Source organism: Streptococcus sp. 32226D021BW, assembly GCF_053545015.1.
This window is the reverse complement of the sequence record NZ_JBPPVC010000003.1, coordinates 115,343-173,013: the sequence shown is the minus strand read 5'-3', so window position 1 is coordinate 173,013 and position 57,671 is coordinate 115,343. Positions and strand designations below refer to the sequence as shown.

Annotated in this window: 58 protein-coding genes and 1 pseudogene (2 of these 59 running past the window's edge); 13 read left to right on the top strand and 46 right to left on the bottom strand. The window is 41.2% G+C overall.

The genetic code is table 11. The features are described from left to right. Nucleotides 1-1,432: part of a DUF445 family protein coding region (locus tag ACEE44_RS03565; protein ID WP_449171300.1), annotated on the bottom strand (this coding region is incomplete at its 3' end). 2,005 nt of the annotated region lie to the left of the window's left edge; the window shows 1,432 of its 3,437 annotated nt. Nucleotides 1,433-2,819: 1,387 nt separating this feature from the next. Here ACEE44_RS03565 and ACEE44_RS03560 point away from each other — a divergent pair. Beyond that, entirely contained in the window at nt 2,820-2,972 is a 153-nt protein-coding gene (locus ACEE44_RS03560) for a hypothetical protein (protein WP_449171299.1), read from the top strand. Nucleotides 2,973-3,569: 597 nt separating this feature from the next. On the opposite strand, the gene ACEE44_RS03555 is transcribed toward ACEE44_RS03560, so the two are convergent. From ACEE44_RS03555 to ACEE44_RS03520, 8 genes are all read right to left on the bottom strand, one after another. After that, complete coding sequence (locus ACEE44_RS03555; RefSeq protein WP_449171298.1) at nt 3,570-3,938, bottom strand: LPXTG cell wall anchor domain-containing protein; 369 nt, start codon at nt 3,936-3,938, stop codon at nt 3,570-3,572. Between the two features lie 34 nt (nt 3,939-3,972). Beyond that, nucleotides 3,973-4,851 (bottom strand): glycosyltransferase family 2 protein, encoded by an 879-nt coding sequence (locus tag ACEE44_RS03550; RefSeq protein ID WP_449171297.1) that lies wholly within the window; start codon nt 4,849-4,851, stop codon nt 3,973-3,975. A 7-nt stretch (nt 4,852-4,858) separates the two neighbouring features. Next, on the bottom strand, nt 4,859-6,610 hold the full coding sequence (locus ACEE44_RS03545) for an SP_1767 family glycosyltransferase (protein ID WP_449171296.1): 1,752 nt from the start codon (nt 6,608-6,610) through the stop codon (nt 4,859-4,861). Then, nucleotides 6,607-7,611, bottom strand: a complete 1,005-nt coding sequence (locus tag ACEE44_RS03540) for a sugar transferase (RefSeq protein ID WP_449171295.1) — start codon at nt 7,609-7,611, stop codon at nt 6,607-6,609. The genes ACEE44_RS03545 and ACEE44_RS03540 overlap by 4 nt, the downstream gene beginning before the upstream one ends. Further along, nucleotides 7,612-8,490, bottom strand: a complete 879-nt coding sequence (locus ACEE44_RS03535; RefSeq protein ID WP_449171294.1) for a glycosyltransferase family 2 protein — start codon at nt 8,488-8,490, stop codon at nt 7,612-7,614. It abuts the gene before it with no gap. A gap of 110 nt (nt 8,491-8,600) precedes the next feature. Further along, nucleotides 8,601-9,560, bottom strand: coding sequence for a polysaccharide pyruvyl transferase family protein (locus ACEE44_RS03530; RefSeq protein ID WP_332413389.1), 960 nt, complete (start codon nt 9,558-9,560; stop codon nt 8,601-8,603). A 68-nt stretch (nt 9,561-9,628) separates the two neighbouring features. Beyond that, complete coding sequence (locus ACEE44_RS03525) at nt 9,629-10,078, bottom strand: pyridoxamine 5'-phosphate oxidase family protein (RefSeq protein WP_449171293.1); 450 nt, start codon at nt 10,076-10,078, stop codon at nt 9,629-9,631. A gap of 147 nt (nt 10,079-10,225) precedes the next feature. After that, complete coding sequence (locus ACEE44_RS03520; RefSeq protein WP_449171292.1) at nt 10,226-10,903, bottom strand: LexA family transcriptional regulator; 678 nt, start codon at nt 10,901-10,903, stop codon at nt 10,226-10,228. 651 nt (nt 10,904-11,554) lie between these two features. Between ACEE44_RS03520 and ACEE44_RS03515 the strand changes: the two are divergent. The 3 genes and pseudogenes from ACEE44_RS03515 to ACEE44_RS03505 all read left to right on the top strand — a co-directional run. Then, a pseudogene (locus ACEE44_RS03515) lies at nt 11,555-11,755 on the top strand (tyrosine-type recombinase/integrase); the annotation flags it as partial. A 406-nt stretch (nt 11,756-12,161) separates the two neighbouring features. Then, nucleotides 12,162-12,383, top strand: coding sequence for an AbrB/MazE/SpoVT family DNA-binding domain-containing protein (locus ACEE44_RS03510; protein WP_141587509.1), 222 nt, complete (start codon nt 12,162-12,164; stop codon nt 12,381-12,383). After that, nucleotides 12,380-12,787, top strand: a complete 408-nt coding sequence (locus ACEE44_RS03505; protein WP_141587510.1) for a type II toxin-antitoxin system death-on-curing family toxin — start codon at nt 12,380-12,382, stop codon at nt 12,785-12,787. Before ACEE44_RS03510 ends, ACEE44_RS03505 begins: the two co-directional genes overlap by 4 nt. A gap of 200 nt (nt 12,788-12,987) precedes the next feature. Here ACEE44_RS03505 and ACEE44_RS03500 read toward each other — a convergent pair whose 3' ends face one another. The 8 genes from ACEE44_RS03500 to ACEE44_RS03465 form a co-directional block, all read right to left on the bottom strand. Beyond that, nucleotides 12,988-13,284: a hypothetical protein gene (locus ACEE44_RS03500; RefSeq protein ID WP_172099937.1), complete on the bottom strand. Its 297-nt coding sequence runs from the start codon at nt 13,282-13,284 to the stop codon at nt 12,988-12,990. A gap of 49 nt (nt 13,285-13,333) precedes the next feature. Further along, entirely contained in the window at nt 13,334-14,569 is a 1,236-nt protein-coding gene (gene dcm, locus ACEE44_RS03495) for a DNA (cytosine-5-)-methyltransferase (protein WP_449165201.1), read from the bottom strand. Between the two features lie 48 nt (nt 14,570-14,617). Further along, nucleotides 14,618-15,496, bottom strand: coding sequence for a phospholipase D family protein (locus ACEE44_RS03490; protein ID WP_449165175.1), 879 nt, complete (start codon nt 15,494-15,496; stop codon nt 14,618-14,620). A gap of 2 nt (nt 15,497-15,498) precedes the next feature. Beyond that, the gene (locus ACEE44_RS03485) at nt 15,499-16,173 is read right to left on the bottom strand and encodes a hypothetical protein (RefSeq protein WP_449165174.1); all 675 of its coding nucleotides are present in this window, start codon (nt 16,171-16,173) and stop codon (nt 15,499-15,501) included. Between the two features lies 1 nt (nt 16,174). Further along, nucleotides 16,175-17,107 (bottom strand): hypothetical protein, encoded by a 933-nt coding sequence (locus tag ACEE44_RS03480; RefSeq protein WP_449165173.1) that lies wholly within the window; start codon nt 17,105-17,107, stop codon nt 16,175-16,177. 18 nt (nt 17,108-17,125) lie between these two features. Continuing rightward, nucleotides 17,126-19,087: a hypothetical protein gene (locus ACEE44_RS03475; RefSeq protein WP_449165172.1), complete on the bottom strand. Its 1,962-nt coding sequence runs from the start codon at nt 19,085-19,087 to the stop codon at nt 17,126-17,128. A 2-nt stretch (nt 19,088-19,089) separates the two neighbouring features. Beyond that, on the bottom strand, nt 19,090-21,825 hold the full coding sequence (locus tag ACEE44_RS03470) for a Z1 domain-containing protein (protein WP_449165171.1): 2,736 nt from the start codon (nt 21,823-21,825) through the stop codon (nt 19,090-19,092). A gap of 237 nt (nt 21,826-22,062) precedes the next feature. Beyond that, entirely contained in the window at nt 22,063-22,476 is a 414-nt protein-coding gene (locus ACEE44_RS03465) for a hypothetical protein (protein WP_449165170.1), read from the bottom strand. Between the two features lie 630 nt (nt 22,477-23,106). Here ACEE44_RS03465 and ACEE44_RS03460 point away from each other — a divergent pair. From ACEE44_RS03460 to ACEE44_RS03440, 5 genes are all read left to right on the top strand, one after another. Further along, nucleotides 23,107-24,072, top strand: coding sequence for a hypothetical protein (locus ACEE44_RS03460; RefSeq protein WP_449165169.1), 966 nt, complete (start codon nt 23,107-23,109; stop codon nt 24,070-24,072). Between the two features lie 67 nt (nt 24,073-24,139). Next, a complete protein-coding gene (locus tag ACEE44_RS03455; protein WP_449165168.1) occupies nt 24,140-24,739 on the top strand; it encodes a hypothetical protein in 600 nt (199 codons plus the stop codon). A 121-nt stretch (nt 24,740-24,860) separates the two neighbouring features. Then, complete coding sequence (locus tag ACEE44_RS03450; RefSeq protein ID WP_449165167.1) at nt 24,861-26,228, top strand: hypothetical protein; 1,368 nt, start codon at nt 24,861-24,863, stop codon at nt 26,226-26,228. A gap of 195 nt (nt 26,229-26,423) precedes the next feature. Further along, complete coding sequence (locus ACEE44_RS03445) at nt 26,424-26,687, top strand: helix-turn-helix domain-containing protein (protein ID WP_105106609.1); 264 nt, start codon at nt 26,424-26,426, stop codon at nt 26,685-26,687. 64 nt (nt 26,688-26,751) lie between these two features. Next, complete coding sequence (locus ACEE44_RS03440) at nt 26,752-27,969, top strand: site-specific integrase (protein ID WP_105111303.1); 1,218 nt, start codon at nt 26,752-26,754, stop codon at nt 27,967-27,969. Between the two features lie 106 nt (nt 27,970-28,075). Here ACEE44_RS03440 and rpsI read toward each other — a convergent pair whose 3' ends face one another. The 7 genes from rpsI to ACEE44_RS03405 all read right to left on the bottom strand — a co-directional run bounded on the left by rpsI (nt 28,076) and on the right by ACEE44_RS03405 (nt 33,489). Then, the gene (rpsI, locus tag ACEE44_RS03435) at nt 28,076-28,468 is read right to left on the bottom strand and encodes a 30S ribosomal protein S9 (protein ID WP_002942223.1); all 393 of its coding nucleotides are present in this window, start codon (nt 28,466-28,468) and stop codon (nt 28,076-28,078) included. 19 nt (nt 28,469-28,487) lie between these two features. Further along, entirely contained in the window at nt 28,488-28,934 is a 447-nt protein-coding gene (gene rplM, locus ACEE44_RS03430) for a 50S ribosomal protein L13 (RefSeq protein ID WP_002876943.1), read from the bottom strand. 225 nt (nt 28,935-29,159) lie between these two features. After that, complete coding sequence (locus ACEE44_RS03425; RefSeq protein ID WP_449171291.1) at nt 29,160-30,053, bottom strand: DUF7916 family protein; 894 nt, start codon at nt 30,051-30,053, stop codon at nt 29,160-29,162. 61 nt (nt 30,054-30,114) lie between these two features. Next, entirely contained in the window at nt 30,115-30,975 is an 861-nt protein-coding gene (locus ACEE44_RS03420; RefSeq protein ID WP_449171290.1) for a DegV family protein, read from the bottom strand. After that, nucleotides 30,972-31,493: an NYN domain-containing protein gene (locus tag ACEE44_RS03415; protein ID WP_332412541.1), complete on the bottom strand. Its 522-nt coding sequence runs from the start codon at nt 31,491-31,493 to the stop codon at nt 30,972-30,974. The genes ACEE44_RS03420 and ACEE44_RS03415 overlap by 4 nt, the downstream gene beginning before the upstream one ends. Further along, nucleotides 31,494-32,222 (bottom strand): 23S rRNA (guanosine(2251)-2'-O)-methyltransferase RlmB, encoded by a 729-nt coding sequence (gene rlmB, locus ACEE44_RS03410; protein ID WP_449171289.1) that lies wholly within the window; start codon nt 32,220-32,222, stop codon nt 31,494-31,496. A gap of 55 nt (nt 32,223-32,277) precedes the next feature. Further along, nucleotides 32,278-33,489 carry a PASTA domain-containing protein gene (locus ACEE44_RS03405; protein ID WP_449171288.1) on the bottom strand — a complete coding sequence of 404 codons (1,212 nt, stop codon included), beginning with the start codon at nt 33,487-33,489 and terminating at the stop codon, nt 32,278-32,280. Between the two features lie 192 nt (nt 33,490-33,681). Here ACEE44_RS03405 and ACEE44_RS03400 point away from each other — a divergent pair, with 192 nt between their 5' ends. Then, nucleotides 33,682-34,071 carry a DUF1761 domain-containing protein gene (locus ACEE44_RS03400; RefSeq protein WP_449171287.1) on the top strand — a complete coding sequence of 130 codons (390 nt, stop codon included), beginning with the start codon at nt 33,682-33,684 and terminating at the stop codon, nt 34,069-34,071. Between the two features lie 75 nt (nt 34,072-34,146). Beyond that, on the top strand, nt 34,147-35,115 hold the full coding sequence (locus ACEE44_RS03395; protein ID WP_449171286.1) for an aromatic acid exporter family protein: 969 nt from the start codon (nt 34,147-34,149) through the stop codon (nt 35,113-35,115). On the opposite strand, the gene ACEE44_RS03390 is transcribed toward ACEE44_RS03395, so the two are convergent. The 16 genes from ACEE44_RS03390 to ACEE44_RS03315 all read right to left on the bottom strand — a co-directional run bounded on the left by ACEE44_RS03390 (nt 35,112) and on the right by ACEE44_RS03315 (nt 49,389). After that, nucleotides 35,112-35,330, bottom strand: a complete 219-nt coding sequence (locus ACEE44_RS03390; RefSeq protein WP_172083229.1) for a hypothetical protein — start codon at nt 35,328-35,330, stop codon at nt 35,112-35,114. The genes ACEE44_RS03395 and ACEE44_RS03390 overlap by 4 nt on opposite strands. Nucleotides 35,331-35,460: 130 nt before the next feature. Then, complete coding sequence (locus tag ACEE44_RS03385; RefSeq protein WP_449171285.1) at nt 35,461-36,591, bottom strand: ABC transporter ATP-binding protein; 1,131 nt, start codon at nt 36,589-36,591, stop codon at nt 35,461-35,463. A 109-nt stretch (nt 36,592-36,700) separates the two neighbouring features. Next, complete coding sequence (locus ACEE44_RS03380; protein ID WP_449171284.1) at nt 36,701-37,555, bottom strand: helix-turn-helix domain-containing protein; 855 nt, start codon at nt 37,553-37,555, stop codon at nt 36,701-36,703. Nucleotide 37,556: 1 nt separating this feature from the next. Next, nucleotides 37,557-37,955 carry a Mini-ribonuclease 3 gene (locus ACEE44_RS03375; RefSeq protein ID WP_136670967.1) on the bottom strand — a complete coding sequence of 133 codons (399 nt, stop codon included), beginning with the start codon at nt 37,953-37,955 and terminating at the stop codon, nt 37,557-37,559. Further along, nucleotides 37,948-39,291 (bottom strand): cysteine--tRNA ligase, encoded by a 1,344-nt coding sequence (cysS, locus tag ACEE44_RS03370; protein WP_449171283.1) that lies wholly within the window; start codon nt 39,289-39,291, stop codon nt 37,948-37,950. The genes ACEE44_RS03375 and cysS overlap by 8 nt, the downstream gene beginning before the upstream one ends. Before the next feature lie 189 nt (nt 39,292-39,480). Beyond that, nucleotides 39,481-40,254, bottom strand: coding sequence for a nucleoside phosphorylase (locus ACEE44_RS03365; RefSeq protein ID WP_449171282.1), 774 nt, complete (start codon nt 40,252-40,254; stop codon nt 39,481-39,483). A gap of 15 nt (nt 40,255-40,269) precedes the next feature. Beyond that, nucleotides 40,270-40,887, bottom strand: a complete 618-nt coding sequence (cysE, locus tag ACEE44_RS03360; RefSeq protein ID WP_449171281.1) for a serine O-acetyltransferase — start codon at nt 40,885-40,887, stop codon at nt 40,270-40,272. A gap of 52 nt (nt 40,888-40,939) precedes the next feature. Beyond that, nucleotides 40,940-43,159, bottom strand: a complete 2,220-nt coding sequence (gene pnp / locus ACEE44_RS03355; protein ID WP_449171280.1) for a polyribonucleotide nucleotidyltransferase — start codon at nt 43,157-43,159, stop codon at nt 40,940-40,942. A gap of 403 nt (nt 43,160-43,562) precedes the next feature. Then, complete coding sequence (rpsO, locus tag ACEE44_RS03350) at nt 43,563-43,832, bottom strand: 30S ribosomal protein S15 (RefSeq protein ID WP_002938849.1); 270 nt, start codon at nt 43,830-43,832, stop codon at nt 43,563-43,565. A 195-nt stretch (nt 43,833-44,027) separates the two neighbouring features. Then, complete coding sequence (locus ACEE44_RS03345) at nt 44,028-45,296, bottom strand: solute carrier family 23 protein (protein ID WP_449171279.1); 1,269 nt, start codon at nt 45,294-45,296, stop codon at nt 44,028-44,030. 217 nt (nt 45,297-45,513) lie between these two features. Beyond that, nucleotides 45,514-45,987, bottom strand: coding sequence for a DUF6773 family protein (locus ACEE44_RS03340; RefSeq protein WP_449171278.1), 474 nt, complete (start codon nt 45,985-45,987; stop codon nt 45,514-45,516). Then, nucleotides 45,968-46,186, bottom strand: coding sequence for a helix-turn-helix transcriptional regulator (locus tag ACEE44_RS03335; protein WP_024378860.1), 219 nt, complete (start codon nt 46,184-46,186; stop codon nt 45,968-45,970). The genes ACEE44_RS03340 and ACEE44_RS03335 overlap by 20 nt, the downstream gene beginning before the upstream one ends. Nucleotides 46,187-46,327: 141 nt before the next feature. Then, on the bottom strand, nt 46,328-46,837 hold the full coding sequence (locus ACEE44_RS03330; protein ID WP_449171277.1) for a hypothetical protein: 510 nt from the start codon (nt 46,835-46,837) through the stop codon (nt 46,328-46,330). A gap of 5 nt (nt 46,838-46,842) precedes the next feature. Continuing rightward, nucleotides 46,843-47,571, bottom strand: a complete 729-nt coding sequence (locus ACEE44_RS03325) for a pseudouridine synthase (RefSeq protein WP_449171276.1) — start codon at nt 47,569-47,571, stop codon at nt 46,843-46,845. Beyond that, the gene (locus ACEE44_RS03320) at nt 47,562-48,188 is read right to left on the bottom strand and encodes a GNAT family N-acetyltransferase (RefSeq protein ID WP_449171275.1); all 627 of its coding nucleotides are present in this window, start codon (nt 48,186-48,188) and stop codon (nt 47,562-47,564) included. Before ACEE44_RS03320 ends, ACEE44_RS03325 begins: the two co-directional genes overlap by 10 nt. Before the next feature lie 37 nt (nt 48,189-48,225). Continuing rightward, entirely contained in the window at nt 48,226-49,389 is a 1,164-nt protein-coding gene (locus ACEE44_RS03315; protein ID WP_449171274.1) for an MFS transporter, read from the bottom strand. A 129-nt stretch (nt 49,390-49,518) separates the two neighbouring features. Between ACEE44_RS03315 and def the strand changes: the two genes are divergently transcribed. Further along, nucleotides 49,519-50,133, top strand: a complete 615-nt coding sequence (gene def, locus ACEE44_RS03310) for a peptide deformylase (protein ID WP_013730579.1) — start codon at nt 49,519-49,521, stop codon at nt 50,131-50,133. Nucleotides 50,134-50,178: 45 nt separating this feature from the next. Here def and ACEE44_RS03305 read toward each other — a convergent pair whose 3' ends face one another. Beyond that, on the bottom strand, nt 50,179-52,521 hold the full coding sequence (locus tag ACEE44_RS03305; protein ID WP_449171273.1) for a hypothetical protein: 2,343 nt from the start codon (nt 52,519-52,521) through the stop codon (nt 50,179-50,181). Beyond that, nucleotides 52,518-53,402 carry an ABC transporter ATP-binding protein gene (locus ACEE44_RS03300; protein ID WP_449171272.1) on the bottom strand — a complete coding sequence of 295 codons (885 nt, stop codon included), beginning with the start codon at nt 53,400-53,402 and terminating at the stop codon, nt 52,518-52,520. Before ACEE44_RS03300 ends, ACEE44_RS03305 begins: the two co-directional genes overlap by 4 nt. 161 nt (nt 53,403-53,563) lie before the next feature. Here ACEE44_RS03300 and ACEE44_RS03295 point away from each other — a divergent pair, with 161 nt between their 5' ends. Next, the gene (locus ACEE44_RS03295) at nt 53,564-54,424 is read left to right on the top strand and encodes a helix-turn-helix domain-containing protein (RefSeq protein ID WP_449171271.1); all 861 of its coding nucleotides are present in this window, start codon (nt 53,564-53,566) and stop codon (nt 54,422-54,424) included. Nucleotides 54,425-54,703: 279 nt separating this feature from the next. On the opposite strand, the gene ACEE44_RS03290 is transcribed toward ACEE44_RS03295, so the two are convergent. The 4 genes from ACEE44_RS03290 to leuB form a co-directional block, all read right to left on the bottom strand. Further along, a complete protein-coding gene (locus ACEE44_RS03290) occupies nt 54,704-55,489 on the bottom strand; it encodes an L-threonylcarbamoyladenylate synthase (RefSeq protein WP_014638675.1) in 786 nt (261 codons plus the stop codon). Nucleotides 55,490-55,551: 62 nt separating this feature from the next. After that, nucleotides 55,552-56,145, bottom strand: a complete 594-nt coding sequence (gene leuD / locus ACEE44_RS03285; protein ID WP_449171270.1) for a 3-isopropylmalate dehydratase small subunit — start codon at nt 56,143-56,145, stop codon at nt 55,552-55,554. Then, nucleotides 56,145-57,524: a 3-isopropylmalate dehydratase large subunit gene (gene leuC / locus ACEE44_RS03280; RefSeq protein WP_449171269.1), complete on the bottom strand. Its 1,380-nt coding sequence runs from the start codon at nt 57,522-57,524 to the stop codon at nt 56,145-56,147. The genes leuD and leuC overlap by 1 nt, the downstream gene beginning before the upstream one ends. Continuing rightward, nucleotides 57,521-57,671: the final stretch of a 3-isopropylmalate dehydrogenase gene (gene leuB, locus ACEE44_RS03275; RefSeq protein ID WP_449171268.1), read on the bottom strand. 902 nt of this gene lie beyond the right edge of the window; 151 of the gene's 1,053 nt are visible here — the last part of the coding sequence; its start codon lies beyond the right edge, outside the window; its stop codon occupies nt 57,521-57,523. The genes leuC and leuB overlap by 4 nt, the downstream gene beginning before the upstream one ends.

Below are 57,671 nucleotides of genomic sequence, written 5' to 3'. Positions count from 1 at the left end.
ATTCTGAGATGGACTCAGAGATGGACTCACTTACAGACTCTGAAATGGATTCTGACACTGACTCAGAGACGGATTCTGAAATTGATTCAGAAACTGATTCTGAGATGGACTCAGAGATGGACTCAGAGACGGATTCTGAGATGGATTCTGATACTGACTCAGAAACTGATTCAGAAATGGATTCTGAGACTGACTCGGATACTGATTCAGAGATGGATTCTGAGACTGATTCTGAAATCGATTCTGAGATGGACTCAGAGACGGATTCAGAAACTGACTCTGATACTGACTCAGAAACTGATTCTGAGACTGACTCTGAAACTGATTCTGATACTGATTCTGAGATGGACTCAGAGACTGATTCTGAAATTGACTCAGATACAGATTCAGAAATGGATTCTGAGACTGATTCTGAGATGGACTCACTTACAGACTCAGAAATGGATTCTGAGACTGACTCAGAAATGGATTCTGAGACTGATTCAGACACTGACTCTGAGACTGACTCGCTTACTGACTCTGAGATAGACTCAGAGACTGATTCTGAAATGGATTCAGACACTGACTCGCTGACTGATTCTGAAATGGATTCTGATACTGATTCTGAAACTGACTCAGAAATTGATTCGCTGACTGATTCTGAAATGGATTCTGATACTGACTCAGATACTGACTCGCTTACTGACTCGGAAATGGATTCTGATACAGACTCAGATACTGATTCTGAAACTGATTCTGAGACTGACTCTGAAATTGATTCTGAGACTGACTCTGAAACTGACTCTGAAATGGATTCTGATACTGATTCAGACACTGATTCTGAGATTGATTCTGATACTGATTCTGAGATAGATTCAGATACGGATTCGCTGACTGACTCTGATACAGATTCTGAAACTGATTCAGATACAGACTCAGAGATTGATTCTGAAATTGATTCTGAGATTGACTCTGAAACTGACTCGCTTACTGATTCTGAGATTGATTCAGAGACGGACTCTGAAACTGACTCAGATACTGACTCAGAAATTGATTCTGAAACTGATTCTGAAATGGATTCTGAAACTGATTCAGATACGGATTCTCTAACAGATTCAGAAATCGAATTTGAAAGTGATTCTGAATTTGAAGTTGATTCAGAATTAGACAGTGACTCAGAGTTTGAGATAGATTCTGAATTTGATGTTGATTCAGAATTTGATGTTGATTCAGATTCAGACAAGGAATTTGAGTTTGAGTTCGAAAGCGACTCTGACTCAGATGTATCAACTGTGTACCAGTGCGTTGTTTCGTTAACTGTATTTGAACTCAAAGTGTTGGCTAAGTTTACCGATGACCCGTAAGTATTTGGGTTTACAACCTGACCTGCTGAGTCGGTATAGGTTGGTTTATAATTCGGGTGTGCTTCTTTCAGAATAACTTGCACTAACATACTTACAGGATAGCTTTTCGCCGCTTTGGCATAACCATCAAAACCTATACGGATTTGTTGATAGTTATCTTCATAGATGACAGAGAAGATATCATTGCCGATTTTACCAGCTTGAGCATTTGCAGTAGCCAATGCAGACTCTTCAGCCGAGATAACATCTGTCACAGGAACAACAAGACTTGTATTCGCTGTTCCGGGAGCCATAACAGACGTTTCCATGACTTTGATAAAGCCGGTTGTGTCTGTTGAGTTGTAATCAACTGTTCCAGTGTAAGTCGGATCTTTTACCCATATAGTCTTAACAAGGCTACCATTCTCATCTACTACTTCTGCCAGACGTTTAATATACGATGTTGCAATTGCACCATCATTATAAATCGTGCCTGGAGAATAAAGGCGTACCGTAGTACCACCTGTTGTACGTGCATAGTCATAGCCTACAAAATCACGTTTGGCAGATGGCGTAGCCATTTGACCACCAATACCTTTAACAGTGTAGGTTGCTATTGTTTTACCATCAGTTGTCTTATAGTATGTTGTGTATTCTTGATAGGTTGGTACTAGGGTGTTAGTAAGTGTTCCACCGTTATACTGTAATTGGAGTTCGCCAGTTGTCGTAGTCGACGAAGTACTGTCGCCATAAGTAACAGTTAATGGTAGATTATTGGCACCTGAGTAGTTTTGGAAATAAGTAAAAGTTGCTGTTTGGCCTTTTTCTAAAGTATGGCTTTCAACGACTGTATTATTAGTCTTATTAACTAACTCGACATAAGTTGTCGTTGTTGTCGTATCATAATCTAAAGAATAACGGAAATAGTAGTTATCTTTGATAGTTTGATCCGTCAGCTGATCACCAAACCAGTTGAATTTTGAATAGTTAAAGGTAAAGCGTTCCGCTTCTGAAGATGGGGTAAAGCTTGTGTTGTTTGTCGGATCTGAAATTTTTGCACCATTTGGATTATCCATTGATGGTGACGCAGTTGACAAGGTATCAACCAAAACACCATATCCTTCGCCAACTTTGATCACGGTTGCTGTCGTTGAAGTATTAAGAGCAAAAGTAATCACTCCGTCTTCATCATTTTCCAACAACAAAAGACCAATTGCTTGGTTGCTTGCTTGCAAACTGCTGATAATGGTAGCAAGGTCAGCCGCAGTTGCATCCGCATCTCCTAAGATGGTTTGAGCCAACAGCAGCTGATCACGACTGGTTCCAATTGCAGTTAGCAAGGCTTGACTTGGTGCAGTTTGGTTACTTGCGATTTGCACTAAAACCTCTGCTTCCGAAACAACTTGCTCTAAGGTTTGCTTTTCTTCTGCTACAGTTGTAGCGCCTGTTTCGCTCGCACTGGTTTCCGAACCTGTTTCACTTGCTGATGATTCACTTGTGCTGGTTTCTGAACCTGGTTCACTTGCTGATGATTCACTTGTACTGGTTTCAGAGCCTGTAGAACTTGATGGCGTAGTCGATGCTGATTCAGATTCCGAATGTGATACAGAAGTTGATTCTGAAACAGAGAGCGACTCTGAAGCCGATTGACTTTCTGAGTTCGATACGGACTCTGATGAACTGAGCGATTCAGACTCCGAAATCGATGTCGATTCCGATGCTGAAGTTGACTCAGATTGACTCGCTGATTCGGAAATCGATGCTGATTCCGAGGAGCTTACTGAAATTGAGTCTGAATCGACAACTGTCGTCAACACGACAGTATCTGCTTCTGCCAAGGTTGATGTACTTGTCTCTGATGTCGCGATAACTTCAGAAGCCATAACGGTTTCAACCGCGACATTCCCACCCACAACTGCTCCCGCTGCTACTAACCCGCGTAATAATTGGCTTGCTGTCATTGAACGTTTTACAGTGGCAAGGTTGACCTCGGCTGAACTTGCCGAAGACTTGCTTCCAATACGCATCAAACCGATTTGCGACATGACTGTCCTCACCCAGTGCTTACCGGATTTATGCATTTTTACACGACTTTTTCGAGATACTTCGGTAAAGTCATCTTTTCTTTGCATTTTCATTCAAAGAAATCCCCCTGATGTTTCTTTATCATTTAGTGTCCTAAAAATATCCTATTCCAAAATAGTCCCCTAAACAATCCATTTATTATACCAACAAATTATACTAAAGTCAAAGACTTTGCTGCAATGAAAACGTATTTTTCGTCTTATGTTGCTCATGAAACACCAGTTGATTACAACTGGTGTCATGATTATTCTTACTCTTCTTTTTGAGTAGTACAAATAACAGCATTCCTCCGAGCAAGGAGAGGGAGGTTTGCGATTCCTGACCTGTGCTTGGCAAGGCTTGGAGAACAGATTCGGATAGGGTTTGAGATGGAACTTGCTGAGCAGGCGTAATCGCTTCAGATTCGGAGACTGATTCTGAGATGGATTCGGAGACGGATTGCTGGATAGAATTGGATAGCGACTCAGACACGAATTCGGAGACGGACTCAAAGACAGATTCCGATACGGAGAGACTCAAACTCTCTGTCATAGACTGGGAATGAAAAGAAAAGATAAGATTGCTCTCACCATTTCCATTTTTCTAAAATTGAAATCTTTTGCATACATTTTTGATAGTCTTGCATCCTACCAGCTTTCAAATAAAAATCCTTATGTAGATTCAATCGCCATCTATAGGCTCGTAATTCTGGCTCGATATCAAAACCAATCAATGATAAGACAGCAATACGTTCTTCAATGCTCTTCAGAGGAAAAACCGAAGAGATCTCAACTGTCTTGGTCACACTTGTTTGACGCTTACGATGATAATACAAACTAGTATTTGAATACACGATTCGCTCAGCCTTTAGGTATATTTTCCAAGTTGTATAGTCATCCTCGACCTTTTCATCCTCCGGGTAGACAATTCCATCTAACAATGCAACCTTATACAATTTGCACCATGGGACGGTAAAACATTGACTGATCGAAAATCGACTCTCGTACTCTTTTTTAAACCATTCTCGTGGGCTAAAAATCTGCCTAAAGTAATCCTGTGCTTGCAGGTGGAAAGCAAATGAATTGGTCTCTTCCATAAATTGAGTAAAGTTAACCACAGCAATATCAGCATCCGTCTCTTTCAACGACTGATAGAGATATTCAATGTGATTCGGTTCCAACCAATCATCATTATCAACAAATAAAACATACTCTCCACTAACCAGAGGCAGGGCTGTATTTCGTGCTGCTCCGACCCCTCCTCCTCCGAGTGCCTTATTCACCAATTTAACTCGACTATCTTTTTGACGATAAGCTTCACAAACACCGGCACTACCATCTGTAGATCCGTCGTTCACCAATATTAATTCAATGTTTTGATAGGTTTGATCTAAAATACTATCCAAACACTGCTTCAAGTAGATACCCGCATTGAATACAGGAACAATGACTGATACTTTTTCCATCCTATCTCTACTTTCTAAATCGATTCATCAAATCTAACTTAGCACTAATAGCTCGATAAAGCTCAATCTGACCTGCATAGAGGGCATCTACTTGACATTTTTTCAAACGAGCTACATAGGAATCTATCTGGGCGGCCGGATTATAGCCTAAGGCTACCAATAGCGCAATCCTTTCTTCCGCGTTACTGATCATGGTCGTGATGTCTTGCAACATGACAGACCGAGACAACCCTTCCGGTCGTTGTGAGTAGTAATAGGGACCTTCATTGGTGAAATGGATCTGATTGGCTTTCAAATACAATTTATAGATCGTTGCATCATCTTCTCTGAGACGACCTGTCGGGTAGCGGATATCTCCAAATAAGGACCTTTTAAATAATTTTAACGGAGAGAAGGTGAAAGCAAGGTGCATATTGTTTTTCATATTTCCCTCTAAGTCCAACCAGTCTTGGATGGAATAGACCGTCTGAAAATAGTTTCCTTCATGATGGTAAAAAAGGAAAGACTGCCGTTCCTCATTGAAAGAGGTGAAATTAGTGGCGGCAATATCCGAGCCTGACTCTCTCGCTCCGTCATATAGATGCTGGAGATAGTAATCTTCTACAAAATCATCTGAATCGACAAAGGTAATATATTCCCCCTTCGCACTGTCAATCCCCTTATTGCGTGCCGCAGACACCCCTGCATTTTCCTGGTGAATGACACGGATACGTTCATCTTTTTTGGCATATTCTTCCAAAACAAAGGCGCTCCCATCTGTCGAGCCATCGTTAATTAGTATCAATTCAAAATGAGGATAAGTCTGTTTCAATAAAGAATCAATGCAGCGGTTTAAGTAAGGCTTTACATTATAAACAGGGACAATAATACTAATTAAAGCAGGTACTGCTTGCACTTCGTGTTCTTCTTTCACCGAAACCTCCTGTAGAGTTTGCGGCGCAACACCCACCCAAGCCTTTACGGAGTAAAGGTAGTCCGCATCTTCTGTAAACTGAATATCTGTATCAAAATTATGCTCAGCGGTGTGCTTGTGGTCAAGTTTCACCTTGGATGTCGCCTTCATCTGGAACCATTCATACTCGGAATCGATGTGTCCCAAGTCAATAGCCTGATAACCCCTCTGCATCAAATCAACTGCCAAGACCTTGGCTGTCGGCCCCAACATCAGAAGGACCAACTTATCGTCTCCATGCTCTAGAATCGCTTCTAAAATGTCATCGTATTTAGCAAAAGCATTCTTTGATGGACAAACGATACGAGAAACAGAATCTGCTCCAGCAAACAGGTCGTTTCCAACCCCTGATCGACTGGTTTCACCTTCGACAATCAAAATATCTCGCTCCTGCCATAAGTCCTTAATGGCCGCAAAATAGGCTGCCGCAGGTTCCTTATCTACCAAGTCGATATAGGGACGCGAAATAAAGGTTGAACCGTACCAATCAGATTGACACTCGTGGGCATAAAATTGACCATAGCGCTCAAAATGACTCTTCCAAAATTGTTGAGCATTTGAATTATACCGTTCCAATCCTTGAAAGACATCTGGCAAACACACCACTAATTCCGGAGAACTTGGAATGGTCAAAATAGCTTTTAATGCCGCCGCTAATTCTGAATCATATGGCTGATAGGGGATGCTAGACCCCTGAATCACATCAATTTCTCCATCTCCAAATCGCACAACAGAGGACTGGTGTTCTTTGATATAAGCAAGGCTATCCAAAATCGGCAAAACACGAATTTCTTCTAATTTTCTCATCCCTCTCCCCCATCACATATGGCACTAAAGACAGCATCGATCAATAATTTTTTCGTAAAATACCCTTGTCGAACCAAGGGATTAAAGGCCCTTACTCTAGCCACAAATCCCTGATAGTCAGCTGGCGTCATAGCTTGAATTTTTTCAACCGCTTCATCCAGACTGTCCACAACCAAACCAAGTCCATTCGCCTCGATGATTTCCTGATTGGCAATTCCTCTCTGAACAATCACAGGGATTCCTGCTGCTACAAAAGCACCTAATTTATACGGACAATAGAGGGTTTGATACCCCTTGTCATGATCATCCATCCAGACCAAGCCAAATCCGCCCTGCGACATTTCTAACAAGAGCTGTTCATCTGGGCGATAAGGCAGGCGTTTTACCATGGTTGGCAACTCCACCTCTTGGCGACAATAAAGATGAACCTGAACAGGATAGTTCCAACTTTTCATGAAGCTAAAACGCTCTGGTGAGCCCGGAAAGTGAATCAAGGGCTTGTAATAAGCTGGTAATTGCGGAGCATTGGTCGGATGATCCCACATCCCCTGAACTAGTGTCTTTTTCACAGTCAAACCATGTTCACGCAAGACATCAATCATCTTTTGACTCGGGGCCACAATGACATCTGCTAGATTATAGTAGGCAATGGTCCGGTCCATCAAGTAGTAATTTCCCGCAAACATTAAAGGAACAACATCGTGGATAAAAATCACAATTTTGATTTGATAGGCCTTCAACTTTGCCATCAAGCGCTCATCAAAATTCGTTGTATTCCAAGTCGGCGTTTGGAAGATGACAACATCCCCATGCCGCAAGCCAGCCACAATCCCATCCAAGCGTTTACTGAGTTCAGACGGACTATCTGCCTCCATATTATAAGCATAGACCCCCAGTTCACGATAGCCAAGCCCAATCGCAATATCTGTCACCATATTTTGTCCAAGCTGCGCCGTTGAAGATGCTGCTTGACCGTTTAAATTTGTAATATAGACTCTCATTTAGTTGTTCCCGTATTTATCTATCATCCGCTTGCGGAATTCCAGGTTCTTATAAGCTACTACATCCCCATTACGCAGTTTGCTATCCCGATTTATCTGCGAACGCCATTTGTAGGCGGCAATTTCCCGTGACAAATCAAAACCAAGCAAGCCCAGCACCTCAAGGCGTTCTGCTACTGGCTCCGTTGAAAATATTGTCGCCTGATCGGCTGTCTGGGTCATCGACCCCGCATTGACACGATAAATCAGACTAGAGCGATGCATATAGGCGATTCGATTCGCTGCCAAGTATGTTTTCCAAGTTGTCCGGTCGTCCTCCCCAAAACCATCTGTCGGATAGAGGATGTATTCAAACAGAGACTTTTTATACATTTTGCTCCAAGGTACTGTGAAACAGAGGGAAATATTGTGGCCAACACCATATTGGAAAGCAAACCACTCTTCTGGGCTATAGACAGCCTCGTAATAATCGTCTGCCGCAATATGTAAATTGAACTGCCCGGTTTCCTCGTAATACTGAGTAAAGTTGGAAATGGCTACATCACTTCCTGTACGAGTAAGAAGCTCATGCAAATCAGAAACATGATTAGGATCAATCCAATCATCTGCATCCACAAATACAATATAGTCCCCTGTCGCCACCTCAAGGGATGTATTACGGGCCGCGCCTAGACCCTCATTCTTCACCTTGTGAACCACTCTAACCCGTCGATCTTGCTGACGTAACTGCTCGCACAAGAGAGCTGACCCGTCTGTCGAACCATCATTGATCAATAAAATCTCTAGATTTTTATAATCCTGTGCCATAATACTTTCGACACATTGACGAAGATGTTTTTCCCCATTGTAAACAGGTACAATTACACTCACTTTTTCCACTTAAACGCCTCATTCCCTCTTAAATATTACCTTTATCATAGCATGCCTAGACTAGAAATGCAAAAATAGTCTGTCATTTTTCTGTAAACAAAAAGGGGGTTTTCCCCTTTTTAACGATAGATTCCATAATACTGGTGAGCTGACCACAGTCCCGTCACCATGGCTTGAACCAACTCTGGATCCATCAAGAAATCTATAACTTCCTGCCCATTGAGGTATCCAGCTTCGCTCTTAAAACCTGTGAAAGCTTGGCAGCGTTCCTCTAGTTCCTTCCGAATGTCCAGATGCTTTTGTGGATTTGGCAAAGGCTGGTTCACATCACAAGCTCCTACCAAAAACTCCTCAACCGTCATGTGGTTGGCCAACTCACGCAAACCAGAAAAACGCCCTTCTTCAAACCCTTGTTCTTGAATATTCAGAACAGGAGTTCCAAGCGCCAAACATGGCAAGGTTCCATGCAAACGAGTGGTAACGACAAAACGTGCTGACTGATAGAGGTAGAGGTAGTACTGAGCCACTTTCATCCGTTGAGAAGGGCTCATGTACTGGTGGTTGATATCCGCACTCATCCGAATAACCGGATAAATAGATTCTCTTGCCAACTTATCATAAACAGCATTGGGCAAATCAATCGCTAAGACAAAATCCTGCTTTTTCACATTCTTTTCTGGTTGAATGGTTAATGTCAAGCAACCAGACCAGTACGAGTCTACACCGATCGATTCAAGGAAGTCTTTGGTAGCTCCACTCCTCGCACCAACTGGACCATATTTTTTGAAAAATGCTCTATTTTCTTCTGTAGAAAATTGCTCTTGCACCGGTTCATCGATAAACATCGATATCAATAGAGGATCGATTTTTTCATTTTTTAATGGAAAATTTTCCGGGCGGTGGGAATACCAGCCATTCATGATAAGCTTGATTGATTCCTCACCATCATACTGGAACTCATTTAAATAATCCCTGTTCACATAGTAATCTATCTGTGGTAAAAAACGACTCGTCGCTACCGACTGAATCTCATCTCCTATATTACCTGTTGTGTAACTAAAAAGGGCATATTTGGTCATGGCATTTCCTGCTTTCGGTTATTTCGTTCTAGTATAGCACAGAATAGCATGAATGCGAAGCTAGTAGCTTAGATTGTTCGAGCTTGACCTACCTCATTATTGATTTTAAAGACATACTTATGCCCCTGCGTCAAACTATGATAGAAGCCATCTCCCTCATAGACTTGGAAAATCTGCATGGTCTTGCGACTTTCCTCATCCTTGTAAACATGTTGAACATAAGGATTGTCCGCAAAAACCTTCGCCAATAGTTCTTGACTAGCTGGACGAGCTTTGCCCTCGATACGAATCACTTGAATCAAGTAGTCTTCTTCTGATAGGGCGGTTACTGCCACGCGCTCATCCCCCATCAATTGCTGATAGAAATGCGTTTCCGAACCTGTCATAAAGAAGATACCATCTTCATTGGCAGCTGTGATATGGATAGGACGCGCATGGGGATTTCCAGCCTCATCAACCGTCGCAAAAATCCCTAGCTTCATGCCTTCCAAAATTTCCATGACATCTTTGACTTCCATAAGTAGCCTCCTAGACTTACATTCTACCTAAATTATAGCAAATTCCATGGGGAAAGTTAAGATTAACATACAAAAATACTACCTAATATTTTCCCATCCCTCTAGCCCTGACGCCCACTCTTTAGCTGAGTTGTCTTTACATAGTCCCTAAACTGCCAAAGGCATAAAATTCCCAACAACCTTTCCTACTATTTTAGGCTGGTCTTCATAGAAGGCAAACTTATCCGGATGGTCTGGATTGATGGACACGAGACGAAAACCTTCCTCCTCCCGATACACACGCTTGATATAGGTATGACCAAACCAAACAATGGCATAGATACCGCCGTCATAATCAAAACCAGTCTCCTTGATAAGCGCCACCTCTCCTGATTGGAACATAGGCTCCATGGAATTACCCTTAATCCAAGTCGCCACGTCATGGTCCATCTCGCTATCGAAATAGACCGTTTCTGTTTCAAACTCATCCTCAAAGGCCTCACCAGGCCCTGCCGACAGCAAAATATTGGTTCGAACCTGATAGGCCACAAATTGTAGAGACTGGCGCTGCTCCTCCAATAAACGCCGTGAGTAACGTATCACCTTTCCTTGATGAGCACTAGTCAGTTTATGGTAGACCGACAAGAGATCAAAATCTGCATCAAAATATCCCATTTCCACCAAAAATGTTTCTTCCAACGCCCGCAAATGCTTGGCATTGGGAACTGTCGTCTCCGATTCCCACTTAGAAATCGTCACCTTCCCGACACCAACTAACTTCCCTAAATTTTCCTGCGTTATCTCATTGGCCAAACGAATCGTTCGTAAACGCTCCCCTGAAAACATTCTTCACCTCAATAAGTTTCTTTATAAAGTAACTACATTATACAAAACAAATGAGTATCTGGCAAGACTAAATTTTCCCTTCGACAACTAAATGGTCTATTTAACAAAAAGCATAGTCGCAAAAGGAATTACAGAGCCCCAGTCCGCAAGCGGTAAGACAAATGCGACACACAAGCTAGCCTGAACAACTTGAACAAGCACAAAAACATGAAGTAAACTCTTGAAGGAATACAAATCCGAGTATATAAACTGACATAAGCATTCTCTTTTTAATTTCCTCACATACCATGTATAATATAGTTGCAATAGTGAGAGGTGTATCCAATGAATTTTCCACTGAACATCAGTACTACAAAAGTTTGTAAAGAGGATTCGAGTATAGAATCTAGCATTCTCAAATCTGAGCCAACTTTCGACTTTGACAAAGAATTAAAAAGTGCTATGGACCAATACAATGGATTATTAAAAGAACTGATGGATAAATAAAATACTCTCTATACGAATTTGACATATTCACAGCCGATTCTTGAAATAATGTCTATAATGAAAAAAGTGGTTATCAACCTGATTGTTGATAGCCACTTTTCTATATTCTACTGTATTCTTATTACTAATAGTATCCTGACTGCAATCATTTATCAACTAAAAGTTCCACGCTTTAAACACGCTACACCTCACAAACTCCGACACACAGGGGCAACCCTCGCTAAACAAGCAGGTACTTCCATTGAAATAATTTCCGAAGCTCTAACTCATAGCGATACATCAACTACAAAAACGTATATAAATACATCTAACGTAGTCCCAATTACAATGGGAGAAATCGCCTATCGAAACCTTCAAAAAATTTAGGGGAAATTTTAGGGGAAACTTTTCAAAAAAACACGAAAAAAGCACCCATGAGGTAAACTCTTGAGTGCTCTGAAACGTTGATATATCGCGGTATATTAACGTTTACTAAATTGTGAAGCTTTACGTGCTTTCTTAAGACCTGGTTGGAGCATCTTTTATTTCAATCAATTTCAAAACCTTTTAATATCAACGTTTACACGAGTTTTCAAAACTCAAAATTTCATCCAATTTCAACTAATTTCATCAAAATAAGGTAAATTTTCAATCAAAATATGCAAAATCGGACCAGAAAATATAAAAGTTTACCTTATTCTTGATTCTAGAAAATGTGTCAAACAGAAGTATTTACTTTTAATTTTTGTATATATCATGTATAATGTATTTACAAATACAGGAGGTATATCCGATGAATGTTTTATTACGCAAAACAGGTAACAGCACTGTTATCACTATCCCAAACGCTATAAAAGAAGCACTTGGTGCAGAAATTGGTGAAGAAATCGAATTCATCACTTCAGGAAATAATGTCATCATCCGTAAAGCTGAGCCAACATTTGATTTTGATAGAGAACTTGAAAAAGCCATGAATCAATACGATGAATTATTGAAAGAGCTGGTAGATAAATGAAATACCTAACCGCTGAAGACATTATCAAAATCAATGTTATGGTTATTGGAAAGTATTCCCCAAAGGAGCCCGTTGGGATAGCTGACCCAAACAGCCTGCAGATGATTGTTGAGCAGCCAAAACAAGAGATTTTTGGAAAAATACTCTATCCCGATATGTATAGTAAGGCTGCCATTATCTGGATAAACCTAATTAAGAAACACCCATTCAAGAACGCCAACAAGCGAACTGCGGTGCTTGCTTTACATATGTTTCTAGCAATGAATGGATACCAATCCAACCTTTCCTTAAACGATGGACTGGAAAAAACGATTGATATTGCTACATTTCAAGGTGACTTCGAGGAATTAAAAGATAGGATTATCCAGTTTTTGAAAGAAGAAAATCGAGTATATAAAAAATAGAAAAGTGGCTATCAACCTGTTTGTTGATAGCCACTTTTCTATACCTACTAAGTTCTATTCCACAGTATTCGATTACTTATCTTCTAAATGTATTAAAACATATAGAATTGATTTCTATTGTACAAACTCAAATTTAGAGTTTGTTGCGCCGATCAACTGTATAAAGGCTAACAAATAACCATTAGTTGACCGAAATAGAGTTAATATAGCTCGTCTTTAATTGACTCGATATACTCTGTATAGAACCATTTAATTGAATTTATCAGGTACTCCTTCTTTGCTTCATCCGTAAATTTCAAAAGCTTCTGAAATGAATCCATATCTTCTATATCGCTATATAAAACATTAAACTTTTTACTCTTACAAAGACTACTAAACTCTTGTATAACTGTCTTCAATTCTTCAGAATTGTCTCCCTTAAAAATATTTTTGTCCAACCTAATTTTTAAATTATTTATCTCAATTGATAAATTCTCGTAAAGTTCTTCCAAGTCCATTCTCTTCAACACTCCTATTTATTACAACATTTTCAGAATAGCTTCCTAGCTATAGTCTCATATCAATTTGTTGAATATCTATCATTTGTTCAAATATCTTTTCCAAAATTGGAACAACTATACTATTTCCTGCCATCTTCACCAACTTTGAAGTTGATAAAAATTTTTGATTTCCTTTGGAAATAAAATTATTCTCCATCAGAGCATCAAAATGACTCTCATCAAATCCCATTAATAAAAAACATTCTCTAGGAGTAAGGTTGCGGTATTTTTTATTCTTATCTGTAAGAATAGCTTCAGCACTATATGCTACTAGACCGGAATTGGGATGTCTATCTTGCTTTGTCGTTACCGTTTTCGCACAAAGATTATTAAATACTTTATCTCCTTCAGCCAGAATAATATTTTGTTCAAATATTTTTTCTCTGGAATCAGTGAGCATCGGAGTACTGTCGATCGCCTCTAATCTGTATTTTTCTTGTGAATAATCCAATTTTAAATATTCATCTAGTTTATGCATTGCTTTAGATTTATAATTCTCCAAATTATTTTGAGAAAAATAGTCTTCGATTGCTTTTTTATTTTCCAAATTGTTAGCCAGAACACTAATCATAAATGTCCTTTTTCTTGTTTGGGGTACCCCAAAATCTCGAGCATCTAAAGTATATACTTTGTTAACATAGTTTAAATCTTCAAGAAAAGCTTGCCACTCTCTAAAATTATCAATATGACGCTTTGAGAGAATATTACTCACATTTTCCATCAAAAGGAACTTAGGAAGTTCCTTTCCAGAGGCCTCATACTCTTTTAATATTCGTTCAATCTGCCAAAGCAAAGTTGATCTATTTTGAGCATCCCTATCAATTCCCCCTGTATTGTTATGCCAATGACCACTTACAGATAAATCTTGACAAGGAAAAGAGTAAGTTAAAATATCCGCATCTGGCAAATCTTGTGAGTGAACTTCTGAAATATCAACAAGATTATTATTCCGAATAATTGCAGCATAGATAGACTTTAACTGAATAATTGGCATAGAGCGCAATGATTTTTCAGTAAGTGGAGATTTCCCATTACCTGAAATGTTAAATTTCATTAGTTCTTTGATTAACGATTCTTTTGTATGATGTCGTAAATCCTTGAGATCTTGTTTACCATTATGGATAATATCATATGCATATAAAGCGTTGATATCCCACTCCGCAGTGGCAACAACTTCATAATCAACACCAAGATTCTTTAATGCTTGGCTTTGACTTCCAATACCACTGAACGTCTCAATCATTTTTAACAAAATAGTTTCTCTCCTTTCTTACTATATTTTATCCTAAAATCATTGATTTGAAAACGAAAGACTATACTCATTTTCATTAAATCTTTCAAACACTAACACACTCTTATCCGCATATAATGTATCTTCTAAAATAAACTCTCCCCCACTTTCGACATGGAGCTCGCTACTAAATTTTCCACCTATCGAACACTTTAAAATTTGACCTTCAAAGAAAACCAAAAATTTCTTTCCAAATGGAAAATACTTATCTGTCGCAAAACCTATGGGCAATTTAATGGATAGTTGCACTCTGTTGCTGATATCGTATTTTGCAAGATTTTTCAGTGGTATTTGAAAAATACTAAAATATTTACCATCTCTTCTCAATAGCAACCTTTTATGAATAAATTGTTTCTTACGACTAGCTAATACATTATCGTGTCTTTCAAAATCACAAACTTCGGTATCTGCAACTGGAAGCTCCTCTTGAAATACAACCTGTTTAGCTTCCTCTGAATCAACCAATACCGACCTCAATTTTTGTTTATTAAATAAATCTTCAGTTTTTTCGTCAATAGTTGTCATTAACTCATTATGCTTAAACATTCCGTCAAAAGAAAAATTAGAAGATCCAACATATGCCACTGAAATATTTCCTTTTATTACCTTGATCAACTTAATGTGTGTAGGACTATCCTTTACTTGATAATAAATTCTGACTTTAGGGTTTTCTAACATTAACCTCTTATAAGCAAGATGATCACTTTCCGAAATCCCCTGTTGACTCATGCCAATAAATACTTCTAGTCTTACATCTTTAAAACAATTAATAAAAAACTCAATAAATTTTCCAGAGGTATATCCAGTAATCACTTCGACTTCAGTATCCGAATCAACTGTTTCAAATATATTTTCAAAAATATTTTTTACTAATAGCATCTCTATTGAACCTTACTAAAAACATATTTTATATATTCAGGAATTCCTCCATCCATTAGCTCTGGATAAGAGACCGGCAATAATGCAGTATTTAACTTCAAAGCTCGTCTAAATATATTTCTACTTGAATCATTAATATTTGCATATTGTTTCATCAATTCTCTGTACAAATCCGTATAATATCCAATACCTGGCCTCTCTACTAACTGAACAACAGTATCTGTTGTATTATTTTTTAATAAATTGAATGTTTCTTCGGAGTTACCCGCCCAAGATAAATGAATGTACCACCAAAGATTTTTCAACCAAATTCGACGAGAAGTTAGCGTCCGTACCTCATTCCTTCCCCATCGACTATGCACTATATCCGGAATTATTTTTATTGATAAATACCTCCAAACATCATCATTCGATGCTGTTCTATTCGTAAATCCTACTTTGTGACTTAATATACTGTACACCTTTAATCCAAATCGTAAATCAAAATCATACCCCAATTTTTCTACACTATCTAGATTATACTTATCGTATAGTTTATCCCGCGCCTCTAGAAAAGCCATTCTCAGCTCTTGCATATCATTCGACAAATTATAAGGAGTTGATAAGTCCATAGAAAGTTCATCATAATCCTTAGTTGCCTTAGAAATATCGTAATTAATTTGTTCCCAATCAATCATTTTAGTCACCATTTAAGCTTTGTTCTAATTTTACTCTTATTGAGTTTGAAATATCAATCAGGCTATCAGTCTTTATCTCAAACGTAGTAATCCAATATTTAACCGCCGAGATAATAGTCCCATCCTCTAGAACTTCATTAGTCAGTAATTCTTCCGTATTCTCTTCCACAACTTTTGAAATTATCAAAGTCATAGCTTGAGACATAATCTCTGTCATCAAGCCTCTACTAATCGGTGTCTTTCCATCTTTTATTTGATTAAATAATCGATGTTTATTATTCAACAAGAGTCTTAAATTATCAAAAGACATCATATCAACAGTTGCATCAAAATTACCAAATTCCATCTTCCAAAGTGGTCCATTTTCCTCCGAAAATTCACCAATTGGAAAAACTGAACCTGTTCCATCTATTACAAGACTAAGCTCCGATAGATTACCTTGCGAAACCTTCATACCTTGAATTTCTGCATGCTTAGGATATATTTTATTTATTTCTTTGGTATAAATAAATGTTTCGATATTAACTTTACCACGTAAAACTGAGCTGTCAAAGTGATGGGAAACATAATATTCATTTTTTAAATCGTCAAATCTTATTTCAGCTTTAGAGATAGTTTGTTGAAACATTGCTGTTCTTGAATGTATGTGCATCCCTATTCCAAGTGTATTTTCTTCTAAAGTTACTCCGTCTACCCCAAATAAAATTTCAGGATTTTTAAATTTAATTTTTTGTGAGATTACTAAATCGTTATTTTCTGGCATCCAATCCGTACTCAACTCTGACATTACTACAGTAGAGAACGGTTGAACTTCCATTTCAAAATCAATTTCTTCGCCTTCCGAATAATAAGAAATACGGTAATCCTCAACTTCAATTCCGATTTCTTCATATAATTTACGATCTATCTGTTTGAATAGACTAAATGTGTTCATTAAGCTCTCCTTTTTAAATTATGAATTAATAACAATCAACGGAGCATATTGATTTGTATTTTTCTTTACTCTCACAAACAAGGTGAAAGTTCTATCATTATCAAATCTTTTGAAGACCAGCTCTCCATTATCTAATGATACGTCATATTCATTCATAAAACTGCCTTCTATATTTTCTATCGAAGTAATTTCAAAAGGAAAATCAATATTAGGAAAGTCTAATTGCCATTTCTCTTTATCTAATCTACTCTCCTGAGTTTCAACTAAGATTTTGACACGACAATCTTTATCCTTCGGTATCCGTCCACTTACTTGAACTTCAACCAAACATTCATTAATAATGTTTACACGTTCTACAGATACACTAGCTTTTGCGCTAAATCGCCTCTTTTGCTTCGGAATACTTTCCTTTTCTTGACTAGATTTATTACCAAAACCTGTCGGAGGCAGAATTGCTTTTCCCAACATTTTTGATAAACGACTGGTTGCTGAACCAACCGAAGACGATTCGGTTACATCAAAATATTCCTTAACAACTTCTACAACATTTTTCTTAATTCTCTTAATAAATGTTAGTCCATTCTCATCTACCCAATTAGCATGATCTGCATTCTCAACACTCCTAAGATAACTTTCTACTGTTGGATAAGCCCCATAGTATCTTGTATCAAGTTTTTCTTTAGAGTTCGGAACGAACAAAGAGAATAACATGGTGCCTTCTTTTTGAATTATTCCACTCGGTAACCAATTATTATCAAAATCAAATTCAACAATCATACCCGGCTTTCTGCAGTACCCCAGAAATTTACCATTATGTTCTTCAATTGCTTTCGAATCAAAGTTCCCTAGATATGCCAATGGAGATTGCGAATTATTTGGTGGAAGCATGTCTACTTCTTTTCTACTTACTTCACAAAACGCCACATGACCAACTGGATTCTTTTTTTCTTCTAAACCTTTGCTTTTTAAAAATATTGGTCTAACTACAATACTATTATCAGTCGCATTACCTAATAAAGCAGAATTATATATTTTTTGAAGAATCTTAAACGTTTTTTCTAAATTTCGATCAATAATAGGCTCTCCATTCACCAAACAAAATAACTTGCTCTGTTTAAAATGAAGACGATAGGTATTATTATTAATTCGTGGAAAATACCAACGTTGAACTGCCATTTGTATTTCTGTTACCACATTGTTTAACCAGTAACAATTATACTCTTTGCTTTCTTTAGAGTAACTCTTTTTTACAAAGCTATTGGACAGAAACGGAATAATTATGTTTGTTCCGGTCTCGCTTTCTTTGTATTGAGTTAATCCAAAAATATCCAAAATTTCTCTAATTCGATTCGAGTCGGTAATTGGTAAAATTAAATCATTTTCTCCCTTTTTACCCCACCAAGCAATCCCTCTTTCTGATTGTTCTAAAAGTCGATCTGTTTTTTTATTATCCTCTATTAATGACGCAATCAGTCGCTCTTCATAGAGACCTTGACTCACTTCTACCCTAGTATAGTAAATGACAACTCCAACTCCAATTCTGAAGTAGCTAGTCTTACCTAATCCCCAACTTCCTCCAGCACCATCATTTTCTTGATTTTTCCCAATTCCAAAAACAAGTTTATAGAAATTTGAACTTCCTAAATCTTTACTTGATCTTCCATCTATGCTTCCAGTTAAGCCACTAGTATTCTTATCAGCTATAGAAAGAAAATAATTATTATCACTGTAGTCCGATATTAATTTCTCTTCAATGCCTCTGAATTCTTTTGCTAGAACGCGGGGATCAAACTTTTTTACTTGAAAATCAACTTGTGTATACTGCTCTCCATCATTTGTCGCATCAAGACTATTTTGAATAGACTCTCGGACAATTAAATCAACCATTGGTAATGATTTATTTTGCAATGAGCGTAATATTGATGAACCATCTTGCGACATACTTTGTGGGTCGTCAGTTGCTATTTTCAAATCTAACATTATTATTCCTCCTCTACTTGTTCAGCTATTTCTTCATCACTGATTTTTACTGAAAGTCTCGTAGCATAAGTGCTTCCATCAATATTTTTCGACCCAACAAAACTTGGGATCAGCACATTGATTCCGATGATATCTTCAGTGAAATTTAGTGGTTCTCTTCTTTTTTGATCTACATTTGGTGATGGTAAACTATCTTTATCTATTTTATATAGGATTAACAGAGGAGTATTTCCTAAACCATGTTTTTGACGTATCCTCCTAATTAATTCTACTTTAGACTCTTTCTTGTCTTTACTTTCCAATTTATCTGGATCAATATCTGCAAGCAAATCTGCGGGCTTCCGTAAAACCCCTATGGAAGTTACATCTTTTGAACTTCCTTTGGTTAGCTTACTACGTGAAACTGAATTTGGATAATAGCCATGGATATTCCAATCAGTCGATTCATTCGCTTCTGGAATCTCATTACCTTTCGATGATAAAACCACACTCCACGAATCTAAAAATTTATTATTAGATTTTAACCACCGAATCAATTCTGTCACCAAATTTGCTCGCTCATCCTCTTCAATAATATAGTAATCATCTAAGAATTTCTCAACTATCCCATTATCCACATTTTTCCAGACTAGGTGAGCCTTACGATTTTCAGGATCAGGCAAGGAATTTAAAAACTCTGATGTTAATTTAATATTGGCTTGTAATTTACTAACATCATCTTTGAAATATATGGTTTGCATGTTAAAACCAGAAAAATTGAATTCCGCCGCAATAGCTCCTTGCATTTTTTTCTGTGAAGTAATCCTCACCAATTGATAATCAGGAGAATTCTTAATCATTGGAGCTACTTCAAGTGGGGTATATTTTTTCATAGCATATAAATCCAAACTTTCTCGCAATTCCAAATTAAGTTGAGCTAAAAATTGAAATCTTCTATTAGCTATATACTCCATCCACACACGTGGAAAAATTTCATAGCCTTTCCTGTAACCAAACCATCTTCCCATTTGCATTAGTGTATCGGCTTGATTTGTTGTACGAAGAAAGTATGTTGAAACTAATCCTTCAATCGTCAACCCTCTTGAGAGTGTATTTCCCCCTACGACGATAAAAGCTGGAGCAAGCTTAGTCATATTTCGTTTTGTAGGATACACTAGTCGAATCATCTCATCTGTTGAATTCATCTTACTATTATCAATTGCAATATGAAATCCATCATGATATTTTGGTTGACCGGATTCAGATATTTGAACATGGCTAACATAATTCTTATCATCTAGCCTAAAAAGCCTTTCAATTTGAGCACTAATCTCTGACCACTTTGGATATTGCGGAACCCCTTCTGGAGTTGAGTAATTCTCCATATTTTCAATAAACTTTGACCGGCTAAAATCTATCGACTCATCACTGAATAATATTTTTAGGTTTTCCAAAAATGATTCTGGCTTACTCCTAATTTCTTTTAAATATTGTTCTACTAAACTAGAAATCACTACATGTTCATTAATCTTAAATGACGTATGTATCAGCATACTAACGGGCTTCTGATACCCTAGAGTTCGCATACTAGCTAAAGATAAGATAAACCAGTCAATTGCCTTCTTTAATGAATTCGGTATAACTGGAGGCAGCTTTCCTGCTTGAATCTTTCTTATTTTTTCTACGTCATCATTAGGTATTTCCCTAGTAATGTCTATCTTCGGATACTGCTCTGGCTCAGAAGTTCCAAACATCTCAGTTGGTCCGATATAATCTGGAGACTGTGGCAAAACCAAAATAAAATCTTTTGGGTATAACGATTCTCTGGATGACTCGTTAAGAATATTTGCATACGGTGTCGCAGTATAAGCGATATAATTCATAGCTTTGACAGAGTCATTATTCACCAATTCTTTTATCAAACCATTTATCACAGTAGCTTCTTCATCCTCTGCGATGTTATTGGTATTGATACTAGCTTGATCCGCCTCGTCATCAATCACCAAAATTTTTAACTGGCGTGTTTTGTTTGGATCAGAATATAACCATTTAACTAAATTTGTTAATCTCGTTTTGTTCTTTAAACAAACAGACAAATATCTATGCCTATCCCCTTCTGCTAAATTAAAATTAGAGATCGATCTTTCTGCATTCGTGGCCCTTAAACTTGGATTTTCTATTGTCTGCCAATTCAAATTGCCTGAACCATTTAGATCATTAAATAGTCTATCAGATGTTTGTTTCCTTAAATTCTCAATAGTTCCCGTTAAAACGATAAAGAAATTATATCCTTGATCAGCTGCCATTGAGATAACTCCTGCCATATTAGCAGTTTTCCCGGACTGAACATTTCCTAATACCAATCCTTTTGTAGTCCCATAAATATCTCTATCATCATTTAAGTAACTGAGAACTTCTTTACTCGACTCTCGAATAGTGTTAATAGAATCTGGAGTCCACTTTTGTTCAATTAATTTATTTTCATAAATTTTCCAACTTGACCCACTATCAGTTGCTAGTTTAATTTTTTGTTGATTTTGGCCTATTTTGACAATATCAACTTTCTTATTGCGTTCAAAATATTCTTTGACATAATAATTCCAAACATCCTCAATTTCATCACCCTCTTTAGCTTTGATAAAGGATGAAATTGTGTCCTTAACTTTAGAATATTGCATTTCGTCTTGATTTTGTTCTTGTGTCTCAGCCCAAGTTTCTACCCATTTTTTTATTGAAAAATAATCTTTATCATTGTACATAAGTTTTACTCCCTGAAATATTCAATTATATTTATTATAAACCAAAATTAGTTTTTTGAATAGGTATATTGAACTCAATGAGTTCTGATATTTAGTCGATGATGAGGCATTGATTGAAATTTGAATTAATGGAATTATTAAAAAGAAAAAGTACGAAAATGTAGAAAATTAAAAGTGGCTCTCACCCCAAAATGAGCAATTACCACTTTTTTCTTTATTAAATTACAGGTTTGATTTTTAGAAATACATAATAGCATCTGGACCATTAGAATAATCATCTACTCTATGTTTCTGGATCGCATCCACTAGAGAACTATTTTTTGCAACATACATAAATTTTTGCCATTTTCCAAGAATGATCTGTTTAACTAAGATCTCAATTTGGTATTCAATATCCTCACAATCAATCACCTCGGCTATCTCGCCTTCCAATTCATTCTCAACAATCACATAACATTGTTGATCCTCAAATCTAATGGTCAATTTATCTTTATTACGACTAAAACTAACGATTGCAAAATCATCTTCAATGAAATAATAATCACTAATGATATCAATTCCATGACCTTTTATTATCAGGATTTTTTTGCATTTCGTTTCCATCTCAGCAATTAATGTCAGTAATTCTTCTAGCAACATATCATCTATCATAATAAATTCTCCTTATAATTTTTTTGTTTTTTGGAACACTTAATTTTTAAACATACTATCCTCCTCTTGACTTCATTATTAGTATGCCACTTTTTTCAAAATATAAAAAACGTGTGTGAATTCTTGTAAACGAAAAATGTTTTGCGTTTTTTTATTTTTTTGAAAAAGCGACATAATACTATTGAATAAAATTGATGTGAATAGAGAAAGAAGGTGGTAATGTCACTATCATTTGAGTGCCGCACTGGGCTCGGTGAAAAAATAGGTTTCCAAATGATGTGAACTTCTCTTGTTTTGGATGTCATTGACCAAGATGAGAGTGTGAAAAAATAGTGAAATAAATGGTTATTCTACAAATGAAATGAGTACAGAATAACCATTTAACAAAGAATGTGGTACAGAAAAAGATGTTTAATGAAAGTAAATGTAGAAAGTTCGGTTTGAAAAATAACCAGTTCAATGACAAAACGAAGATTTCAGAGATATTCGACGGTGCTACTGAAGAGTATTGAAAACGATAGTCCAATAGGACAGCCTCATCGGAAATTTTCAGGAGCATACCCAGCTCAGGCAAAAAGGGTGGGAGGCAGTTTAACAATAACAAGCATTTTGAAAAGAAAGGAGAAAGAAATGCCACGAAAAAAGAATTCTTTGAAACACGATATCTTTGTCGCAGCAACAAAAAATGTTACAAATAATACATCTCGAACTTCATACAAACGATCTGCTACTCGTTTTTCTAAATGGGCCAAAGAAAATAACATCAAAAAAATAACGGATATTACAGAAGAAGTTCTTCAACGTTATCACGACGATTTAAAAAATGATCCGAAAGAATACACAGCCGCAACAATTCACACATATTTAGCTCCAATAGCAAAAGCCGCTGGAATCAATCTAAACCGTATCAAAAAACAAAAAAGAACCAGCGATAAAATCGTTCGTGGACGACAACATGAAGCGAATGAACAAGGGAAAAAACAAGAATTGAACTCTCGCTTCTCTCGCCTAGTCGCATTTCAGAAAGTAGTTGGAATTCGTCGTAACGAGCTTAAAAATCTTATTGGTTCGGACTTTAAAGAAGATGAGTATGGTAATTGTTATGTTTATGTTAAAAGGGGAAAAGGCGGCAAGAAACAAATGCAATACATTTTACCAAAAGATGTTGAACTTGTTCGTCGAACTTTTGATGGGATCCTAGAAAATGAACCAGTATTTTCAGAAGAGGAGATGAACAATCAGATCAATTTACATGCATTTCGTGCACAACATTCAAGAGATAGCTACTTCTATTATTTAGAAAAAATTCAAGCTAATCCGAGGATGAGACAAGCACTTTCAAATTTATTAATCAAAAAATGGGAAGAAGGTCATCAGAAATTAAAACAAGAATCCCCCAAAAAATACGACAGACAGCGTAAAAATTTCATTTATGATTTACGTGACGAATTGTATATACTACGTGGCACAAATAAAATAAAGGCAATTGCTTCAGGAATGCCAATTATGTATAATCGCCTGGCTCTCATGGCAGTATCTGTACTTAATTTGTCACATTGGCGTCTCTCAGTTACCGTGACAAATTACATTCTGTAATGATTTTTTTGTATTGTTTTTTCAGGCATAATGATAATGTAGAAATTGATTAAATGGAGGACATAAAATGAGGAATCAAAATAATCTACAAAAAATAAATCGAAACACAATTTTAGCAAGAGGAAAAATCGTTGAAGTAAATGACCAAGATATCGTGCCATATCTTGGTCTCTTTATCAGAAACGGCGCCGGTCGAAAGCACACATATTTGAAATGTTATTTTAATCGTGAAAAATTTCAATTGAAGAAGGGAATGACGGTATCGATATCAGGTCATATCGAAAACATTAATACAAAGAATAGCTACGAAATTATTATAGATACCATCCAAGAAGAGCAGACTGAACTGGCGGTATTCTTCAATAAAAAGCCTAACTTCGGTTTTGCATATCCAAACCATTTCGCAAAGATGTTTGTTTTTGGAAAAGTTATTGATAAACATTTAAAACCAAATTCGAATTGGATCGAAATGATTATCAAGGATAACTGTGAAAATAGAGTCAAAGTACAATACAGCACAAAAATGCGTGTCAATGAAACAAATTTTGAAATAGGGGATTATGTGTATTTATCAGCCTTACCTATATCCATTCAAAAGACAATTCATGAGGAAATGTTTATCTTTGAGAATTATATACTTGAAGATATAGTGGTAGAACAAAAATAGAAAGTATAGAGACAAATTTCTTTTTGGAATTTATCTCTATTTTTTGTCATTTTTTGTCATTTTTTCTCTGAAAAAGTTCTGAATGTGGCATAATTCATTTCGAGAAACGAAAGAGGAAAAAATGGTCTCAAAAATTACAAGAGGTATGTCAGATGAGGAAAAACAAAAAATCTATGATGAGAATATAAAAGAAATGGAAAGTTGTTTTTCTGTAACAAATGCATTTTGGGGTATAGATAAAGTAGTTCTTTCATTGAAAGGACAGTTCCACATCAACAACCAGGAATTAGATTTAGCTGCTTCTATGAAAAATAATTTTTCTATCACGAAGAAATACGATAAGTTAGGCACCATCTCCGAATTAAAGGTCAAATCATCTACTTTTGGTTCATTTCTCATGGGAAAAAATCCATTTGATGGCAGTTATTTTTACCGCATAGAATTGATACATTGTGGATTAAACATATCCACAGATTCTATCGAAGGTATCTATCAAAGATTAAATAGGGCTTTGTTATTGTTGGAACATGAAATAGGAATTTCATGTACGATATATCATTGCGAATTCCAAGAAATTGAACTTGCATTTACAATGGCCATACAATCACCATTTCACCTTCAAACAAGAACGCTATTATTACGCTGTCTAACAAATAAAAAAGTGAATTTCGCTTCATCATCAAATCGTATCAAAGACAAAGAATATGATATTTTAACAACCAATAGATCTAAAAATGAGGAACAAGTTTTGTACAACAAAACAAATAAAGCAAAGAGGTTAGGACAACTTGATAAAGCAAAAACAGAAGCATTTGAAGTTTATCGTTTCGAAACAGTTTTGAAAAAAGATAAGATTAAATCTCTTCTTACTACCTGTGATCTGGAAGAAATTGATAATCTGAAAATCATTCAATACTTAGAAAACTTGATTTCAATTGGAGTCTTCAATTTCATAAAAGAAATCGAACAATCAGTAATAAATACTGACAGAGAATTATCCAAAATTTTCAAAGAAAAACCACGTGCGACTTTCGAAGAATTGTTGAAAAAACAGATTAACGTTGCACATTCAACAAACACTCCGCTAGTTTTAGATGAAGAAATACTTAGTCTTATAAATGCTAAATTTGTTTCGAAAGAAAATAGATCGCGTTATAGAAAAAATATGATTATTAAAAGTCAGAAAGAATTAAATATAAATTCTGAAGCTTTTTATTTATCAGAGATGGTGACATGGAATGTATTAATCATTTTACGATTGATGTTTGATGCTCTTGATTTCGCAAAGGCACATGGTTTAGGTTGTCATAAAAATTACAACACAAATGAATTACATATTGTACAGATCCCAACTTTTTCAAAAGAATTCAGAAATAAAATCTATTCATTGAACAATAAATTACGTAGAAAACATCATTACAAAATTGATTTATATAAATTAATTTTGAATCGATTGTTGAATTTAAAAGAATTATTTAACGGTTTTTAATATGATTTTACAACTTTGTAAAACCTCCAAAACGTTGATATTACAGCATTTCGTGAAAAAATTGTCTTCCGAAACAGAAGACAAATTAACAGCATTCTTCTAATTTTTTCCAAAAATAACAGTTTTTAGTTCACACTGTGGCATAATAACTAATATCAAAAAACAATTGCAAATTTTACGAGAAAAGAGGTTAAAATGCAAGTTATCTTACCAGACGATCAGATCAAACAAATTCAGATATTAATTTCAAGTTTAATTACATCAGAAATTGAAAAACAAATTCATCATCGAAATATAGACAATTCATACTTAAACAAAAAACAAGCATGTGACTACCTTGGAATTTCAAATAACACGTTGGATGAATGGATTCGCAAAGGGCTTCCATCTATTAAGATCGGAAAAACAGTTCGTTTCAACAAACAAGCCATCGACTCATGGCTACTTTCGCAAAACTAGAAATATCTAACTTTTTATTTTATAATTGTCTTGATATTTTCTGGTTCGAAAAGAGGAGAATATCATGACTATCACTAAGACAAAAAACGGAACATATCGCTTAAAAGTGTATATTCCAACGGAAGCACGGATGCCACTTGGTATCGTCAATAATAACTATTTTGATAAGCGTTTCAAAAGTAAAAAGGAGGCACGACAAGCAGAGATAGACCTTTTAACAAAAATCAATCAGATTGAGAACAATGAGTTTACAGGGCTAGGCAAGATAGACATTCTATTCAAAGATTTTTACGAAAATGTCTGGTGGGAGTATTATAAAGCAGGACAGACCACTTCAACTACAAAGCCCCCAAGCAGGTCAACTATAGCCAATACAAAAACTTGTTTCAAAAAACATATTTTACCTATGCTAGGTAATTACACTATTCAATTTCTCAATCAGAACAAGCAAGTTATTCTAAACTTGATGACTGCTAAAGCTAATGAATACGCCAATTTCAAGACCTTGAGAAGCTATGTAATTTCCATATTTGATTGGGCAGAGGAATTAGAATATATAGAATCAAATAAAGTTGCTAAAACCTTGCGTCGTATCAAAGCAACCAAGAAAATCCAATTAGCGGAAGCAAAGAGAGATGAAGACCTCTACCTTACACAGGAACAACTACAAGAGTGGTTCTCGGCTTTCCAAGATGACTTGACTAATGAAAAAATTTCGCTTAAAGACTATGTTCTATTTTATCTTACCTTCTTCTTGGGAGACCGAAAATCTGAATCTTATGCTTTGCAGTGGAAACACATTAATTTTGAAAAATCCCAAATTCAATTACTCCAAGCACTAGATAGGTATGGAGATGTGAAATCAACCAAAGGGAACAAGAAAACAACCTTTGCTATTTCATCTGACTTACTTCAACTTCTCCAGAATTGGAAAAAACAACAAAGGCAAGAACTTGCAAAGTTTGGAATCATTACAAATCCTGAACAGTTCGTCTTCACTTATATAGATACCAAAGGAAACATCAATAAACCTCTGCACGCAGATTATCTAAATAACAAAATGCGAACAGTTAAAAAGCGTCACCCACATCTGACACACGCTACACCTCATAAACTCCGACACACAGGGGCAACACTTGCCAAACAGGCGGGAATGAGTTTAGAAGCTATTTCAGAAGCTCTGACCCACAGTGACACCTTGACAACTCAGATTTATGTCAACACCTCAAATATCATTCCAATGGCTGTTGGAGAATTTGCTTTAAACTCTCTGAAGCAATAAGGTAAAAATAAGGTAAATTTTGAGGTGAACTTTTCAAAAAAACACGAAAAAAGCACCCATGAGGTAAACTCTTGAGTGCTTTGAAACGTTGATATATCGCTGATAATTAACGTTTTGAGAACTGGCTAGCTTTACGTGCTTTCTTAAGACCTGGTTTCTTACGTTCAACCATACGAGCGTCACGTGTAAGAAGGCCTGCGCGTTTCAATGAATCGCGGAAGTCTGGGTCTACTTGAAGCAATGCACGCGCGATACCATGACGGATCGCACCTGATTGACCACCGTAACCACCACCGTTCACGTTAACGAAAACGTCGTATGAACCTTGAGTTGAAGTTACTGCGAATGGTTGGTTGATAACCAAACGAAGGTCAGCGTGTGGGATGTACTCTTCTACATCTTTTTTGTTTACTGTGATTTTACCAGTACCTGGGACCAAACGTACGCGTGCAACCGCGTTTTTACGACGACCAGTACCTGTGTATTGTGCTTGTGCCATTTAGATTACGTCCTTTCCCTTAGATAAGACCTGAAATATCAAGTACTTCTGGTTGTTGTGCAGCGTGAGTGTGCTCAGCACCAACAAACACTTTCAATTTCATGCCTTGTGCACGACCAAGTGTGTTGTGTGGAAGCATACCTTTAACTGATTTTTCAATCAAACGAACAGCGTTTTTAGAACGCAATTCACCAGCTGAGATTGATTTCAATCCGCCTGGGTGGTTTGAGTGAGTGTAGTAAATCTTATCAGTTGCTTTTTTACCAGTCAATTTCACTTTCTCAGCGTTGATAACGATAACGAAGTCACCAGTATCAGTGTGAGGTGTGAAAGTTGGTTTGTTTTTACCGCGAAGAACGCTAGCAACTACTGCTGAAAGGCGTCCAAGAGGTACATCAGTAGCGTCTACTACATACCATTTACGTTCAACTTGGCCTGGTTTAGCCATAAATGTTGTTTTGTTCATGATTTCTCCTATACGAATCGTTTTTGTTTACTGGGCGGATGTTCCGGTCCGCGGGTATTTGGAAGGTTCCGGGGCCTTTCAAATGGGGTAAACAATACCGTCTACCATTCTATCAAAACTACTGGTACTCGTCAAGTTATTTTACTTTACTTTTTTTATTTTTTCTTCAACCTAAAGAAAGGATAGAAAAATCGAACAGTTACAGCTGAAAAACGACACCAAATCCTATCTCCTCACTGACTGCCCCATTTTAAAATAAGTATGCCGCCTGCCTCTGACCGCCAGGGACAAGGCCAAGATATTTTCAGGGTCTGGCATCCGACCGTAGCCCCCATCTCCGATATGGTGAATATCCGAGCCCACCCGCTTGTTGCTGAGCCCAAACTCCCGCACCGTCTGGCTGTCCGCACTCTCTTGACTGGTCCCGATAGTCGAAATAACCAAAGCCCCACGCGCCTTGACCTGACTAATGATTGGTGCCACAATCTCCTCCCGCACACCCGGTACTGTTCCGACCGCTGGTATGAGGACACCGTCTGCCCCCAGCTCCACAAAATCCAGCAGGGCTTGGCTGTCCACGACCGACTCTCCCAGACCTGCACCATGCATTTTTCCTGCAAATATGAGTCCTTCAAAGTGTTCTTTGGCATGGCCAATAGCAGAGCGGATTGCAGCCATAGACACACCTGTAGCAGGATTACCTGTCAGCATGATAAAATCTACGCCAAGGGCTTGGGCCTGTCGCAGACTTTCTGGACTGACCTGACGACCTGGTTTTAGAAAAACCTGCTGGTCTTGGACTTCCTGACTAGCGTCTACAGGCTCCAAGTTAATCCCAACCAATCGACCCGTCAACCGCTTGATTTCAGCGATAGGATTGTCGCAGTCGTAAAAATCAACAATCTCCGGATGAAAAACATCTAATTCATTGAGCACTAAGAGGTCGCAACCAAAAGCAGCCATCATCTCCGCATTGGTCACCCCCGCAATCAAGGGGGCAGCTGTGACCACCGTTTCTCCCATGATAATCCGACCTTCACTAGACAAAATGGACTGCTTGAGCTCCTCCTTGGTCGCTCCCACGATATCACTAGCATAGCATGACAATAAACGTTTCATAAGAACCTCCTCATCGACATCGTTTTGTAATCGCTTTCTGTTTCTGTAAAAAGAAAAGAGATTATCTCTCTTTCTTATTGATGGATAGGATAGCTAGCACCCCTGTCCCTGTATGGGTAGCAATGATCGGACCCAACTCAGTCAAGAGAACATCGGTCACACGGCTATCTTCCAACAAGGTCGCTTTGATGGCTTCAGCAGCCTCTAAATCACCTGTATAGGCCACCATGACCGTGGAATGATCCAAACCGTCCAAGGTCAGGTTTAGCATTTCCTTAATCCCTTTTTTGCGACCACGGATTTTGGCAATAGCTTCTAACTTCCCTTCCGCATTGAGAGCAAGAAGAGGTTTGATATTGACCAATCCTCCAATGAGAGCTGCTGCCTTGGACAGGCGGCCACCACGCACCAAATGGTTGAGGTCATCGACCAAGAGATAGGTCCGCAAACGTGGCACCAAGTCCTCGATGAGCGCCTTGGTTTCAGCTAATGACTTACCCGTTGCACGCGCTTGCGCAGCTTGCATAACCAAGTAACCTTCACCAATAGCCGCCGCCTTAGTATCTACAATTTCGATAACAGCATCAGGATAATTGTCCAAGACCATATCGCGTGCAATAATTCCACTCTGATAGGTTCCTGAAAGAGCAGATGAAAAGGCGAGATAAAGCACTTCCTGACCTTCCTTGGCTGCAGCCTCAAAGACTTCCTCAAACTGACCAACATTAACCTGACTGGTTGTCGGAAGACCTCCAGTCGCCATTTTATCCAGCAGATCTGCAGAAGTTAAACGGTTTTCCCCAACGGTTTCATAGGTTACGCCGTCTAGGTTAATGGTCAAACCAAGCACGGTTACATCATTTTCTTGCAGCCAGCTAACTGGCAAATCCGATGTCGAATCGGTTACGATTGTAAATGTCACTCTTTCATTTCCTCCATCATTTCTTTTAAAGCTTGAAAATTCCCATCTGACCAAGGATTGAGGCGCGGAGTGTAGAGTTCTACCTGGTCCACAAACTTGTCCAAATCCTTCTTGATAACCCTGGTTCTCTCCTCCAACTCACGCGCCGAAACCCTTAAGGCACCTTGTGAAAAGACCACCCATTGTTCATTGAGGTCGCTGGTTGCGACGGAAACCTGCTTACGACGGTCACTATTGAGCTGGGCACTAAGCCGTTCAATGTAGCTATCTGCCGCCTCTTCCTCATCTGTAAAAATGACCGATACCTTGAATTCGTCATACTGCTGGCGAAGGCCTGGCACATGGTGGGCATCAAAGACACAAATGACCTCGATCTGTTCAAAAGCTGCATAATGAGACAGGGTTCGAAGCAAGGTCGTTCTGGCCGCATCCAAGTCTCCCTTTTTAAAATCCTGCTTGGTCGATTGCCAAAAAGCAATCATATTGTAGCCATCTACGATGAGAACTTTTTCTTTCATTTAGATTTTCTTCCGAAATACTTCGTACATGAGCACAGCGGCTGCCACACTGGCGTTGAGGGATTGGACATGCCCTTTCATGGGAATGGTAATCATCTCATCGACCTGCTTTTTGATATTGCTGGAGATGCCCTTGCCTTCGTTGCCAATAATAAGAGCTAGTTTGCCAGCCGTATTCCACTTGTGGCTTGGGGTTCCGTTCATATCCGTGCCAAATACCCAGAAGCCAGCCTCCTTGAGCTTATCAAGGGTTTGGCTAAGATTGGTCACTCGGGCGATTGGGACATGGGCCACCGCACCTGTGGAGGTCTTAGCCACAACAGGCGTCACGCCAACTGCTCGGTGCTTAGGAATGATGATGCCTGCTACCTGAGTAGCATCTGCGGTCCGCAAAATCGAGCCGAAGTTGTGGGGATCTGTCAGACCGTCCAAGATGAGAATGAGGGGATTGTCTTCCTGCTCTGCCTTTTCCAAAATCACCGACAGGTCCGCATAGGCGAACTCGGAGACACGCAGGACAAAGCCTTGGTGAACCGCACCATCTGTCATGTCTGATAGGGTCTTTTTGGGCGTCCAGGAAATCGAGACTTTTTTATCTGCCGCAAGGGCCTTGATTTTTTCTACATTTTTTCCGCGTAAATCATCCTGAATGTAGAGTTTGTTGCCGGTGTTGGCCTCCAAACTCTCCACCACAGCATGTACGCCATATACAATATCATTATGTTCCATGGTTTTATTATAGCATATTTTTGAAAAGGAAAAAGCTGAGAATTTCTCAGCTTTCTTAGTTCACACTGTTTTCCAAATAATAATGTTGGGCAACATACCAGTTGACACCCCCTTGTTCCGGATCTGTGTCATATTCGCTTGCCTCTAACTCCCCACGACTATTGATCCGATAACTCCAATCTCGTGGTTCAAAATTAGGGTCTGATGGTACAGTTACATCTGCATAAACTAAACCATCCTCAGCCATACGAACACTTATGACAACCTGGTCTTTTCGATACTTTTCAATCATGACGCTACGGCTAAATAAATCATCCATGACCCGAGCTTTTACCTGATCTGTCGTTAAGTTTTTGGTATCAACCTGCGGTACAGGATTATGCAAATCTGTCAAGGAAATCCAACCCTGTCCTGACTTTAATCTGCCCCAACTATGTCCTTCCTTTTGAGTCGTCTCAACTATCGTGTACATTCCAGGTTCTATATTGGTCACAACTTCTCCAGATAAACTAGGTTCCTGACGAATAACCAGTCCTTGTTTTTTAATATCCACAGTAAACAATTGAACGGCGCTACCTACCTGAGACTGGCTAGAAGCTTGCGAACTTCCAGCAGTCTTGCTAGTTGATACTTCGCTAGTCGAGCTCTCTTCAACCACAATCGTTTCATCTGTATCTTCTGCAACAACTAGATTGACTGAACTTCCTCTCTTTACCTTATTTCCTCCACTTGGAGAAGACATTGAGACATTCCCAGGCTGAACCGACTGTCCACCAACTTCTGTTATTGTCCCGACCTTTAACCCCTCTTCATACAGTAAATCCTTAGCTTCAGATAGCTCAACACCATATAATTCAGGTACTGTAACTTGAGAAATATCTTGGTAGACAAAATATAAACCAGCCATTCCTAACACAGCCACAACACTTGAAATGATTAGCCATATCTTTCGTCTTTTTGCGTCTGCCAAACGTTTCTCAGCTTGCTCTCTTTGATAATTCTCATAATCTTCCTCAGCTTCGCTGAGCATTTGCTGGATGACAAATCGTTGACTCTCATCCGTAACCTGTGCTAAATGCAATCGTAATTGAAAAATTCTGTCCTTAAACTCTTTTTCAATTTGACGCTCATGCTCTTTTTGCAAAATGTTATTTTGTTTTTGAAGTGCTATTGCTTGAGAGTTTATAGCAGAGGTTTGAGCATCCATTTTTTGCTTCAATTCATCATGTCTCTGCCGCTCTTCAAAATCTCGCATCCATTGATCCATAATAATCATCTCCTCATAAAATATTGGTTATTATCCATAAACAAAATCTATTTTATTTTAGTATAGCATAACACCTAAATTTGTCAATCCTCATTTTCACCCCGTTTCAATCTAACTTTTGACAAATAGCAAAGCCTATGATATTCTGATACCTATTACTTGTCCGTACCAGCGGACACAAAAGGAGAATGTATGACACTTGTATTTGGAATTGTGGCAGGTCTGATTGCCTTTGCTATCGGTGGTTTGTGGTATGGTGTGATTTTCCGCGATGCTTGGATCAAGGCTTCAGGCATTGACATGGCTAAGGTAGAAGCAGATCGTCAGGCTGGGAAAAATGGTCAGAAGGAAATGGTGATTTCTCTTGTCATTGAAGTCCTTACTGCTATCATCGCCATCTTCTTCATCAAAACCCTCGGCATCTCTCCCCTTCACGCAGCTGGCGGCATGGGCGTAATTGCGGTCCTTGCTTCATTGAAAAACTACGTCTTTGAGCAACGCCCTATCAACCTCATCCTCATCAACGAAAGCTACAAACTAGTCTGCTACCTAGTAGTCGGTATTCTGGCTCTATTTGCATAACCAATTCCCTCCTATCCTTTAGGAGGCTTTTATTTTATGATACAATAGAAATAGACTAAAACCAAAGGAGCCCCCATGTCCCTTTCCCTCCGCACCATCAAACTGATATTTGCCACCGTTCTGGCTATTTACCTAGCGACCGCCCTGGGCTTGTCTTATGCGACAGCGGCCGGCATCATCGCTATTCTCAGCGTCCTCGACACCCGCAAGTCCAGCTTCAAAATGGCTCGCAACCGCCTCTTTTCCACCCTCCTGGCCCTGACCATAGCCGTCCTGACCTTCGCCCTCTTTGGCTTTGGCATCTGGACCCTAGGCATCTACCTAGCCCTCTACGTCCCCCTGGCCTACCGTTTCAACTGGGAGGCAGGCATTGCCCCATCGACCGTCCTCGTCACTCACCTCTTGCTAGAGCAGGATATTTCGCTGATTTTTTTGGGAAATGAGCTGGCGCTTTTTCTGATTGGGGCAGGACTGGCACTCTTGTTTAACCTCTATATGCCCTCACAAGAAAAGCAAATCCAGGCCTATCACGACCAAGTCGAAGACCTGCTCAAGCAGATTCTCCTTCGCTTTGAAGCCTTTCTGCTCAACGGCGACGGACGAAACGAGGCAGCATTGATTACGCAGCTGGATAAGACCTTGGAGGAGGCCCTGAAAGTCGTCTATCTAGACCGCCACAACCAGCTCTTCCAGCAGACCAACTACCAGGTCCATTACTTTGAAATGCGAGCCGCACAAAATAAAATCCTGCGGACCATGGCAGGAAATATCAACAAGTGTTTACTGGAAGGCAGAGAAAATGTCATCCTGTCCAGCCTCTTCGAGCGAGCAGCCCAGCAACTAAGCCGAGAAAACTCCGCTAAGGAACTGCTCCTGGACATCGAACTCTTCCATGCCACCTTCCGCGAGCGACCTCTGCCGCAAACCCGAGAAGAATTTGAAACCCGAGCCACCCTCTTCCAACTCCTACATGACATGGAAGCCTTTATTCGCCTCAAGGTTGATTTTTATGAAGTTTATAAAGACCAAGAACCGTCAGTTTAAGCCGACGGTTCTTCTACTTTTCCATGAAATTCATCTGATACTTGGTTGTGCAAATGCACGAAAGACAGGCCCATCATGACCGCATTCCCTGCGACTGCAATCATAAATTCTTCCTTGGAAGATACCTTCCCTAGCCAAATGGAGAGGATTAAAATGAGATTATAAAGCAAAATATAAAGAGACGTTATACGAATTTTTCTCAGTAGCGACTTCATAAGGAGCCTCCTGTAAAGCATTTTTCTATATTTATTATATAGAATTCAAGAAACAATAACAAGTATTTATGTGTTCCTAGCCAAAAACCGCCAGATTTGCATCTGACGGTCAGGTGTTTTATGAACAATTTTATACGATTGCTTTACTTGTCGCATCATCAAAGAAGTGAGCTTTGTTGAGGTTGAAGGTCAAGCGAACTTTATCGCCTGGGTTGTGGTAGTCACGCGCATCAACACGAGATACGAATTCAGTGTTTCCAACCTTAGAGTAAAGCATGGTTTCTGCACCGAGAAGCTCCGATACAACTACTTCTGCTTCTACGATTGAAGAAGGATAAGTGTCCAATTCCAACTGAGAAGCCTTGATATCTTCTGGACGGATACCGAGGGTAAATGATTTACCATTGTAGCCTTTTTCTTCCAAGTGTTTGCGACGTCCTTCCGGAAGAGCTACTTTGAAACCATCCCCAACAAGAACACCATCTTGAAGCGTCACTGTGAAGAAGTTCATAGCAGGGCTACCGATGAAGCTAGCAACAAACTTGTTGGCTGGACGGTTGTAGAGCTCTTCTGGGCTACCGATTTGCTCGATACGACCGATTGTACCTGTACCTGCTGGGTTTTTAGTTGCAGACATGATAACGATACGGTCAGCCAAGGTCATAGCTTCTGTTTGGTCATGGGTTACGTAGATGGTTGTCGCACCAATACGGCGGTGGATTTTAGCAATCTCTGTACGCATGGACACACGCAGTTTGGCATCCAAGTTTGACAAAGGTTCATCCATCAAGAATACTTTTGCATCACGAACGATGGCACGACCCATGGCAACACGTTGGCGTTGTCCACCTGAAAGGTCAGCTGGTTTGCGCTCCAAGAATTCTGTCAAGCCAAGAATTTGTGCAGCTTCTTCTACACGTTTCTTGATTTCATCCTTGCTGTATTTACGCAATTTCAAACCGAAGGCCATGTTGTCAAATACAGTCATGTGTGGGTAGAGGGCGTAGTTCTGGAATACCATGGCAATATCACGATCTTTTGGAGCCACATCGTTCATGAGAACGCCGTCGATGTAAGCCTCCCCTTCTGTGATATCTTCCAAACCAGCAATCATGCGAAGAGTGGTTGACTTACCACATCCTGAAGGACCTACGAATACGATAAACTCTTTGTCCTTGATGTCCAAGTTGAAGTCTTCAACAGAGTAATGCTCGCTATTTGGGTATTTTTTATAGATATTTTTGAGATTAAGTTGAACCATGTTCAATCCTCGCTTTCTTTGATGATTTTATTATAAATGAAAACGCTTTACTTTTCCATGTCAATGTGAACAAAAATAAAAAAATCTTTTGTACATCTTGCACAAAAGATTAGTAAATTCTATCTAATAAAACTTGATAACAGAAACTCAAGTCAGTTAGGTCTTTAAGTTGGAGACCAGTCATATCCTGCCACTTGTCCAATCGGTATTGAAGGGTATTGCGGTGGATATAGAGGACCTGAGCGGTCTTAGTGACCACGGCTCCCTCTGTCCATAGGGATAGAATGATGTCCTGCATATCTTGCTGGTCAATCAGCTCTAACATACTGGCTTTTATCAGACTAAGCTCCAAGCCTGCTCTGCCTTGTCCCCAAAGAAAAAGTTGACTCAAAGAGAGGACAGTTGATTGGTGGTAGTGTGCTTGCCAGTGAGCGAAAAGGGCAGCCTCTGCTTGATAAAGTTGGGGCCAGTGGTCTGCGAGTTGACGGGGCCAGACCTGTCCGACCAATAGGGTCAATCGCAAGCCGAAGTCGAACTCCAAGGCCGACAGGGTGTCTGCCAAAAGACTTTGATAGTCTGTCCAAGTGCCTTGCTCCAGGATAAAGAGGTAGTCCTGAGCCGTCAATTGAACCTGAGCCAAATGACTGGGCAAAAGGTCGGTCATCATGGTCTGCCAAGCGTCCAGCTGAGCTTCCTTCTGCGACCAAAGGTGGACATGGACAAACTGAATAGCCTCAACCGCCTGGGGCAGCGAGCCCTGACCTTGTAGGTAGGACTGCCAAGGGCTAGACGGCTTCTGCTCTTGAGGATGTGACAACAAGGACAAGAGATAGCGTTCCCGCTCTGTCAAATCCGCATCCGCCAGATTCAGATAGCGACCGTCGCCCAGAGCCAGAGTGTTTTTGCCCGCTTCCCGCGACAACCTGGCCTGCGGAAACCAACCTGCAAGTTCCTTCTCGTTCATCTTATCCCCTTTCTATTTTGTCAATACACCAGCCCACCAGTTCATCCAGGCGTTCCATCTGCTCGGTCATGTGCAAATAGCCCAAAACCGCCTCAAAACCTGTGGACATCCGATAGGTAACTACATCCGCATTCTTGGCCTTGGTGTGGCTATGGCTATTCCTTCCCCGCTTGTAGATTTCTTCCTCTTTTTCGGTCAATAGCTGAGCTTCTAAGAGGGCGGAAATCAGACTTGCCTGTGCCTTGGCGGAAACGTATTTGTTAGCCTCTCCGTGCAATTTGTTGGGCTTGGTCAGTCCCTTGAAAATCAAGTGCCGTCTGACATACATGGAATAGACAGCATCCCCTTCAAAAGCCAGGGCAATTCCATTGATGAGATTGACATCTACTGCCTTAGTCACGTGTCCACCTCACACCGTCTTTAGTATCAAGAAGCTTGATGCCCTGGGCTGCCAGTTCATCACGAATACGGTCAGCCGTCGCAAAGTCCCGATTGGCACGCGCTGCTTGACGTTCTGCTATCAAGGCTTCAATCTCGCTATCCAAGACTTCTTCTTCAAAGACAATACCAAAGACGGCGAGCATCTTGCCAAAGGCTTCTTTTACAGTTTCATCGTAATTGCCTGAGTTGATCCATTTGGCAAAGTCAAAGATAGCCGTAATCCCATTTGCCGCATTGAAATCATCATCCATGGCTGCTTCAAAGGCCGCCAGATGTAATTCAAGAGCTGACTTATCCACAGAGTTTTGCACAGGTTGTGTATAAGTATTTTTCAGATATTTGAGATTGATTTCCGCATCTGAAATAGCCTTCTCAGTGTAGTTGAGTGGACGGCGGTAGTGCTGGGTAGATAGGAAGAAGCGCAAGACCTGCCCGTCGATTTGTTCCAACATATCATGGGCTGTCAGGAAATTGCCCAAAGACTTGGACATCTTCTCATCGTTGATATTGAGCATGGCATTGTGCATCCAGTAGTTAGCAAAGGTTTGACCTGTTTTGCACTCAGACTGGGCGATTTCATTGGTATGGTGAGGGAATTCCAAGTCCGCACCACCACCGTGAATATCAATGGTAGCTCCCAAAATCTCTGTCGCCATGACTGAACACTCGATATGCCAACCTGGACGACCCGCTCCCCAAGGACTTTCCCAAGAAACTTCGCCTGGCTTGGCAGTTTTCCACAGAGCAAAGTCGAAAGGATGTTCTTTCAGTTGACCTTCTCCCTCAACCCGACCAGAAGCACCAGCCTCCAAGTCAGACAGGGTTTTGTTGGCCAAGCGAGCATAATTTTCAGCCAGTTCCACACGGAAATAAACATCGCCAGCCGCTTCATAGGCGTAACCCTTGTCAATCAAGACCTGCACAAAATCGATGATTTCATCCATGTAGTCAATGACACGAGGATTTTTGGTAGCTGGCTTGACACCCAGTTTTGCCACATCTTCCTTGAAAGCTGCGATAAACTTATCAGAAAGTTCCTTGGTTGTCATGCCAGCTTCATTAGCAGCTTTGATAATCTTGTCATCCACATCCGTAAAGTTAGAAATGTAGGCTACATCAAAGCCACGGTATTCAAAATAGCGGCGGATGGTATCAAAAGCCACGACACTCCGGGCATTTCCGATATGGATATAGTTGTAAACCGTTGGTCCGCAGACATACATCTTGACCTTGCCCTCTTCCAAGGGCACAAAGTCACGCAAACTGCGAGTCATGGTATCGTAAATTTTAATCATAGTTTCTCCATTACTTCTGAGTATTCTTTAGGACTTGATACTTTTGATACAATTTTACTAGCCAATAAGCTGTCGCGGCCAACCAAATCATCCCTACCTGCCAGCTTCCTTGAGAGAATTTAAGGATAAACATAATTGTCCCAGCAATGGCGGTCAACACATAAGGCCAGTTTTGTCTTACTAATTTTTTTAACATGATCTACTTTCTAATTTTCTTGCAATCGCCATGGCCACTTCAAAGAAGGTCATACTGTCAGCCGTCCGTTCCTCTCGACGGGCATCCCATTCATTCTTGTGGTGGTCCACATAGTCTGCCGTGTAGAAAAATTGATAGACCTTGGCCTGACGAAAGTTTGCCCAGGCCATGATAGCAGAAGCTTCCATATCGACCACCATGGCACCAGCAGCTAGGCGACGCTTGACCTTGGCAGCTGTTTCCCGAAAGAAAGCGTCCGTGGTCCAGGTCTTAGCCCGCACGTGTTCGATTCCTGCTTGGTCCAAGGCTTTTTCCATGGTCAATAGCAAAGCAGGGTCATAGCTGATTTCATCGCTGACAGGAGCGTAGTGGTAGCTAGTCCCCTCATCCCGAAGAGCAGAGCTAGGAAGGATAATCTTATCCGCAGCAAGCGACTTATCCAGCACACCGCAGGAACCAAGAACGATAAAATTTTCAAAACCACAGGCTTTCAGCTCTTCCAGATGACCAACTGCCATTGGAGCACCTATTCCTGCCAACATGACCGCAACCTGCAGTCCATCGCTCTCCAAAATATACCAAGGATGACGACCATTTAATGTCTGAAGATGACCACCTTCCCTGCTTTCAGCTAGCTGACTTACTCGGTCCACGATTTCCCCATTGAAGGAGAAAATCATGGTGTCACATACCTCTCCGCCACCACGGATAGCTTTGTTCGTTGGTTCAATAACTGCAGAGGTGTTTTCAAATTCTTCTAGTAGCATAAACTGTCCTTTCTTCTACAAATGCGATGAATGGTGGCTGGCCTCTCGTAATTCCGCAAGCTTAGTCGTGTAGTATTCACGACCACCTTCCATGTCATGAATGACCTTCTCATCTTTTTGACCATGTACACGGACGATTTTAGCTGGCATGCCGACTACTGTCACATCGGCTGGAACATCGGCTAGAACAACGGCAGCCGCACCCACTTTAGCATTTTCCCCAATCTCAATGGGGCCAATGACTTGGGCGTGGGCAGAAACCAAGGCTCCTTTTCGCACGGTCGGGTGACGCTTACCGCAATCCTTACCTGTACCTCCCAAGGTCACCCCATGGTAGAGCATAACACCTGATTCGATAATGGTGGTTTCCCCGATGACCAGCCCGGCCCCGTGGTCAATGAAAACTCCCGAAGCAATCTCGGCTCCTGGATGAATTTCAATATTGGTCCAAAAACGCCAGAACTGGCTATGCATCCGAGCCAATAGCCTGAAACCTTTCTTCCACATAAAATGGGAGAGACGGTGGGCGGCCAGGGCCTTGACACCAGGGTAGGTCAAAAGGACTTCCAAGCTGGTCCGTGCCGCCGGATCTTTTTCTTTTACAATTTCAATGGTTTCTTTCCACCAACCCATAGTCACTCCTTCTAGCGAAAGACAAGCCCGCTACCGAACTTGTCTACTCAGCTTATTTCTTTTCAACTTTGTGGAATTTGAATTCGCCAAAGTTGTTATCTTTTTTCTCTTTATGGTCTCTTGGACGACGAGGTTTGTCTGAACGCTCGCGTTTTTCTGGCTCCACATAACCTTCTGGTTTTGGAAGAAGAGCCTTCATAGAAGCGTCAATACGTCCTTTATCATCAATCTTGATAACTTTGACATCAACAATATCGCCAATTTCAACCAAATCTTCTGGTTTGTTGACGCGGGTCCAGGCCATTTCAGAAACGTGAACCAGAGCATCAGTCTTGTCAAAGAGGTTGACAAAGGCACCGAATTTCTCCAAACGAACCACTTTTGCTTGGAATACTTCGTCCACTTTTGCCTCACGAACAAGACCTGCAATGATTTCTTTGGTTCGTTCAATCGCAGCGCGATCTGGTGAGAAGATAGCTACAAGACCGTCTTCGTCAATATCGATTTTCACGCCAGTTTCTGCAATAATCTTATCAATAGTTTCGCCACCCTTACCGATGACAATCTTAATCTTATCCACATCAATCTTGATGGTATCAATCTTCGGTGCAGTTGGTGCCAAGTCAGGACGAACTTCTGAGATAGTTGCTTCAATCACATCAAGGATTTCAAAGCGAGCTTTCTTAGCTTGTGCCAAGGCTTCTTCCAAGATTTGTGGTGTGATACCGTCAATCTTAATATCCATTTGAAGAGCTGTGATACCATCACGGGTACCAGCTACCTTAAAGTCCATATCGCCGAAGTGGTCCTCAAGACCTTGAATATCGGTCAAGACGGTGTAATTGGTACCGTCAGAAATCAGACCCATGGCAATCCCTGCAACTGGTGCCTTGATTGGCACACCACCGGCCATGAGGGCAAGGGTACCAGCTGTGATAGAAGCCTGTGATGAAGAACCGTTTGATTCCAAAACTTCTGCTACCAAGCGGATAGCATATGGGAAATCTTCCAAGCTAGGCAAGACTTGCTCAAGAGCACGCTCACCAAGGGCTCCGTGACCAATCTCACGACGACCAGGTGCTCCGTAACGACCTGTTGATCCCACTGAGTATTGTGGGAAATTGTAGTGGTGCAAGAAGCGTTTCTTGTACTCATCATCCAAACCGTCGATGATTTGAGTTTCACCCATTGGAGCCAAGGTCAAAACAGAAAGAGCTTGCGTTTGACCACGGGTAAAGAGACCCGATCCATGAACGTTAGGTAGGAAATCTACTTCTGCATCCAAAGGACGAATTTCATCGACACGGCGACCGTCTGGGCGGACCTTATCTTCTGTAATCAAACGACGAACCTCTGCGTGCTCCATGAGCTCCAAGATTTCATGGACGTCACGCATGATGCGGTCAAATTCTTCGTGTTCAGCGTATTTTTCTTCGTAGGCTGCGATGACCGTTTCACGCACCACATTGGTCGCATCTTCACGGGCCAATTTTTCTTCAACCTGCACCGCTTTTTTCAAATCGTCATTATAAGCTGCAACAATCTCAGCCTGCAATTCTGGGTCCACTTGAAGAAGTTCCACATCTGCCTTTTCCTTGCCGACTGCTGCCACGATTTGATTTTGGAAGTCAAGGAGTTCTTGGATGGCCGCATGACCTTTCAAGAGGGCTTCCAACATGGTGTCTTCTGACAATTCTTTGGCACCAGACTCTACCATGTTGATGGCGTCTTTGTTACCAGCCACTGTCAAGTCAAGGAGGGACTCTTCCATCTGAGCCTTGTCAGGATTGATGATGAGTTCACCATTGACATAGCCGACCTGCACACCTGCGATTGGACCATTGAATGGGATATCTGAGATTGCCAATGCCAATGAAGAACCAAACATGGCTGCCATTGGAGCAGAGGCATCTGGATCGTAAGAAAGCACTGTGTTGATGACTTGGACTTCGTTGCGGAAGCCTTCCGCAAACATTGGACGAATCGGACGGTCAATCAAACGGGCTGTCAAGGTCGCATCGGTTGATGGACGACCCTCACGCTTCATCCAGCCACCTGGGAATTTCCCTGCAGCATACATTTTCTCTTCATAGTTGACTTGGAGGGGGAAGAAGTCTCCCGTCGCCATTTTTTTGGACATAACCGCCGCAGTCAAGACTGTGGAGTCGCCGTAGCGAACAACAACCGCACCGTTGGCTTGTTTGGCAACCTGGCCAGTTTCAACAACCAATTTCTTGCCAGCAAAAACCGTTTCAAATACTTGTTTTGACATGAATTGTCTCCTATTTTTTCTGAAATTTTTCTTGCGTGTTTTCTACAAAAGACAATCAAACATGCTTGTTTCACTCTCTTTTGCACAAAACCACGCATACCTCATATTTTATCATATTTGATGGAAAATGTGGGAAATTGAGAAAGTAATTTCTGCTAAAATAAGATGAAAAACGAATGAGTAACTCAAAAAAGAGAAACTAAAGCAAAACTCAATACCTTGCACAGCCTAAAAACTCGGAAAAAAGAGAATGGAAAAACAAAAAAAAAAGAACCTGAAACCAGGTTCTATCTGAATTGAACTTCGGCTAGAAGCTGTGCGAAATAGATAAATTTTCTGACAAGTAAACTTGTTGCAAAAATTTCCTAATTTCACTTTGCTTCTCACGCCTCCGTATCTTATATTAACGACGGAGTCCGAGTGAGTGAATCAATTCACGGTAACGGTTAACGTCTGTGCGGCGTAGGTATGCCAACAAGTTACGACGGCGACCGATTTTTTTCATCAAACCACGGTAAGTTGCGTGGTCTTTTTTGTGTTGTTTGATGTGGTCGTTAAGGTGGTTGATTTCCCAAGTAAGTACTGCTACTTGTACTTCAACTGAACCTGTGTCGCCTTCATGACGAGCATATTGTGCCATGATTTCATTTTTTTTCTCTTTTGAGATTGCCATGATATGTTCTCCTTTGTTTTTGAGCCTAATCCGAGTGACAGGTTGGCGACCTGTAACCAAGAAAAAGCTAGATTTGTCCTTTTGGACCTCATTTATTCTATCAAGGATTGTCTTTTTTGTCAACTGATTTGAAAACTAGCTGAGTAGCTCTGCTATTTTCAAAAAAAGCCAGCTTTCGCTGACTGTTACTTTAACTTATTCTGCTTTTGGCAAGATGAGGTTGAGGACGATGCCGACAATGGCTGAGAGGGCTGTTCCTGAAAGGGTAATGGCACCGATGTTAAGAACTGCTCCACCAAGACCCAAGACCAACATGGAGCTTGCGATAATCAGGTTGCGGACTTGACCGAAATCAACACGGCTTTCAATCAAGACTTTCAAACCGTTTGAGGCGATAACGCCGTAGAGCAAGATGGACATACCACCAAGAACAGCACTTGGAATAGTAGAGATAAGGGCTGTAAATTTGCCTAGGAATGAGAAGGCAATGGCAATCAGGGCAGCGTTTCGGATAACGGATACCGATGCGATACGGGTCATACCGATAACCCCTGTATTTTCACCATAAGTCGTGTTGGCAGGTCCACCGATAAAGGCAGATACGGCAGTCGCCACACCGTCACCAATCAAGGTACGGCTGAGACCTGGATCTTTCAAGAACTGGCGACCACAGATTTGGCTGAGAACCGTGTGGTCTCCGATATGCTCTGCGATGGTCACCACTGCGATTGGCAAGATGGCAATCATTTCTGGACCGAAGTAGAAATTGTAGGATTTGAAGGCACCAGTTTCAAATGGTAGGTAGAAACCTGGCAATTCAAACCACGCCGCTTCCAGCACAGGTTTGAAATCAACTAGACCAAGGAAGATAGCAATCACGTAACCACCGATGATGGCAATCAAGAAGGGAACAATCTTGGCGAAGCCTTTCCCTTTGGTATTGACAAAAGCAGCAATCAAGAAGGTAGCAATAGCCGCTACGACATTTCTCCAGTCACCGTCTGCGACAAAGCCTGCCGAAGTCACGGCAGAGTTGGCAAGACCAAGTCCAATCACGATAATCATAGGACCGATGACAATCGGTGGCAAGAGGCTGTCAATCCACTTAGTACCGATAACTTTGACAAGTGCAGCGATCAACACATAAATCAAACCGACAAAGAGAATACCTGTCTGCGCAGCAGACACATCGCCGCCCATTTCCTTAATGGCGAGGGCCATAGCTGAGATGTAGGCAAAGGATGAACCCAAGTAAACCGGCACCTTAAACTGGGTCGCTACTTGGTAAATCAGAGTTCCGACACCTGATGCGAAGAGGGCAACCGAAACTGGCATACCGAGTATCAGCGGCACCAAAATGGTCGCTCCGAACATAGCGAACACGTGCTGGAAACTCAACAAAATCCCTTGCAAGGGTGCTGGTTTCTCATGGACATCAAACAAAAGATTGGCTTTTGTACTCATAAATCTCCCATTCTGGGTACGCAAAAAGACCCAGACTTTCTAAATATATAGTCATAGGCCCTTAATTGATTTTCCTCTTGTCTTTCTCACCTCACGGGATGAGTTTAAAAACCTACGCTTTTGGTATTGTAGCACAAAGAGGAAGATTTTTGCAAGGAATTTTATAAAATTTTATTTTTTAGGAAAATGGCAGAGCAGGAAAGGCGAACTCAATTGTCTATTCAAGCTCTTCTTCCAACTCTTTTTCCACCTGCTTCTGACGGTAGCTATTTACCCAAGATACTATGTTCAGCAATAGCAGAACAAGACAGGTCATAGAAATAAAGAATGTTAAAACGACTGCCCAAAAATGTCCATCCCAAATGCCAGTATAATGATGACCATAAGTCTGGTAATTGGTCCAAGCCATTACAATTGTTGTGCCACCAATTACCCCTCCTAGATAAAGGTAACCTTTCCAAGCTGACCCATGCTCCATATCAAGCCCCTTCCTCCAATAACCGTAAAAGAGATAGACCGAAACTACCAACATGGCAACCAGTTCAAAAACATAGGTCTCAAAAGACCACTTTAAAACCACACTCTTGAAAAGAAATGAGAGAGGCAAAAGAGTATTCATGGTCCTGCCCACCCAAGCAAAGACTTGGTTTTCTTCTTGTCGAACACGTTCATCAGTCACAATTTTTTTCATTAGTTGGTTCCTCCCAAAATAATTGATCTAAACTTTTCCCTAAACAGTGGCAAATCGATAGACAAAGACTAAGACTGGGATTGTATTTCCCCGCCTCAATCAGACCGATGGTCTGACGGGTCACTCCGATAGCCTCCGCTAAGTCCCCTTGGGTCATATCTTTTTCTACACGAGCAAGCTTAAGTCGTATGTTCTTCATATCATAGCCGTCCTCCTTTCGTATTTTTATAATTATATTATACACTATATTTTCTATTGAGCAATATATATATTACATTTTGTTTGGTTTTTTTAACAAAAAAGAAGGCAGCCCTGCCTTCTTAAAATATTTAATCTTGACTTATCCCACACTCTTAATTCGTTTCTTAATCTTCTGGCTAAACTCCACCATTCTACGTTTTTCGTCTGGCCATATTTTAGTCACACGGTCCACGGCAATAATAAAGACAATGACCACCGCATAATCTTTAGCACTATCAATCACACCTAAGTTTTTCAAAATGGTCAAGATTAAATAAAAGCTAAACAAGATGGTCCGTTTAGGCAGAGCCATCAGGAATTCAACTCCAGCCTTGTAGCCCAAATAAATTTGCCGATTGAGCCCTCTGGCGCGTTCCAAACGACGATTGAGAAAGGAACGGATACGACTATAAAACCAATCGGACGTAAAAAAGAGGGACTGAATGGCGATAGCAATAAGCGCCAGATTGTTAGCGTGTCTCTCAGTCATCCCAGATACTCTGGCGATGATGTAGGTCCAATCCCCATTATCAATCCACATCCAAATCGAAAGATAAACAACTGCCCCTGCTACTAGAATTAAAGGGAGGGCACGAAACAGTCTAAACATTTTTCTCATAATTCTACCCCAAAAACTTTCAAACTAGTCAATTCCGCTTCTGTCAACCTGCGGTATTCTCCAAGAGCCAGCGCTGGATCTATCTCAAGTGGCCCCATGGTCAATCGTTGCAGGTCTGTCACCGTCTTGCCACAGGCCTGCATCATGCGTTTGACCTGGTGAAATTTCCCTTCTCGGATGGTGATGTCAACCAGTGAGGTCTGTTTGGCTTCATCCATCTCCAAGATGGTCAACTGGGCTGGCTGACAGGTAAAGTCTTTCAGCTCAATTCCTGCCGCAAATCGCTCGACATCCTCTTGGGTCATGATCCCGTCAACCTGTGCACGGTAGCGTTTGTCCACATGTTTCTTAGGAGATAGCATAGCATGGGCCAGCTGGCCGTTGTTGGTCAAAAGCAAGAGACCATGGGTATCAATGTCCAGACGACCGACAGGAAAAATTTCCTTATGGCGAGCTGTATCATCTAGCAAGTCCAAAACAGTCCGATGGCGGTCATCCTCGGTGGCTGAAATAACTCCCTTGGGCTTGTTCAATACATAATAAACAAATGTTTCATGGCTCAAGACCTGACCTGCTACTGCAATCTGGTCTTGTTTTTCGTTAATCTGCTGTTTGGGTGATGTTTCAACTTGGCCGTTGACTGTGACTTGCTTGTTTTTCAGGAGCTTCTTGACTTCTGTCCGACTGCCAACACCACAATCCACTAAAAATTTATCTAATCGCATACGAATTTCTTTTCCATTTTGATGTATTCTGCTTGCTTTTCTCTTTCTGCAAATCCAAGAGCAGGAAAGAGGGCTTGAGCTGCTTGATGAGAGCTAACAACTGTCAGTTTGATACTAGCTGGTTGAACATGCTCTACTATATAGTCTTCAATAGCCTGATAGAAAGCTCTGCCATTTCCCTGACCTGTCAAAGAAGGTTTCATGCCCAAACGAATGGCAACTGTCTCGCCATCTTGGTCCATACAGAAATAGCCCATGAGGGCGGCATTGCGGATGACTGCAAAAAAGCGGTCCCCACGCGCCTCTGGTGAAATCATCTCAGCATAAGTCTCGGGGTTTGCACTAATCGTATAGGCGTCCAAAGGGGCTTGATAGCGCCATTGATTGGCAATCTCCAGCGCCAAGTCCTGGGGCAGGGGCATGATGTAAAAGTAATCCATCTTCCGAAAATTTTTAGACAAATTTTTAATCCGACGGTTTTGGGTGGCGTAACTATCTGTCTGATAAACATAATCCACATAGCCCAGCTGATAAGAGGAAATCATGTCTTTGAAAATCAACTGAACATCCTCGGGGAAGCGCAAGAGCAATTCATTCAAGCGGTTATTTTCTAGCATAAATCCATTATAGCAAAAAAGAAACGGAAATCCGCTCCTACTTCTTCAGTTGTTTATAAATCAAGCCTGCGCTTATCAAGGCACAGCCGATGGCGTAAATACCAAAGGCACCTGTTGGGGTGGGGTTGAGTTTTTCCAGATAAGTCGGCAAGATAGCAGATGTCGCACCGCCGATATTGCAGCCCATAAGGACGATTGTCATGACCGCATTGAGCAAGGCCTTGGGTGCACGGTCTGTTACCTGACTAAAGACAATGGTTAGAATGATGCTGTAGAAAAATCCTGACACCATACCACCGAGTCCCAGCACCCAGAGATTATCCGCAAAGGCAATGCCGACAACCGCGAGTCCAAAGACCACGTAGGAAACAGCTAAAAGCCAACCCTTCAAACGACCAACCAGGCTACTAAAGACCGTCCCTGCCACAATCCCCATGACCTGCATAAGACTGAGAATGAGACTGGCTTGCTGAGCAGTACCGATGCCCTTAGCTAAAACAATCTGAGGAATACGAATGGTCAGAAAGGTATTGACGTTGATAACAAAGAAGGCTAAGAATGCCAGATAAATTCCCATCTTCCACATGGTCTTGTCCAGTTTGACCTTGGGCGCATTCTCCTCAACCTTTACCTCCATGCGAGCCAGCAATTCCTCCTTGGGAACAAAGAGAAGGAAGAGAGCCAAGATGACTAAGGCAAAAAGGTAGACCAAGAAGGCAGGTTGCCAACCAAACTGGGTCAACCAACCGACAAGGAGGGTGAGCCCTGCACTTCCCAAAACCTCTGCTGAACCACGCAAGCCCATCATCTGCACCCGCTCCTGACCGGTGAAAAAATTACCGATGATATTAATCGCACGCGCATTGATCAAGCCAATCCCTAAACCAAGCAAGATACGAGCCAGTAAAATCAGGGGATAGGCGGTTAGAAACACCGGTAAAGCTCCACCGATGGCCATCAACAAGAGCCCTGCAACGATAATCTTTCGTTCAGACAAGAAACGGACTACCAAGCCATTCATCAAGAGAGCAGCCATAATAGCAAAGGAGGTCACTGTGATTAAGTTTTCTACCTGACTAGCTGCTATTCCCTGCTGAGCAAAATGCTCAATCATCTGTGGAATAGCTGGCGAGACAGCAAATGTCGAAACCAGCATGGTGGATAGGGCCAGCAAACTGGCTTTTTCTAAAATTCTTTTCATTTTTCTCCCTTTCAACGTTCGTCTTTTACTAGTATAGCAGATTTGAAAGCGAATGGATAGAAAAGTCCGACTTTTATTCTCTCCCATTTCATGCTATACTTATCTTAACTATATTCAAAGGAGAGAATCATGTCTGTTATTGAACGATTGACAAAAGCTGCCCATTTGATTGACATGGATGACATCATCCGTGAAGGGCATCCAACCTTACGCCAGGTCGCTGAAGAAGTTGCATTTCCTCTATCTGATCAGGAAATTATTTTAGGCGAAAAAATGATGCAATTCCTCAAACATTCGCAGGATCCTGTCATGGCTGAAAAAATGAAACTCCGCGGTGGAGTTGGTCTAGCTGCACCTCAGATTGACGTTTCCAAACGCATCATTGCTGTCTTAGTCCCAAATCCAGAAGATGAGGAAGGCAACCCACCTGCCCAAGCCTACTCCCTCCAAGAGGTCATGTACAACCCTAAAATCGTGGCACATTCTGTCCAAGAAGCTGCTATGGAAGGGGGCGAGGGCTGCTTATCCGTTGACCGCGAAGTCCAAGGCTACGTTGTCCGCCATGCGCGCGTGACTGTTGATTACATGGACAAAAATGGAGAAAAGCACCGTATCAAACTCAAAGGCTTTAATGCCATCGTGGTCCAACACGAAATCGACCACCTCAACGGTATCATGTTCTACGACCGCATTGACCCAGAACACCCATTTGCCGTTAAAGAAGGCATGTTGGTAATTGAATAAACATAAGAAACTGACTGAAAAAATTTTCAGCCAGTTTTTCTTTTTTTATGAAAATAGCAGAGCTAACTGCCTAAAGATCTCCTGCCCATCCAAAATCAGGTCTTGAAAGAGGAGGTAGTCCAGCAGAGCCAGCAAACCAGCTAATAGGATGAAGACCACTAAACGATTTGAAAACCGAACCTGCAAAAGATGATTGAGGCTGACTAGAACAATTTCCAAGACAAGCAAGCCAAGCACCATCCTCAAGAGATAAGGAGTATTGGGCAGGAACCAAGCCCAGAGTTCTTGTCCCCTCAGGAGTTCAAGAAAAATACCCCTCTCCGAATGTGAAAGCAAGATAAGGCCATCTTCCAGATAACCGATTCCTCCGACCAGACTATTGACTAGGAAAAGGCTAACGAGAAAGAACACTGTGAATCCTAGTGCCTGCCCCAGTCCCAGCAACCACTTGGTGAATAGAACCTGACGCAAATCCACAGGCTGGGTCTGATAAAGACGCCAGTTTTTTCCAGCAACTTCCACCGCCTTGCCCCGACTGCCAATCCAAACCGCCAGCAATAGCAGCACCAAATAAGCCGGACCATCAAAAAAAGAGCGCAGGCTGCCGATACCTGTCAAATCTCTGGAACGGTCCCAAGAGGGATCGTCTACCGGAACAAAGGCATCATTTGTGTCAAAACGATTTTCCAAGCTGGTCAAAATAACATCCTTGCCTCGCTTAGTTGCAGGCACCCCAGCCTCCATCAGCTGCTGCCAGTAATACTGACTGACCTGATTGCGGGTCTGGTAACGGCGAAGATTATCCACCGTCTGGCTGGCCCCAATATCACCATCGGCAAAAGCCTTTTCCTCTCTAGCCCATAGATAGACCTGCTCTGCCTTCAGCATAGCAAGGTGACTAGCTGGCAGAGCCTGAGGGTTTTCCTGATATACCTGCCATTGCTTGACATAGAGGTCCTTATAGACACGATATTCTTGCAAGAGACCAAGCCTCCACTCCAACTCCTCCTGATAGCTCGCGTCCTCTTTGACCAACTGCCTCAGACGGTTGATTTCCGACTGCAAATTCTCCACATTGGCCCCATCTTGCTCATAGGACTGGGCAACCAACTCCATCGAAACCCTCTCCTCCTGGGCAACCTCTTGCTTTTGTAGGCCTGTTACTAGGGAAAATAGCAGAGCTAGGAGCAAGTTTACTAAGACAAGCCCTTTCCAAGTCTTGAGCCGACTAAGGATGAGAACATCAAAAGACCAAATCTTGTCTAAAGAACCTGTGTCTAACTCCTTCTGATGACCCACTAGCAAGACCAGCCTTTTCTTTTCTGTCAGCACATAATAAGCAAAGAAAAGCCCAATGGTCAGCAGGAGAAAGACATCCACCGCTACAAAGACCTGTGAAAATACAGCTGTGTCTAAAAAACTCGGAAAGGCAAGCAAAGGCAGAATTTGACCTGACCAACCAGCTACTGCACCAGCCTGATAGGAAAGCCCCAGAGCCAATAGTAACCCCGTCACTACAAAAATCAGCCGACTGGCTAACAAGTGGTCCAAAAATCCAAGTAGCAGGCGAACAGCTAGAAGCAATACCAACCAAAAACCAAGCAAAATAAGCCAATAAAGCCAAGAGCCTATCAACTGACTCTGACCCAAAATCTCAAGAGGAACTTGAAAACTAGATAAAGCCAACTGACCTGTCAGCCCATCATAGACCATGATAAAAAGTAAACCTATCCCCACAGCCAGCAAAAGCGATAGCAAGGAAGCAGCCAAACGCCTGATCCCCTGCAAACTCAGACTATCCCACTGCCGCAACTGCCAAACTTGATGTGCCAGTGTCTTTTCCGCCAGCTGATTGGCAAGCAGAAAACCAAGCACCAAAAATACAGGAAGAAAACCAAACAGACTTTCTAAGTAGGCTTGAACAATACGCCCTGTTGACCAAGCCTTGTTTTCAGGACCATCAGGCACTTGATACTCAATCAACCAGTCATTCCATCTGGCTAAACGCTCGACTTCACTAAGCGTCAAGGATTGCCGCGTTTGAAAAAGCTGTCGATTGCGACTGATAAAATAGTCCAAATCCTGATACATGAGTTTGCGGTAGTTGAGTATCAGTTCAAACTTCCCCTCATCCAAGGCCTGACTGATACTTTCAATATCGGATTTCAAGCCCACCATCCGCGGTGCTTCTTCTGACTCCTCCTCAATTTTTATATCTACCAAGACACTGGCCAATTCACTCAGTTCTTTTTTATAGGTTTCCACATAGGTCGCTTGGTGGACTTGGCGCTGAGAAATCGGAAGGTAGGCCAGACCTAGAAAACCCAGCACGAGCAAGCAGTAAAGAGGCGACCAGAGGATTTTCTTGATTTCAAAGTTCAGCCTCATGTCCCCTCACCACCTTCCTCCACGTAGAGATCACGGTAGAGGGACTCCATATAGTCGCTGGCTTTTGTAAGGCCAGCCACCTGCTGGATTGGAATACGATCCAAACAATCTAGCAAATCTCTCTCAGGCAAGAAGATTTCCACCAGACCCTGCTCTGCCTTTTTCCACAAGAGTTGAGGATAATCCCGTAAAAATTCCTGAACCTGCTTGGAGTTTTCCACAGCAAGATGGTAATCATAATCCGCCGTTAACTCCACTTCTGTGGCAATCAACTTGCTGGCCTTGAGGAAATAAACTTGATTGGTCAGCTTCTCAATCTCCGACAAATGATGGGAAGAAAGCAAAATCGCAACCCCTTCTGCTTGTAGGTTTAGAAGAAATTCCCGCTGTTGAATGATATTGGTCGGGTCCAAGCCGATATGGGGCTCATCCAGCAACAAGAGCTTGGGCTTGGGAAGGACAGCCATGGCAAAGAGCAGCTTCTGCTTCATACCCATGGAATAGCCAGCCACCCGCTTTTTGACATAGTAGCCCATCCCCAATTCTTCCACCAATGCATCCACTTCCTTTTTCCCCAGCTTGTGGGTAGCAGCCACATAGGTCAGATGGTCGTAACCCGTCAACTGTGGATAAAGGGCTTGGGCATCCAACATGACAGACATATCCTGAAAAATCGCACGATCACTGTTGGGACGACCATTGATGGTTACCGACCCACGGTCAGTGCTCTCTGTGTTGCTGATAATATTCAATAGAGTGGATTTCCCCACACCATTGGGACCTACTAGGGCAACCAAGTCCCCCGCTTGCAGCTCAAAGGACACATAGGACAAGACCTGGTGGGCACCATATCGCTTGCAGATATCACGAACTTTTAACATAGAAACTCCTTTCTTGGGGAAATGGCAGATCGGTGTAGCAGACTTTCATCAGCTTATTTTCTATATACAAAAAACAATGTTTTAATATTATTATGATATACTATTTTTATAAAGTTAATTCGTTTTGTTGCAAATAATCACATTTTTTCAAGGAGTAGGTTATGCGGTGGGATTACGGAAGTGTGTATAAGAGCATTCGGAAAAGTAAGCATTTAAGTCAGGAGCAGATTTGTGGGGATTATCTCAATCGGACGACCTTGGTTCGCTTCGAGAAAAATCAAACCATTCCTAGCTACGAGCTCATGCGTTTCTTGCTCAAGCAAGTGGATATGACCTTCGAGGAGTTTGAATACCTCTGTAACTACTACCAGCCCAGCCAACGCCAACAACTGCTCTATGATATAGATAATCTCAGAAATCCGACCACTAAGATCATGGAGGATTTGATAAAGCGTTGCCACGACCATTTAAAAAAAGAACCCAATGATATTCCTATTCACAGAAAGTGCCTCCTCCTAGAGACCGTTGTAGCTATCCGAAAAAGTTCTTCTATCACCCAGCTTTCCGACGAGGCTGAAGTCCTGTCCAAACTCCTCTGGTCCCAACTAGAAGGATACGACAACTGGTACCATAACGATATTATCTTAGTAGGTACTCTCTTGTCACATATAATCTCACTTGATAGCCTTGAAGAAACTGCCAATCTTCTTCTAAAACGATTGGAAAAATACAAGGATTACAAGAGAATTCAGCCCACCATACTGTCATACTATCAGTCTCTTTCTTATTTTTTCTTGGAACAAAGACAGTACAGCAAGTCTACTTTTTTTGCCACCAAACTCATGAACCTAGCCAAGCAGGAAAAACGCTATGACCAACTAGCCCGTGCCTATGTCTATCTAGGAATAGCCCAAAACAAGCAGGAACTGATTGACAAAGGACTACAAATCTTGGAACTGACGGACGAGCAAACTCTACTCGACAACCTCAAATCACTTATCAAACAGCACCAAACTGACTGAAATCTTCGGTCAGTTTTTTATGTGAGTACGAAAAAACGACCCTTTCGGATCGTTCTCAATAATAGTCTTTTAGTTTACTTTTAGTACTAGCTCTAACTGTCTGGGAGACAGTTAGAGGTTGGAAATAAAACGAACACTGTTCGTGTCAACGAGCCGCAGGCATAACTGGAGTTAGGCAAGGTGAGTTCAAATAATGATGAAATTATTTGAAGTTGGAAATAAGGAAACGGAGTTTCCTCGTTCGTCGACGTAATAAAAGATAAACTGAATGACTATATCTTAGTAGTATTCCCCTTGTCTATAGTCCCAAGAGTTGAAGTGGTCTGACAAGTGCATCATTATTTTATCGATGTCCAGACCCTTACGGATGACAACTGGACATGGGCTGATAGAACGGCTATCTGCACCTTGTTCTGGAATCAGTTTACCATCTTTGTCTACCATAGACACCATAACCCCTTGCTCATAGCGGGTTTCAATAGTCTTGTCTGGCTGGATAGATGCTACGTAGTCATCCGCCTCGATGATCAAGTCCACTTTAGAAGCGATACGCTCACCGATACCTTCTACCTTACCACGATTTCCCTTACCTGACGGGTTAGCAGATGACGCATAGACCATACGGCCTTCTTTTTCCCACATTTCCTTGGCAATCTGCTCGCCAGCCACACCAAACTTAATAACAAAGCATGAAGTACCACGTACGTCGGTCATCAACTCTTCACGACCATCGCCGTAAGCTTGCAACTTGGCATATGCCTCTGGTTTCCACGGCAGGATACAACCCAACAAAATGTCCTCATCCCAATGTTTTTGGTAGAAGGCATCAATCTCAGGAGTTAGCTGAGCCAACTCACGAAGCTCCTCCATGCTACCGCAAAGGACAACACCTGGCTTATTGCGCTTGCGCTCTTTAGCATCAAACTTCCGCTCCAAACCAGCCTTGTCGGCAGTCATGATAATATAACCAACCTTAGTCGGGCAGACAATCACGCCTCCCTCACCCTTGATAATGTCAAAACCTTCTTGTGAAAGTGCGCCATCCCAGTGAATTTGTTTCGTCATAATAGTTTCCTCTTTTCTTTTGTTCCATAGCAGAGCGATCTGCTTGTTTTCTAATCTTTATTTTATTCCTGCCAGTAACTTGGCCGATTCCTCTCATACTCCTCAATCAAGTCCTGGTATTGCAAGGTAATGCCAATATCATCCAGACCATTGAGTAATTTGTGTTTCCAATCTGCATCGATCTCAAAATCAAATTCTCCGACTGGAGAGATAATTTTTTGCTGGTAGAGATCGACAGTCACCTCATCAGTCGATGCCAGCGCAGCCAATTTCTCCCGAACCTCACAGGGCTGAACGATTGGCAAGATGCCATTGTTGAGGTCATTGTTGTAATGAATATCCCCGAAGGAGCCTGCAATGATAACCTTGAAGCCATAGTCAGCAAGGGCCCAAGCGGCATGCTCTCTGGATGAACCTGCTCCGAAGTTATCTCCTGTAATCAAGATCGTTGCCTGACGATAAGGTACCGTATTGAAGATAAAATCAGGGTCCTCAGTATACTTGTTATCCAAATAACGCCACTCATACATGAGGTACTTGCCAAAGCCTTTCTTGTCAATCAGCTTCAGAAACTGCTTGGGCAAAATCTGATCGGTATCAATGTTGTCATTCATGAGTGGAACGGTCGTCCCAGTGTAGATTGTAAACTTTTCCATCAGACCACCTCCATCTCACGAACATCTACAAAGCGTCCTGCAATAGCTGCCGCTGCTGCCATGGCTGGACTACAAAGGTGGGTTCGAGAGCCAACACCCTGTCGATCCTCAAAGTTTCGATTGCTGGTCGATGCACAGTGGACACCTGTCGGCACCTTGTCTGGGTTCATCCCCAGACACATGGAGCAACCCGGATCCCGCCATTCAAAGCCAGCTTCCAAAAAGATCTTGTCTAAGCCTAGTGCTTCTGCAGCTGACTTAACCGGTCTCGAACCTGGAACCACAATTGCAGTCACATGATCTGCCACACGTTTGCCTTCAACAATCTTGGCGGCTACCTGCAAGTCAGAAAGACGGGCATTGGTACAGGACCCCAGGAAAACATAGCCAATTTCGATGTCCTTTGGACTTTGTCCAGGCTGTAAGTTCATGTACTTATAGGCTCGTTCATCGTTCATATCGCGAACTTCAGGAAAGGTCTCATCAAAGGAGACACCCATGGAAGGATTTGTTCCCCATGTTACCATCGGTGCTAGATTCGAAACATCCATCTCGATGACCTTGTCATAAACTGCGTTCGGGTCGGATACGAGGGTTTTCCAATCCGCCACCGCCGCCTCGAAGTCTTTGGGGCGTTTTTCCTTGTCTGCTAGATAATCAAAAGTAGTTTGATCTGGGTTCATAATCCCCATCTTAGATCCGAACTCGATGGACATGTTACAAATTGTCATCCGTTCTTCCATGGTCAGAGCATCAATAGCCTCACCCACATACTCGACTACATAACCAACCCCCAGTGCCACACCATGCTTAGCAATCAATGCTAAGACATAATCCTTGGAGTATATCCCCTTTTTCGGCTTACCTGTAAACCGTACTAAGAGCTTTTTGGGTTTGACCTGCCACAGGGTTTGAGTTGCAAAGACATGCTCTACTTCTGTTGTCCCAATCCCAAAGGCAATGGCCCCGAAAGCTCCGTGGGTTGCCGTATGACTATCTCCACAGACGATGAATTTACCTGGCTGAGTCCGCCCCGTTTCAGGCCCGACCATGTGGACAATGCCCTGAAATTCCGATCCATGAGCTGCGTGGGGAATACCAAATTCTTCGATATTCTGAGCCAGAGCATCCATTTGTGCCTTGGAAATAGCGTCGCGTATAGTGTGGATATCAACCGTTGGCACATTGTGGTCAAAGGTGGCAAAGGTCAAATCCGGTCGCCGAACAGGTCGCCCTGTATCTCTCAGACCTTGAAAGGCTTGGGGACTGGTCACCTCATGGACATAATGCTGGTCAACATAGAGAAGCTGAGGCTGACCTTCCTGACCCGTAATGACATGGCGATCCCAGAGCTTATCGAAAATGGATTGTCCACTCATGGTGACCTCCTTTCAAGCTGGGCAATAATCGCCTCCGTCATCTCCTTGGTAGAAGCGGTCCCACCGAGATCTTTAGTAAAAATGCCCTGTGCAAAGACCGCATCAACCGCTTGGCGAATGGCTTGTCCCGCTTGAACTAGACCAAAA

Bases quoted from the DNA above. Each gene is read 5' to 3' on its own strand.
- ACEE44_RS03555 (WP_449171298.1), bottom strand. From the start codon at position 3,938: ATGACAGAGAGTTTGAGTCTCTCCGTATCGGAATCTGTCTTTGAGTCC.
- ACEE44_RS03550 (WP_449171297.1), bottom strand. From the start codon at position 4,851: ATGGAAAAAGTATCAGTCATTGTTCCTGTATTCAATGCGGGTATCTAC.
- ACEE44_RS03545 (WP_449171296.1), bottom strand. From the start codon at position 6,610: ATGAGAAAATTAGAAGAAATTCGTGTTTTGCCGATTTTGGATAGCCTT.
- ACEE44_RS03540 (WP_449171295.1), bottom strand. From the start codon at position 7,611: ATGAGAGTCTATATTACAAATTTAAACGGTCAAGCAGCATCTTCAACG.
- ACEE44_RS03530 (WP_332413389.1), bottom strand. From the start codon at position 9,560: ATGACCAAATATGCCCTTTTTAGTTACACAACAGGTAATATAGGAGAT.
- ACEE44_RS03525 (WP_449171293.1), bottom strand. From the start codon at position 10,078: ATGGAAGTCAAAGATGTCATGGAAATTTTGGAAGGCATGAAGCTAGGG.
- ACEE44_RS03520 (WP_449171292.1), bottom strand. From the start codon at position 10,903: ATGTTTTCAGGGGAGCGTTTACGAACGATTCGTTTGGCCAATGAGATA.
- ACEE44_RS03510 (WP_141587509.1), top strand. From the start codon at position 12,162: ATGAATGTTTTATTACGCAAAACAGGTAACAGCACTGTTATCACTATC.
- ACEE44_RS03505 (WP_141587510.1), top strand. From the start codon at position 12,380: ATGAAATACCTAACCGCTGAAGACATTATCAAAATCAATGTTATGGTT.
- ACEE44_RS03500 (WP_172099937.1), bottom strand. From the start codon at position 13,284: ATGGACTTGGAAGAACTTTACGAGAATTTATCAATTGAGATAAATAAT.
- dcm (WP_449165201.1), bottom strand. From the start codon at position 14,569: ATGATTGAGACGTTCAGTGGTATTGGAAGTCAAAGCCAAGCATTAAAG.
- ACEE44_RS03490 (WP_449165175.1), bottom strand. From the start codon at position 15,496: ATGCTATTAGTAAAAAATATTTTTGAAAATATATTTGAAACAGTTGAT.
- ACEE44_RS03485 (WP_449165174.1), bottom strand. From the start codon at position 16,173: ATGATTGATTGGGAACAAATTAATTACGATATTTCTAAGGCAACTAAG.
- ACEE44_RS03480 (WP_449165173.1), bottom strand. From the start codon at position 17,107: ATGAACACATTTAGTCTATTCAAACAGATAGATCGTAAATTATATGAA.
- ACEE44_RS03475 (WP_449165172.1), bottom strand. From the start codon at position 19,087: ATGTTAGATTTGAAAATAGCAACTGACGACCCACAAAGTATGTCGCAA.
- ACEE44_RS03470 (WP_449165171.1), bottom strand. From the start codon at position 21,825: ATGTACAATGATAAAGATTATTTTTCAATAAAAAAATGGGTAGAAACT.
- ACEE44_RS03465 (WP_449165170.1), bottom strand. From the start codon at position 22,476: ATGATAGATGATATGTTGCTAGAAGAATTACTGACATTAATTGCTGAG.
- ACEE44_RS03460 (WP_449165169.1), top strand. From the start codon at position 23,107: ATGCCACGAAAAAAGAATTCTTTGAAACACGATATCTTTGTCGCAGCA.
- ACEE44_RS03455 (WP_449165168.1), top strand. From the start codon at position 24,140: ATGAGGAATCAAAATAATCTACAAAAAATAAATCGAAACACAATTTTA.
- ACEE44_RS03450 (WP_449165167.1), top strand. From the start codon at position 24,861: ATGGTCTCAAAAATTACAAGAGGTATGTCAGATGAGGAAAAACAAAAA.
- ACEE44_RS03445 (WP_105106609.1), top strand. From the start codon at position 26,424: ATGCAAGTTATCTTACCAGACGATCAGATCAAACAAATTCAGATATTA.
- ACEE44_RS03440 (WP_105111303.1), top strand. From the start codon at position 26,752: ATGACTATCACTAAGACAAAAAACGGAACATATCGCTTAAAAGTGTAT.
- rpsI (WP_002942223.1), bottom strand. From the start codon at position 28,468: ATGGCACAAGCACAATACACAGGTACTGGTCGTCGTAAAAACGCGGTT.
- rplM (WP_002876943.1), bottom strand. From the start codon at position 28,934: ATGAACAAAACAACATTTATGGCTAAACCAGGCCAAGTTGAACGTAAA.
- ACEE44_RS03425 (WP_449171291.1), bottom strand. From the start codon at position 30,053: ATGAAACGTTTATTGTCATGCTATGCTAGTGATATCGTGGGAGCGACC.
- ACEE44_RS03415 (WP_332412541.1), bottom strand. From the start codon at position 31,493: ATGAAAGAAAAAGTTCTCATCGTAGATGGCTACAATATGATTGCTTTT.
- rlmB (WP_449171289.1), bottom strand. From the start codon at position 32,222: ATGGAACATAATGATATTGTATATGGCGTACATGCTGTGGTGGAGAGT.
- ACEE44_RS03405 (WP_449171288.1), bottom strand. From the start codon at position 33,489: ATGGATCAATGGATGCGAGATTTTGAAGAGCGGCAGAGACATGATGAA.
- ACEE44_RS03400 (WP_449171287.1), top strand. From the start codon at position 33,682: ATGACACTTGTATTTGGAATTGTGGCAGGTCTGATTGCCTTTGCTATC.
- ACEE44_RS03395 (WP_449171286.1), top strand. From the start codon at position 34,147: ATGTCCCTTTCCCTCCGCACCATCAAACTGATATTTGCCACCGTTCTG.
- ACEE44_RS03390 (WP_172083229.1), bottom strand. From the start codon at position 35,330: ATGAAGTCGCTACTGAGAAAAATTCGTATAACGTCTCTTTATATTTTG.
- ACEE44_RS03385 (WP_449171285.1), bottom strand. From the start codon at position 36,591: ATGGTTCAACTTAATCTCAAAAATATCTATAAAAAATACCCAAATAGC.
- ACEE44_RS03380 (WP_449171284.1), bottom strand. From the start codon at position 37,555: ATGAACGAGAAGGAACTTGCAGGTTGGTTTCCGCAGGCCAGGTTGTCG.
- cysS (WP_449171283.1), bottom strand. From the start codon at position 39,291: ATGATTAAAATTTACGATACCATGACTCGCAGTTTGCGTGACTTTGTG.
- ACEE44_RS03365 (WP_449171282.1), bottom strand. From the start codon at position 40,254: ATGCTACTAGAAGAATTTGAAAACACCTCTGCAGTTATTGAACCAACG.
- cysE (WP_449171281.1), bottom strand. From the start codon at position 40,887: ATGGGTTGGTGGAAAGAAACCATTGAAATTGTAAAAGAAAAAGATCCG.
- pnp (WP_449171280.1), bottom strand. From the start codon at position 43,159: ATGTCAAAACAAGTATTTGAAACGGTTTTTGCTGGCAAGAAATTGGTT.
- rpsO (WP_002938849.1), bottom strand. From the start codon at position 43,832: ATGGCAATCTCAAAAGAGAAAAAAAATGAAATCATGGCACAATATGCT.
- ACEE44_RS03345 (WP_449171279.1), bottom strand. From the start codon at position 45,296: ATGAGTACAAAAGCCAATCTTTTGTTTGATGTCCATGAGAAACCAGCA.
- ACEE44_RS03340 (WP_449171278.1), bottom strand. From the start codon at position 45,987: ATGAAAAAAATTGTGACTGATGAACGTGTTCGACAAGAAGAAAACCAA.
- ACEE44_RS03335 (WP_024378860.1), bottom strand. From the start codon at position 46,186: ATGAAGAACATACGACTTAAGCTTGCTCGTGTAGAAAAAGATATGACC.
- ACEE44_RS03330 (WP_449171277.1), bottom strand. From the start codon at position 46,837: ATGTTTAGACTGTTTCGTGCCCTCCCTTTAATTCTAGTAGCAGGGGCA.
- ACEE44_RS03325 (WP_449171276.1), bottom strand. From the start codon at position 47,571: ATGCGATTAGATAAATTTTTAGTGGATTGTGGTGTTGGCAGTCGGACA.
- ACEE44_RS03320 (WP_449171275.1), bottom strand. From the start codon at position 48,188: ATGCTAGAAAATAACCGCTTGAATGAATTGCTCTTGCGCTTCCCCGAG.
- ACEE44_RS03315 (WP_449171274.1), bottom strand. From the start codon at position 49,389: ATGAAAAGAATTTTAGAAAAAGCCAGTTTGCTGGCCCTATCCACCATG.
- def (WP_013730579.1), top strand. From the start codon at position 49,519: ATGTCTGTTATTGAACGATTGACAAAAGCTGCCCATTTGATTGACATG.
- ACEE44_RS03305 (WP_449171273.1), bottom strand. From the start codon at position 52,521: ATGAGGCTGAACTTTGAAATCAAGAAAATCCTCTGGTCGCCTCTTTAC.
- ACEE44_RS03300 (WP_449171272.1), bottom strand. From the start codon at position 53,402: ATGTTAAAAGTTCGTGATATCTGCAAGCGATATGGTGCCCACCAGGTC.
- ACEE44_RS03295 (WP_449171271.1), top strand. From the start codon at position 53,564: ATGCGGTGGGATTACGGAAGTGTGTATAAGAGCATTCGGAAAAGTAAG.
- ACEE44_RS03290 (WP_014638675.1), bottom strand. From the start codon at position 55,489: ATGACGAAACAAATTCACTGGGATGGCGCACTTTCACAAGAAGGTTTT.
- leuD (WP_449171270.1), bottom strand. From the start codon at position 56,145: ATGGAAAAGTTTACAATCTACACTGGGACGACCGTTCCACTCATGAAT.
- leuC (WP_449171269.1), bottom strand. From the start codon at position 57,524: ATGAGTGGACAATCCATTTTCGATAAGCTCTGGGATCGCCATGTCATT.